Here is a 57,671-nt window from a genome sequence, read left to right as displayed (position 1 = left end):
AGATATCTTATAGCAGCTTTAATAAGAAGTTTCCTACTCATTCCAAGTATACTACCAGCTATTAGAGCAGCTATATAAAAATTTAAAAATCCTCCAGCTTTCATAAAAGTAGAAACGTTTTCAGTAACAGCTTTAGGAAAAATACCATAGGTTACGCAAGCTGCAGATACAAAAATTATTACAATTGGCCCTCCACCTAAAAAGCTTTTTACAATAGGAGTATTATTTCCAACTTCATTTAAAAGAGCACCTATTACCATCATAAAAAGTAATGCTCCAATCATTCCTTTAGGTAATTTATTTAAATATACTCCTATAATAGTAATGGTTAAGAGAATTAAAAATCCGCTTATAGGAAGACCCATAATTTTATATTGTTTTTTTTCATTACTAATTGTTTTCATATTTATTATCCCCCCTTATTTAAAGCTAAATTCTAGCAATATTAGTTTCTCTAGCAACTTTGGCCACTTTTGTAGCTACTTCTTTTCCAACTCTGTCATCAAAAGCTAGGGGAATAATATAGTCTTCTTTTAGTTCATCTTCTTTAATTATATTTGCAATAGCAATAGCTGCTGCAAGTTTCATATCTTCAGTAATATCTTTAGCTCTAACATCTAAGGCACCTCTAAATATTCCAGGAAAAACTAATACATTATTGATTTGATTAGGGAAATCAGATCTTCCAGTAGCGATTATTCTAGCTCCAGCTTTTTTAGCTTCATCAGGCATGATTTCTGGAGTAGGATTTGCCATAGCAAAAACAATAGCATCTTTATTCATTGTTTTTACAGATTCGTAATCTAAAACATTAGCAACAGATACTCCTATAAATACATCAGTTCCTTGGATTATTTCTTTTAATGCACCTGTTTTTTTATCTCTATTTGTAACTTTAGCAATACTATTTTTAGATTCATTAAGTCTAGGATCATCTTCAACTAAAGCACCTTTACTATCGCACATTGTAATGTTTTTAGCTCCATATAACATTAAAAGTTTGCATATAGATATTCCAGCAGCACCTGCTCCATTTATAACTATTTTTATTTCTTTAATATCTTTTTTTACTATTTTTAGTGCATTTATTAATCCTGCTAAAACTACTATTGCAGTACCATGTTGATCATCGTGAAAAATAGGAATGTCTAATTCTTCTTTTAATCTTCTTTCTATTTCAAAACATCTAGGAGCAGCTATATCTTCTAAATTTATTCCACCAAAAGATGGGGATATATATTTTACAGTTTTAACTATTTCATCAATATCTTTAGTATCAAGGCATATAGGAAATGCGTCTACATTACCAAAAGCTTTAAATAAAATAGATTTACCTTCCATAACAGGTAGTGACGCTTCAGGACCTATATCACCAAGTCCTAATACAGCGGAGCCATCAGATACTACAGCAACTAAATTAGATTTTGAAGTGTATTTATATACATCCTCTTTATTTGCATGTATTTTTCTGCAAGGTTCTGCAACACCTGGAGTATATGCTGTACTTAAATCGTTTTCGCAACTTACAGGAACTTTTGACTTGATTTCCAATTTACCTTTCATTTTTTCGTGCATTTCTAAACTTATCTTATTAAAATCCATAATGACAACCTCCTAAAATTATAATAAATAAAAAATAATTTCTAAGTTTTTTATCATTATACTTTTAATAGGATTATAAATATATATTTAGAAATTAAAATGAAGTATTAAGAAAGTAAAAAAAAAATTGTTATTTTGTTAACGATTCCATAAGTATTCTGTAGTAGGTCTTCCTATGGTACCGTATTTAATATTAGAAGAGATTAGATTAATTTCTTCCATATAGTTTAAGTATTTTCTGGTAGTTACTTTTGATAAATTAAGTTTAGTTGCAACTTCTTCGCTAGTAAAATAATAATTATTATTTTTCATAAATGTACTTATTCTAGAAAGTGTAATTTTGTGGAATCCTTTAGGTAAATTAACAGGAAGTGTTTTGCCTTTAAATTTTGTAAGTTTATCTATATCACATTGATTAATTTCTTTATTTTTATTTAGCAATGTGTGCTTATTAAGAAAGTTTTCTAAGGCAGAATTAAACCTTTCATATTTAAAAGGTTTAATTAAATAATCAATAGCTCCAAATTTTAAAACAGTATCTAATTTGTCAGCATCATGAGAAGAGGTCACTATTATTACATCTAAAAGTATACCTTTTTCTCTAATTTTTTTTAAAAATTCTATACCGTTCATTTTAGGCATGAAAACATCTAATATAATCAAATCTATTTTAGTTTTTGAAAGTAAAGTTAAAGCATCTGCCCCGTTGTTACAAATCTTGTATACTTCAAAATTTTTATTCTTTTCTGTATATATCTTATTAATTTCTGCAACCATAGGGTCATCTTCTATAATTAACACTTTAATCATCAATTTTATCCTCCTTAGGAAGTTTAACTTTTATTGTTGTACCTATGTTTTCTTTAGAATCAATTAGTATAATACCATTTAAATTTTCTACTATATTTTTTAATAAAAATAAACCTGTTCCTCTATTTTTTCCTTTAGTAGAAAAACCTTTTTCAAAAATTTTATCTAAGCATTCTTCTGATATACCACAGCCGGTATCATTAATTTCTATTATTATAAATTTATCTGTTTCATTTAAAAATAAATTTATAATTTTTTTATTTTTGGAACAAATATTAATTGCATCAATAGAATTATTTATAAGATTACCAATTATAGTAACTAAGATATTATTTGTTATTCTCTTGTTTGATTTTTTTAGATTACTTTTAGAATCTAAGTGTAGTGTTATATTGTATTGCTTAGCTTTTGTGATTTTACCTAATAGCAGAGCAACTATTGTTGAATTTTCAATTTTTTTTATTACCATATTAATTTTAAGTTGTTGTTCTTCAGTTAAATTTAGTATATAATTTTTAGCTTTTTCAGTTTCGTCAATCTGGATAAATCCAAGTATTACATGTAATTTATTCATAAATTCATGAGTGTTTGCTTTTAAAGCTTCAACTATTTGTTTAACACCAGTAAGTTCTTCTGCAAGCTTAGTAACTTTAGTCATATCATTAAAGATGGCAAGGGCACCTATAATATTGTCATCTTGTTTTATAGGGATTCTATTACTGAATATAATAGTATTTTCAATTATCATATTTTTATTTAATTCAGGTTTTTCAGTCTTTAAAATTATAGGAAGTCTAGAGTTTGGAATTATATCATAAATATTTTTTCCTGTAACATCAATTTGTGGAATATTCATAATATTCTTAGCAGCTTTATTGCAAAGAGTAATAGAATTATTTATGTCTATAGCTACAATTCCATCAGTTAAGGTGTCTAATACCTCTTTTTTTTGAAGATATAGTTCAGTTAATTGTTCAGGTTTGAAACCTAGCAAACTGTTTTTTATATTTTTAGATAAAATTATAGTGTTTAAAGCTCCAATTAAAAATCCAATAAAGGTGAAAAAAATTAAAGATTTTAAAGAGTCATTTGTTTCTTTAGTTATGTTTTCAGTGAGAGAGCTTACAAGTACAAAACCTATAATTTTGTTGTTATCTAAAACAGGAGAAAAAGATCTTATTTGATTTCCCATTGTACCTGTGCTTTTGGAAATATAGGAAGATCCTTTATTTATTACTTCAAATTCGTCACCACCAACAAATTTTTTGCCTATTTTGTCTTTATTTGGGTGAGCGTATCTTATACTTTTTGTATCACAAACTACTATAATATCTATGTCTTCAGAGGTATTTAATATATTTCTAACGTAAGATTGAACTTCTAACCCTTTTCTTTTACTTTTTAAAGCATCTTTTACTATAGATGATTTAGAAATCAAATTAGAAGAATTTTTTAGATTAGTTTTTATTTTATCTTTTATATTAGAAGTGTTTGTTATATTTATTAAAACATTAGCAGTAAGCAGAGAAATAAAGATTATAAATGAGTTTATTAGTAATATTTTGGTGTTTAAATTTAGTTTTTTATACATATCTATAAATAAAAATTTACAACTGAAAAATAAATTTTTATTTAGTTCACCTCCGGTTAATTTTTACATTTAAGTTTTAAAAATATATATTACGTAAAAAATATTATTTTATTGTTAGTGAGCTAACATTTTTAGTGAAGTTAATAGTTTTTTTATAATATATGGCTTTGTTATAGTTAATAAAGAATTAAATGTAGAATTATGTAATAAATTATATATTATATTTTATATTTTACAGCAAGATTAAAAAAACTTCTATAATTAAACGAAAATATGTCATACTATTCTGAAAATGCATAGAGAGTTGCTTTTAAATAAATAATTAGCATCTAGTATATTTAACTTGTTATTTATTTTTATACTAATATCTTAAGATTTTTTATAATAAAGGGGATAGAAATTTCATTTTTTTATAAGTAACAAGGTTACACTATAATTTATATAATGATTAATGAGAGTTATATAAGTGGAGGATATATGAACAAAAATAAGGAAAAAGAAAAATACCTTACTAATAACCAAGGAATACCTGTAGTTGATGATGCAAATTCATTGACTGTTGGTAAAAATGGACCAGTTTTAATAGAAGATTTAGATTTAGTAGAAAAAATATCATCCTTTGATAGAGAGAGAATACCAGAGAGAGTTGTACACGCTAAAGGTGCTGGAGCAAAAGGTTATTTTGAAGTAACAAAATGTATGAAAAAATATACAAAAGCTAGAGTTTTTAATAAAATAGGAAATAAGACCAAAGTTGCAGTTAGATTTTCTACAGTTATAGGATCTAAAGGATCTGCAGATACTTTAAGAGATCCTAGAGGATTTGCAACTAAATTTTATACCACAGAAGGAAATTTAGATATAGTAGGAAATCATATTCCAGTATTTTTTATAAGAGATGCTATGAAATTTCCAGATATGGTTCATGCTTTTAAACCATCTCCAACTAATGATCTTACAGATAAAAATAGATTTTGGGATTTTATTTCAAACAGTCCTGAATCTACTAATATGATAACATTTTTATTTTCAGATTTAGGTACAATAAAAAGTTATAGAACTATAGAAGGTTTTGGAGTTAACACTTATGTTTGGGTTAATGAAAAGGGACATAGAGTATTTATAAAATATCATTGGATACCAAAACTTGGGGTTAAAACTATAGATAGACATGAAGCTGAAATGCTTGCAGGGGTTGATCCTAATGTAGCTACAAAGGATTTATATGATACTATAGAAGAAGGCAAAAAAGTTGAATATACACTAAAAGTACAGATGATGGAACCAGATAAAGCTAATAAATTAGATTTTGATCCTTTAGATGCAACAAAAGTTTGGCCAGAAGATATGTTCCCATTAGTTGAAGTAGGGAAAATGGTATTAAATGAAAATCCTAAGAATTTTTTCGGAGAAATAGAGCAGATAGCATTTTGTCCTTCTAACATAGTTCCTGGAATTGAGCTTTCTAATGATAAGCTTTTGCAAGGAAGAAGTTTTTCATATAAAGATACTCAAAGACATAGAATAGGAGTTAACTTTCAACAGTTACCTGTAAATAGACCAAGATCACCAGTATGTAATAATACTCAAGATGGTCCTATGAGATATTTTTATAGTGATAGTAGTATAAATTATAAACCTAATAGCCTAAATGATAACAAACCAAAAGATTATCCTAAAGGAAAAGAATGTCCAATTTATGTAGAAGGAAAGTTAGTTAGAGAAACTATTGAAAAAAGCAATGATTTTACTCAAGCAGGAGAAAGATTTAAATCTATGAGTTGCAAAGAGAAGTGTACTTTAGTTGACAATATAGTAGCAGATATGTGGGAAGTAGATTTGAAAATTCAATTAAAGGCAATTGAGAATTTTTGTAGAGCAGATAAAGAATTTGGAAAGATGGTAAAAGAAAAACTGAAAATTAAGTAAAAATAAAGGTATATATTGCTTAAGTTTGATTAAATGTTTTTATGCAATATATGCCTTTTAAAACTTTAAGGTTACAATGTATAAGTTTATATAGAATTTTAAATTTTAAAAATGAGTTTATTTTATATATGATAGTTTATGTAAAACTATATAGGATAAATATGGGTAAATAAGTAGTTTTTCCATACTAATAGTATTTATTATTGGTATAATATAGCTAGAAGGATTAAGTATAATTGAATATGTATTTAAATTTTATTATTATATAAGAGAAGCATATTTGAAGGGAGAGTTTACAATGGTTAGACCAAGAAAAAGCAGGCGAGTGTGTGCTTTGCCAGAAGTTAATGCATTTGGGCCTATAAAGATAGATGATTTTGAGGATTTTAATGAATACATAGTTATGACAGTAGAGGAATATGAAACTATAAGACTTATAGATTTAGAAGGATTAAATCAAGAAGAGAGCGCAAATGAAATGGGAGTAGCACGTTCAACTATACAGAGAATATATGATAATGCTCGTAAAAAAATTGCTGATAGTTTGGTAAATGGCAAGACTATAAAAATAAAAGGTGGAGATTATAAACTTTGCAGTGAGTTTAAAGACAGAAAAAGTTGTGAGGGATGTAGAGGTCATAGACATAGGCACGGTAGGAATATGAACTTTAGATAGAATATGAATTTATGTTAAATTTTTTATAACTAAGGATGACAGTATTATATGATGCTGTTATTTTTTTATATATTTATAAGAAGGGTGTGTATACAATGAATTTTCAGATTAAGCCAATAGGTTATATTGAATCTCCATTTAAAAAATTAAGTGATATACCTAAGCAAAGTATTTATGGGAAGGATAAAAGAGCAGTCATAAATATTTTAGATGAATATGTATTAGGAATTAGAGACATAAAAGAAGGGGCATATATAATTCTATTATTTTATTTTAATAAATCAAAAGGGTACAAACTATTACAAGTTCCTAGAGATTCAAATGATTTTAAAGGAGTATTTTCTACAAGATCTCCTTTTAGACCTAACAGCATAGGAATGTCTATTGTAAAAGTTATTAGTATAAAAAATAAAAATTTAATTGAAATTGAAGGAGTAGATATGCTTAATAAAACACCAGTAATAGACATAAAACCATATATACCAGAACTTAATCCTAAAGATGAAGAATTATAATAATGTTAAATAAAGGATAGAATCTAATAATATTTAAATTAAATTTTTAAATTTAAAGTATAAGTTATTGACATATGCCCATAATAGAGTATAATGATTGTAATGGGTAAATACCCATTAACAAAAAAGGAGGATGATTAAATGCCAAGAATGGATGGTACAGGTCCACAAGGAAGAGGAGCAAAAACAGGAAGAGGAATGGGCATATGTAATGAATCTAAAGAAGAAACAACAGCTAGAGGATTAGGTCTTGGATTAGGTTTAAGATGTAGAAGAGGATACGGTAGAGGCTTTGGTAGAGGATATGGAAGAGGTTATAGAAGAGATTTTTCAGATAATATAATTAGTAACAGAGATCAAAAGGATTTACTTATAGAAGAAAAAGCTATTTTAGAAGATAGACTTAATTTGGTAAAAGATGAATTAGATTCTTTAGATAGTGATAAATAAGAGGTGGAATTCCACCTCTTATTTTTTATTTACAAAATAATTTAAGAAGGTAACTATTTAAAATAGAAGTTTTTAAATTTTTATTAATTACAGATAATTATTAATTACAGATAATTTTCATTAATATAATAGTATATTAAAATTTTATAACATTAATTATAATCTATAGTAAATTTGTATAATAATAGAAAATTATAATCTAAAATAGTAGAATATAAAAATGTAAGTGATAGTTAAAATAAAACTTTTATAAATAATAGTATTTAATAGTTATTACAATAAAATATCTATGAAAAGAGGGATTTTAGTTGATTAAAGAAGAAATGACACCAAAGGAGAGAATGATAGCTTTTTCTAAAGGAGAAGAAATTGATAGAATACCATGTGTACCAGATATGGGAGTTACTATGGCACCTTTTATTGGAGTAACAGCAAGAGAGTATTATCATTCAGCTGAGCTTATGGCAGATTTAGAAGTAGCTTTATTTGAAAAACTTCAACATGATAGTGTTAGTATATCAACTAGTTTAAGAGGTGTTGCAGAGGCTATGGGATCTAAAGTAGGATATCCTGATTATGGTATATCTTATTTATTAGAGCCAGCTATTAATTCTGTAGATGAAATAGAATCTCTTAAAGTATCTAATCCGTTAAAGGATGGTAAACTTCCATTGTTAATTAAAGCTATAAGACTTACAAGAGATGCACTTAAGGATAAGGTAGATGTTGGTGCTGCTATGTCTGGACCTTTTAGTGTTGCAGCTTCAGTAGTTGGAACGGAAAACTTATTAAAATGGATGATTAAGTATCCTAAAAAAGTCCATATTTTAATGGATATAATAGCAGAATCTAATAATAGGTATATAGAAGAAGTTGCCAAACTAGGAGTGTCTATAGGTTTTGCAGATCCGGTTTCATCTACTAGTCTTATAAGTCCAAAACAATTTAGAGAATTTTCATTGCCTGCTCTTCAAAAAAACGTTAACAAAATAAAAGAAAAAACAGGGAGTTCTCCAGCTATACATATTTGTGGCAAGAGTAAAGAGATTTGGGAGGATGTTGTAAACACAGGTATTTCTAATTTTAGCATAGATAATGTAGAAGATATAAAGGAAGCTAAAGAAGTAATGGGAGATAGAGTGGTTATTACTGGGAATGTTCCTCCAGTTGATATAGTTTATAAAGGAACTAAAAAGGATATTTTTAAATCAGTTAAAGAGTGTATAAGAAAAGGTTATGATTCTAAAAAAGGATATATTTTATCGACAGGGTGTCAAATTCCAATGCATACACCAATAGAAAACATTGAAGCTTTTATGGAAGCAGGTAGTTTATATGGAAAGTGTCCTATAAATTCAAAATTATTAATGGAATAATATATTAAAGTTACTATGAGGGGAATTAAAAAATGAAAAATATAAAAGAGAAGAACGGCAAAGGACTAGCTTTAGTACCATTTATTATTTTTGTATTAGTATATTTGTGCTCAGGAATTATTTTATCTATAAAAGGTGTTGATATGGCTTTTTATCAATTTCCAGCACCAATTGCAGCAGTTATAGGAATAATTTCTGCATTTTTTTTAATAAAAGGATCATTAGATGATAAGTTTGATACTTTTATTAAAGGTTGTGGTGATGAAAACATAATTATTATGTGTATTATATATTTATTAGCGGGAGGGTTTTCTGCAACTTCAAAAGCTATGGGAGGTGTTGAATCTACAGTGAATTTAGGATTAACTTTAATACCAACTCAATTTATTATAATAGGTGTATTTTTGATAGCAGCATTTATAGCTATATCAACAGGAACCTCTATAGGAACTATTGTTGCTGTGGCGCCTATAGCAATTGAATTAGCACAAAAGGCTGGATTAAATTTACCATTAACTTTAGGCGCCTTAGTTGGAGGTGCTATGCTTGGAGATAACTTATCTATAATATCAGATACAACCATAGCGGCAACAAGGACACAAGGGGTAGAAATGAAGGATAAATTTAGAACTAATCTTGGATTTGTGTTACCTGCAGCATTAGTTACTATAGTTTTACTGTTTATATTTGGTAAACCGGTAAATACACCAGAAGTTCATACTCATGCATTTAATTTAGTTAAAATAATTCCTTATATGTTTGTTTTAATAGCTGCTTTGTCAGGAAAAAATGTATTTGTAGTTTTAACTGGAGGAATAATGTTGTCTGGTGTTATTGGAATGGGATATGGAAGTTTTTCTTTTTTAGGTTTTATAAAAGAAATTTATACAGGCTTTACAGGAATGTTTGATATATTTATATTATCCTTACTAACTGGTGGATTAGCTAATATGGTATCAAAAGGTGGAGGACTTGATTGGTTATTAAATAAGATAAATAAAAAGATAAGAGGAGAAAAATCTGCTAAATTAGGAATTAGTGGATTAGTAGCTTTAATAGATGCAGCTACAGCAAATAATACAGTTTCTATAATTGTTAGTGGAGAGCTTGCAAAAGAGTTATCTAAAGAACACAAAATAGATCCAAGAAAAACAGCCTCACTTTTAGATGCTTTTTCATGTATAATGCAAGGGATTATACCTTATGGTGCACAGCTTTTAATAGTGGGAAGTGTTACTAAAGGATTAGTAAGTCCAGTTCAGATTGTTCCATATGTATGGTATTCATTTATATTAGCTATATTTGCAGTAATTTCTATAGTAACTCCCTTTGGAAATGGATATTTGAATAAAAAACCATGGCAATTTAAAGATAATATACCTTTAGATGAAGTTAATTAAATTGAATATAATGATAAATATGTCTTTAGATGTTATAATATAGAAATAAAAGGTATATATGTGCGAAATTTCTTTATTATATACATATATACTAATGAAATAGTAAGTAGAAATTAGATTGTTCAGTTCTAAATTTACTAGTAATTTATTGTACATAGAAAGAGGTAATTTAATGGCTATAATTACTTTTAAAAATAAAGATGTAAAAATGGAAGTTGATAAAGGTACAAAACTTATAGATGTTATAAGAAAATCAGGATTTTATATTGAAGCTCCTTGCAATGGAAAAGGAAAATGTGGGAAATGTAAAGTTATTGCTACAGGAAATCTTTCACCTAAAACAAAAGAAGAAGAATGTTTTACAGAAAGATTAAATGTTAGACTTGCATGTATGTGTACAGTTGAAGGTGATGCAGAAGTCCAATTAATAGAAAAAAATGCAAAGAGTAAATTAAAAACTATAAATGAGGGTTTTTCTATAAACGCAAAATTAAATAGTAGAATAGGTAAAACAAAACTAGATTTAATAGATAAGAAAAGAAATATATCCTATAAGAGCAGTATAGGTTTTAATGTTAATAAATTAAGTGTATTAAAGAAAATAGGAAATATAGAAAGAAATAAGAATGATGAATTATTTGGAATTATATATGATGATGAAGTTATAGATATAGTAGGGGGAAATGAACCAGTATTGTCTATAGCAGTAGATATAGGAACTACAGGACTTTCCCTTTATCTTTTAGATTTAGAAAATGGACAAGTTTTAAAAAAAATATCAGATTTAAATCCACAAACAGAGTATGGTGGAGATGTTTTATCTAGAATAACTTATTGTATGGAAAATAGTGATGGAGTAGAAATTTTATCTAAGTGTATAAGAAAAAAGATTAATTATTTGATAAAAGATTTAATAGGAAATGATTATAAAAGAGAAAATATATATGAAATAGCAATAGCTGCTAATAATACTATGCTTCATCTTTTTGCAGGAGTTAATCCAAATACTATAGCTAAAGCTCCTTATAAACCAGTATTTTCGGATCAATTAGAAATAAAAGGTAAAGAAATAGATATAGAAATAAATGATGAAGGAAAAGTAATGTTGTTACCCTCCTTATCATCTTATGTAGGTTCAGATATTATAGCAGGTATTGTAGCTATAGGATTTCAAGATAAAAAACATCCATCTATATTTATAGATATAGGAACTAATGGTGAATTAGCAGCTATTTACGATGGTAAAATGTCAGCATCTTCTACGGCAGCGGGACCTGCTTTTGAAGGGATGAATATTTCCTGTGGTTCAAGAGCGGAAGAAGGAGCAATAGATAGCTTTTTCATAGATGAAGAGTATAACTTAAAATATTCAACTATTTTAAATGTAGAGCCTAAAAGCATTTGTGGTAGTGGACTTATGGATGTTATGGCAGCTTTAATAAAAAGTAAAGTAGTTATGAAAAGTGGAAGATTCAATAAAAAAATGAATGATAGATTAAAAGAAAGATTGAAAGACAAAAAGTTTTATATAACAGATAAAGTTTATATATCTCAAAATGATATAAGACAAATGCAACTTGCCAAAGGAGCAATATCATCAGGAATTACTATGCTTTTAAAAGAAATTGGAGCTTCTATAGAAGATATAGAAGAAGCAGTAATTGCAGGAGCTTTTGGATACCATATAAATGGGGAAAGTATAAAAACTTTAGGAATAATACCAAAGGGATTTAAAGGAGAAATAAGTTTTGTAGGAAATTCTTCTATAGAAGGAGCAAGACTTTCCTTATTAAATAAGGATATTTTAAAAACTATGATAAATATAAGAAAAGATATAAAACTTATAGAACTTTCTACAAGAGATGATTTCCAAGATTATTTTGTAAAATCCTTAAGCTTTTAGTTAAGGTACATTGAAATATATACAGGTTTTTAATGAAGTAATTTAAGGTAATTATTTGGAAGATGAAAGTGAGTTCGATTTTAGTTTTCTTAAGTAGTAAATATTCTTTAAAGGAGTAGTTTAAATGGAATATGAAATTAATTTTAAGTGTGTAGTAGATAAAAGCGCTGAGATGCCAAAAGAAGCTATTAAAAATGCAGGTACTAAGTTTCCAGATGTTCATAAAAATGCTAAGGATATGGCTTGTCTTTCTAAGGCTATAAGAAAAGAAAATATGGATTATTTTTCTGTAGTTCCATTTTGCATGACAGTAGAGGCTGAGGCATTAGGGGCAAAGATAAATTTAGGGGATGAAAAAGCAGGCCCAAGAGTTTCAACTTATACATTTAAAACTATTGATGATATTAAAGATTTAAAAGAGATAGACTTTCAATCTAATAGAATATCAGAAGTTTTAAAATCTGTAGAGATATTAAAAAAACAAGGAGAAACTGTGATATTAGATGTTCAGGGACCTTTTACAGTAATAAGTTCATTGATAGATCCAAGAGTTTTTTATAAGGCAGTAAGAAAAAACAGAGATGAAGTAGAAAGACTTATGGAAATAGTTAAGGAAAATTCAGTAGAGTTTATAAAAGAAGGAGTAAAAAGAGGAGTAGATATAATATCTTTTGGTGATTCTGCTGGAACATTAGATATATTAGGCCCTAAAATGTATAAAGAATTAGGTGGAAAATATACTTATAAGGTTTTAAAAGAGGTTTATAAGTATTTAGAAGATTCTATAATTCATGTTTGTGGAATAACCTCATCTTCATTAGATAGAGGAGGATTTATAAATTCAAATCCAATAGAAGTGCCAGAAAATATAACTTATGGAGATGCTTTGAATTATATTAGAAGAGAAAATAAGAATATAAAAATTGTGGGACATAATTGTTTAAGAAAGACAACTAAAACAATGAAGAAATCTATAGTTTGGGAAATTAAATTATAAATATTGTTTAAGTATTTAAGGGGTAATTCATTTATATATTGATTTTAAAATATTAATATGATTTTGGAGGAATAAAATATGAATAATTTATCAGAAGAGCTAATTGAAAAGTTATCAGAATCAGTGGTGGAAATGGAAGAAGAAGAAACAGTAGAGTTATCAAAAGAATGTATAGAAAAAGATATTAGTGCTTATGATGCCATAGATAAAGGGCTTGCTAGCGGAATGAATAGAGCGGGAGAATTATATGAAGAAGGAGAGTATTATATCCCAGAGCTTTTAATGTGTTCAGATGCTATGTATTCAGGATTAGAGATTTTAAAACCACATTTAAAAAAGAATGACTTAGGAGAAAAACATAAAGTTGTTATAGGAGTAATACAAGGAGATACACATGATATTGGTAAGAATTTAGTAAAGATTATGATGGAGACAGAAGGATTTGAAGTTATAGATTTAGGAAGAGACGTACCTCCAAAAGATTTTGTTGATAAGGTTAAAGAAGTACAAGCTGATATAATTTGTATGTCTACTCTTATGACTACAACTATGGATGGTATGGGAGAAGTTATAGATTTATTAAAAGAAGAAGGTATACGAGATAAAGTGACAGTAATGGTAGGGGGAGGACCTATATCTCAAAGTTTTGCAGATAAAATAGGTGCAGATTTATATACAACAGATGCCTCTAAAGCTGCAAAATGTGCTAAAAAAGTAATAGGATAAAAGTAAGTTGAATTTTATAATAATTATTATAAATAGAGGTATGAGTTTTATAAAATGCAGTAGATAAAGAAATTTTAAAATATATGAGGTATGTCAAATGTTAACACCGAAAGAAAGATTAAATTTAGTATTAAAAAACAAACCTGTTGATAGGCCACCCTGTATATGTCCTGGTGGAATGATGAATATGGTAACAGAAAATTTGATGGATATAAGTGGTTTTAAATGGCCAAAAGCTCATACAAATCCAGAGATTATGGCAAATTTAGCTCTATCAGTTTATGAAGAGGGTGGATTTGAAAACTTTGGAATTCCATTTTGTATGACAATAGAAGCAGAAGCTATGGGAGCTACAGTAGACTTAGGAAATAAAATAACTGAGCCTAGAGTTATAAAATATCCAATTAATTCTGTAGATCAGTGGAGAGATTTAAAAAAGATAGATTTAAATAAAGGAAGAGAAAAAGTAGTTTTAGATGCAATAAAAATTATAAAAGAGAAAGAGTTACCTGTTCCTATAATGGCTAATTTAACAGGACCTGTAAGTGTAGCTTCTTCCTTAATGGAACCTATGTGTTTTTACAAAGAATTATTTAAGAAAAAACAGGAAGCTCATAGATTTATAAACTTTGTAACAGATAATTTAATAGAATTTGGCAAAGCTCAACTTCTAGCAGGAGCCAATGTTATAACTATTGCAGATCCTAGTGGTACAGGTGAAATATTAGGCCCTAAATTATTTAGAGAATTTATGATACCATATTTAAATAGAATAATAGATGAATTGAAAGATTATACAGACGGTACAATAATACATATATGTGGGAAATTAAAAAGTATATATAAAGAGTTAAATGAGCTTAACAGTAATGCTATAAGCTTTGATTCTATAACTAGTGTAACTCAAGTTATTAAGAATGTAGATAATAAAGCTATTATGGGAAATGTAAGTACATTAAGTATACAAAATAGTACACCTAAAGAAGTAGAAAAACTAGCTAATACTTGTATGAATTTAGGAGTTGATATTTTGTCACCAGCTTGTGGAATTGGAACTAAAAGCTCTATGGAAAATATAAGAGCTATGGTAAATGCAGCTAAAAAAAGAATATAACATAAAGTTTTTAAACTAAATAAGATTTTTATTTTAATTAACAATTATAAAATTTATTTAATATAAAGCCTTAAGGAGATTTAAACCTTAAGGTTTTTTGTGGTTAATTGGGAGGGTATAAGGTTTTTATAATTTCTATTAGATTAAAATAACTATATTGAGTCAATAAGAGTTATGATGAAAAATACATCATACAAATTTATAATTTTTAAACTTACGTTCTAGAAAAAAGATATGGAGTAAGAGTATTTGTTTAAATTAATTAGTATTAAAATTTATAATATTGTATATAAAAATATAAAATTATACGTAAAATGGATATAAATGTTATAATATATCAATAAATGATATTAATATATTATTTTACTAACTATAAATTATTTGTAAATGAGTATAAGTTCTATAGAGGGGATGATATCCATATGAATATAAATAAAAACAAAATGACACCTAAAGAAAGAATAGATTGTTATTTTAAAGGTGAAGAGGTAGACAGGCTTCCTACTTCCATTATGATAGAAGAAACTGCTGCTGTCTATGCAGGGATAAATGTTAAAGATTATTATTTTGATGCAGATAAAATGTTAGAAGTTGAAAAATTTAAAGTAAGAAATTTAGGATTAGATAATTCAGAAATTGGAGTGACCCTTAGAGGGATTGGAGAGGCTTTGGGGAGCAAACTAATATATCCTAGTGACAGAGCATCTTATGTTATTGATCCTGTATTGAAAGATTATAAAATGTTAGATAATATGAAAGTAATTAATCCTTATAAAGATGGACGATTTCCAATAATATTAAAAGGTTTAGGTAAGATAAAAAAAGAATTAGGCAGTGAAGCCTGTATAGGTAGCACAATACCTGGTCCTATGACTGCAGCTACATCAGTTAGAGGGATAGATAATCTTATGAGAGATTTCATTAAAAACAAAGAAGGAGTACATAATTTATTAGATTTTGTAACTGAATGTAATTTGGCTTTTGCTAAAGCAGTTTATGAAGAATATGGTATAGTATGTGGAATAGGAGATCCAGTATGTTCCGGAAATTTAATAAGTTACAAACAGTTTGAAAAAGTTGTAGAGCCATATCTTAGAAAAACCATAGATGGTATATATGAAATAACAGGACAAAAAACATCACTTTATATATGTGGTAAGACAAAACAAATGTGGAGTAGCATAGGAAATATGAATATAGCAGGATTTAGTATAGGAAATTATGAAGATATGGGAGAATTAAAAGAAGAATTAGGAAATAAAGTATTTATAGGAGGAAATGTTGATCCTGTTTCTATTATAAGAAATGGAACTGTACAAGATGTAGACAAAGCTGTTAAATCATGTATACAAAAAGCTTCAGATAATCCAAAAGGATATATAGTTGGAGTAGGGTGTTATATACCTAGTGAATCGCCTATTGAAAATATAAAAACTATTATAAAAGCAACTAAAAAATATAGTAGTGGTATTAGAATAGGGGAAAGTATATAAATTTATAATTTAAATAATACAAATATTAGGGAATGTAGAAGGGGTATATCTTTAATTTATGCATATAAAAATAAACAACAAGTCAAATATGTAATGGATGTTTTGTTAACTATAATAGTTTAAGCCTAATAGTTTTTTCTTTAGTAGGCTTAAAGAAAAAACCAGTTTAGAAAATAGATTGACATATTGACTTGTTATTTAAATTTAACTTATAATGAAATGTTTAAATAAGTTTTTATTAAAAAAGGAGTATACTTATTATTTAGATTTTTTTAAACTTATCTGTTCCTTGTTTACAAATAGGACAAATAAAGTCATCAGGTATTTTATCAGAATCTAAGAAGTAGCCACATACAGTACAAATATATCCTTTTTTTGCAGGTTCCTTTTGATAGGATGGAGCATTTTTAGGAGTAGATCCTTTAATTACATTATGATAATAACTATAGGTCATAACGTCATCATTATTTAATATCTCTGCTTCTAAAACTTTTCCAATAAACATAATGTGAGTTTCTAGATCAAGAGAGTCAATAACTTTGAAACTATATCTTGAAGCCATATGATTTGTAACATATTTGATATTATTTTCATCTAATTTAGTATTAAACTTTAAAAATTTATCTGTACTTTCACTAGATTTAAATCCAAACTCTCCTATTAAGTCCATAGTAGCTTTTTTAGTTAGAACTGTAGCAGTAAAATACCCTGATTTTTCAATGATTTTTTTAGTAAAGCTATTCTTTGAAATAGTTACAGAAAATTTAGGAGGATCAGCTGTAACTTGAGATAGTGTGTTAACTACACAGCCACTTTGGTTACTTTTGTAGGAACTTGAAACAATGTAAAGACCATAACTGAGTTTAAAAAATGCTTTTATATCCACAAAATCACTCCTTTAAATATATTGTAAATATATATTTTTAGATTTTAATAACAAAACTTAAATAAAAATAATTATTATATAATTATAATAATAAATAAAGCTTTCTTTGTAAAGAAAAAAATATTTTAAAATAGACTAGTATTTTCACTGATTATTTATTTAGATGAGACTTAAGTAGTATAATAAAGTTTAGAGACTATATATTTAGATGAATTTTATTATATGTATAATAGAAAGAGTACTAAAGGTATAAAATCATTTTAATAATTATTATAAATAAATTACTTAGAAAATAAAAGTGAGGGATGTTTATGAAGTATGAAGGGGTTTTATATAGGCCGCCTAGTGAAGCTTATAGTTTGATAATACAAGTTACTATAGGGTGTGCTCATAACAAATGTACTTTTTGTAATATGTATAAAGATAAAAAATTTAGAATTAGATCTTTAGAAGATATATTTAAAGATTTAGAAGAAGCAAAGATTTATTATGGGGATGTGAAACGAGTATTTTTAGCAGATGGAGATGCACTTATAGTTAAAACTGAAGATTTAAAGAAAATACTTTTAAAAATAAAAGAATTATTTCCTTCTTGTGAAAGAGTTTCTACTTATGGTGCACCAAAGGATATATTAAATAAACCTTTAGAGGATTTAATAGAACTTAGAAAACTAGGTATGAAAATGGTTTATTTAGGTGTAGAATCTGGAAGTGACAAGATACTTAAGTATATAAAAAAAGGTGTAACTGCTGAAGAAATGATAAAAGCAGGGAAGAAAATAAAAGATAGCGGAATTAAATTATCTACTACTCTTATTTCAGGCTTAGGAGGAAAAGAAAATTTAAAAGAACATGCAGTAGAATCAGGAAAAGTAATAAGTGAGATTGATCCAGATTATTTAGGTCTTTTAACACTTATGATAGAGAAAAATACAGAATTTTATAAAGAAATAAAAAATAAAAAAATTAAACTTTTAAATCCAGTAGAAGTTATGATTGAAACAAAAATACTTATTGAAAATACAAAAGTAAATAATTGTGTTTTTAGAAGTAATCATGCTTCTAATTATATACCTTTAGCAGGGGTTTTATGTGAAGATAAACAGTTGATTTTAGAAACACTAGACCAGTGTATAAAAGGACAGCATGATTTTAAAGATGAACAATTTAGAGCATTATAATATATAATTAAAGAAGCAGCATAATAAATTATTATGCTGCTTCTTTAATTATGTATGGAAGTATAAAATTCTAGTGATTTTATAACTTAAAAAGTATTGGACCTAATATAAGAAGAATTTATATAGATATACTATTTAAGGGTTACTTCCGTATTTGAGATTATATATAAATTATTTAAATCAAATTTAGAAATTTATATCTTTACCGTAATAAGCGAATTCTAATATTTTTTTCATATTTGCTATATCAGTTTTTCTAGGGTTAGAACCAGTACAAGGATCTTCTACTGCATTTTTTGCAATAAAATCTAAGCTTTCTTTAAACTGTTCTTCAGAAACACCATGATCTTTAATTGCTTTTCCAATACCTAGTTTTATATTGAATTCGTCTACTTTAGATATTAAAGAATCAACTAAAGCTTTGTCACTATTTCCAGGTAATCCAAGGCTTTTAGCTATGTATGCAAAATCTTTCATACATACTTTTGAATTATATTTTATAACATAAGGTAAAAGTATTGCATTACATCTACCATGGGATATTTTATATTGAGCACCGATTTTATGAGCTAAACTATGAACTACTCCAAGAAGAGCATTTGAGAAGGCCATACCAGCTAAACATTGAGCAATGTGCATGTTACCTCTAGCTTCTTCGTCTCCGTTATAGGAATCAATTAGATTTTCACAAATCATGTTTATAGCTTTTATAGCTAATGGATCAGAAAAAGGAGAACGATTTGATGCTACATATGCTTCAATAGCATGAGTTAAAGCATCCATACCAGTATCTGCAACTAAAAATTTTGGCATTGTATTTGGAATTTCTGAATCTAAAACAGCTATATCTGGTGTTATTTCAAAATCAGCAAGAGGATATTTAACTTTGTTACTGTAATCAGTAATTACAGAAAAAGCAGTAACTTCAGTAGCTGTTCCACTAGTTGATGGTATTGCTACAAATATAGCTTTATTTCTAAGTTTTGGCATAGTAAAAGGAGTTTTTATATCTTCAAATGTTTTTTCAGGATTTTCATAAAATACCCACATAGCTTTAGCTGCATCTATAGGGGAACCGCCACCAATTGAAACTATAACATCAGGCTCAAAATCTCTCATAGCTTTTGCACCTTTCATAACGGTTTCAATAGATGGATCTGGTTCAACACCTTCAAATAATTTAACTTCAAGTCCTGCATCTTCTAATACCTTTTGTAATTTTTCTAGAAAACCATATTTTTTCATAGAAGAACCACCGCTTACAACTATAGCTTTTTTGTATCCTTCTAGTGCATTTTTTAATTCATTAATTGCACCTTTACCAAAGTATAAATCTCTAGGTATAGTAAATCTTGACATAGATATTCCTCCTTGTATTAAATTAAATATTTTACACTTTTTTCATAATATCATAACCATATACCACCTTCAATAGATTTTAATGGTTATTGTTAAAAAATAAACAAATTGTTCAGAGAATGTTCATATATAGAATTTATATTATAAATTATATTAATTTATTTTGAAGTTTTATCTAAATAAACCTATAATATAATACAATAAATTACAATTATTGTAACATGTGTTTTAAAGTGTAATTATAAATTAGTTAAATTTTATACAAATGCTTTGAATATGTTTAATATATAGGGAAAGAATAGTAATATTATAGAAGTTATATATAAATTTAATGTGATTTTAATAATATTGAAGTTAGTTTTATATAAATATAGTATTATAATGATTTCTTTTTAATTAGTGATAGTAGTTTATTATATAAAAGTTATGGAAGGGAGAGGGTTAAGTGAAAGTTTCTATTGTATTTCATAGTGTGTGTGGTAATACTTATCTTATAGCAAAAGAAATACACAAAAATTTTTTAAAAAGAGGGATAGAAACAAAGTTATATAGAATAGAAGACAAACAAGCTAAAGATATTGCTAAATATATTCCAACGGCTAAAGAGTATTTTGATGAAATTATGGATTTACCAAAAGCATCTTTAGAAAAAATTATTCAAAGTGATTATATATTTTTAGGTTCACCAACTTATTTTGGAAACGTATCAGGACAAATGAAATTATTTATGGATTCTTTTTCTCCACTTTGGAGTGATTCAGTTTTATATGGAAAGAAGCTGATTTCATTTACTACATGTGGACAAAAAGAAGGGGGAGGTGAAAGTTGTCTTAAGTCTATAAATACTTTTGGGAACCATTTAGGAATGGTCTCTATTCCAATTCCAACTAATATAATAGAAAATAATGGCACTTCTTCTTATGGACTAATACATTGTAGTGGGGAAAATTCTAAAATAAGAATAGAAGAGCATTTTAAAAACTTAATTTCTAATTTTGTAGATTTATTAATAAAAAATGATATGAATTAGATTGTCTTTTATATCATAATAAAAATAAAGAACCAGTTAACATATATTGTATGAAAATATATGTTTATACAATATATGAACCGGATTCTTTTTATATTTTTAGTATTACTCTCTTCCAGAATTAACTGGATTTTCATCATAGCTTACCCAATCACTCATACTTCCAACATAAAGTTTTACATTGCGTGAAAGTTCTTTTAAAACAAAGAAATTAACAGCACCATCTATTCCAGAACCACAATATACAATTATTTCTTTAGCGTTTTTAGTAAAAGAAAAGTTATCTTTTAAGCTACTAATATCTTTAATAGTACCTTTTTCACTTATATTTTTTCCACAAGGTAAATTAAGTGAAGATGGAATATGACCCTTTTTAGAATATAAAGGTTCGTAATTTCCAAGATATCTTTCTTCTCCTCTGGAATCTATAAGTAATATATCTTTATTATCTATAGCCTTTTTTACATAATTCATATCACAAAATATATCACTATTTATATTGGCATTAAAGTTTCCATTAGATTTTTTTAAAGGTATTTCTTTTGAAGTTGGAAATTTTAAATTTTTCCATTCTGTAAATCCACCATTTAAAACATATACTTTTTCAAAATCTAAGTACTTAAGTTCATAAAAAGCACGACAAGAACTAGAAAAATTGTTATCATAAAATATTACTGTAGAATCTGTATTTATTCCAATATCTTTAAGTTTGTTTGTTATGGTATTTACGCTAGGAAGAGGTCTTGCTCCACCATGAGCTTTAGCTTTATCAGCAAAATCTTTGTTTATATCTAGATAATATGCTCCATCTATATGTTCTTTTTCATAAGCTTTTTTTCCAAAAGAAGCATCAAATAAATCAAATCTACAATCAATTATAAATAAGTTTTCATCTTTCATATGATTTTTAAGCCAATCACAGCTTACTACATTTTTCACAGTAATTCCCCCTATTTAAATTAAATATCTTAAATTATATATTATGATGTTAATATAATATTTTTTAATTATTGTAAAATATATTATATTTATTTTCTATGCTTTAATTATAGTATATAATTTATAAATGTTAAAATTATGTTGTTTATACCATGATTTTCTTTTCTAGAAATGTTAGCAAAGAAGAGGTGTTTTCAAATATATAATCTATAGTTGATTCTATCATAGGGTTTAATTTAGAGGATAAATATGCTCCTCTTTTATCAGTTTGTAGACCTACTAATATCATATTTTTATTAATTATATTTTTATAGGTATGACACATACCTAAAGCTACACAGGCTCCTTCATCAGGTATTCTTCCATCTAACACAAATAAAAATATATCAGAGTCAAACATTTCTTTTTTGTCTAATTCGAAAATGGACTTAGATTTTTTATTAGAATTTTTTCCTGTATTTTCTTTATCTAAAGTAATTCCATCTCTTTGAGGCAAAAATACAGTATATCCTATCTTTTCAATTTCATTAGTTAGTTTGATGTTGAAATATTTTTCCGCATTACAAAATAAGGGTCCTGCAAAATATAATTTCATTTTATTCACCATCCTTTATATTTTACTTTAAATGAAATTCTATTTTATTTAAATAATCTATTAATCTAAATATATATAATTATGATAATGTTTTCAATATAATTAACTAATTATCATATAAATTAGTTAGATTATTATAAAATACAGTTGTTTATAAAATTAAAACAATAAAGAATAAACAGATATTAATAGTTATTAAGGGTGTCAGGTATAATTTTATTGGTAATACTTGTAATAATATGATATTTCATATAAAGTATAAAATAGGTGATGAATATGAAAAAAATTTTATTAGTTGAAGATGAGGAATCTATAAATAGAGGGATAACATTTAAATTAACTAAGGAAGGATTTAAAGTGTTTTCTTGTAAGAACTTAAAAGAATCTAGACAAGCCTTTCACAATGAAAAAATAGATCTTATTATATTAGATGCTACACTTCCAGATGGATCTGGTTTTGACTTTTGTAGGGAAGTAAGAAGAGAAAGTGATGTACTTATTATATTTTTAACAGCTTGTGATGCAGAAGTAGATATAGTTACTGGGCTTGATATGGGAGCTGATGATTATATTACAAAGCCATTTAGTTTTATGGTATTAATGTCTAAAATAAATGCTTTTCTTAGAAGAAATAAAAAAGAAGTATCTATAGATAAAATAATATCTAATGATATAGTGTACTACCCTAATGATATGAGAGTTTATAAAAAAGGTGAAGAGCTTACATTAAGTAAAACAGAGCTGAAATTATTAATTTATTTTATAACTAACTCTGGCCAGATATTAAAGAAAAAACAGCTCTTAAATGAGATATGGGATATAGATGGAGATTTTGTGGATCCTAATACTCTTGCAGTTAATGTACGAAGACTAAGAGCTAAAATAGAAGAAAATCCATCTAAACCTAAATATATAAAGTCTGTAAGAGGAATAGGATATATTTGGGCAGAAAGGTGTGTTAAATGATGACTAATTATTTTAAAAAAGAACCATTATATAAGAAAATGCTCCTTATTTTATTAGGGAGCTTAATTATAATGGGAACAGTTTTCTTTTTTACAGAATATTATTTTTTAAATCAAATTCATAAAGAACAAATAGCTTTAAATCAAAATATAGTTGGAAAGCTTGTAAACAGATTTCCAGAAAAAGAAATTGATATTGTAAAATTAACTATAAACAAAGATAAAAAAGTTTGGCAAAATAAAGGAGATAAAATACTAAAAAAATATGGTTATGATATGAATACTAAGATGTTAGAAGACGATATTTTTAAAGAGAATTTCTATAAATTTATAACATCATCTTTTATAGCCATAGTTTTAGCTATAATAATAAATTTTATTTTAATGCTTTATATTATGAATTTTTTCACCTCTAAATTAGAAAATTTTTCTTATAATATAGATAAGATAATGGATGGAGATTTTTCAGTTATCTCATGTGTTTGTAGAGAAGGAGTTCTTTCAAGAATATCTACTCAATTTGAACAAATGTCTAAGAGACTCAATGCCAGTTTAAAAAAATTACAAAAAGAAAAAGAAAGTGTAAAAGCATTGGTAACAGATATTTCCCATCAGTTAAAAACTCCACTTTCTTCTATTAAGATGTTTAATTCATTTTTAATGGAAGAAGATATTGAAGATAAGGATAGAATAGAATTTTTAAATAGAAGTGAAAAATCTATAGAAAAACTTGAATGGCTTACAGATTCATTAGTTAAACTATCTAGACTTGAAATTGGAATGATAAGTTTAAAAAAAGAAAAGGGAAATATTAATGAAACTATATATGAAGTAGTAAATGAGCTATATTTGAAAGCTTTTAAGAAAAATATTGATATATCTTTTGAAGGAAAGAATAATTGCTTTATTAATTATGATTTAAAATGGACTAAAGAAGCTATATTTAATGTGTTAGATAATGCTATAAAATATACAAAGGAAGATGGAGAGATAAATATAGTACTTAAAAAATTAGAATTTTATATAGAGATAGATATAAAAGATAACGGTGTAGGAATATGTGAAGAAGATATTCAAAGGATTTTTAAAAGGTTTGAAAGAGGAGATTCAAAATTTATAAGAGAATCGGAAGGCTCAGGAGTAGGACTTTATCTTACAAGAAAAATATTAGAAAAACAAGGGGGATGTATAACTGTAACTTCTAAAGAAGGACTAGGTACAACATTTAATCTTTTCTTACAAAATTGTTAGAAAACTTGAAAGCGCTATGAAAGCTTAGATTGATATCATTAAATTAAAGGAACAGGGAAGGAGATATCAACATGAAAATATTAAAAGCAAACTTTTTAAAAAAATATTATGGTTCTAAAGAAAATTTGGTAAAGGCTTTAGATGGCGTTGATTTAGATATAGAAGAAGGTAAATTTGTATCAATAGTTGGAACTTCAGGATCCGGTAAAAGTACATTACTTCATATATTAGGAGGGTTAGATAGACCAACTTCAGGGAAAGTTTTTATAGAAGGAAAAGATATATATTCTATGAAAGATGATGAACTTGCTATATTTAGAAGAAGAAAGATAGGATTTATATTTCAATCTTATAATTTAATACCAGCTTTGAATGTTTGGGAAAATATAGTTTTACCTATTGGCTTAGATAACAAGAAAGTTAATGTAGATTATATAAAAGAATTAATGAATACTTTAAATATATATAGCAAAAAAGATTTTTTAACAAGTTCACTTTCAGGAGGACAAATGCAAAGAGTAGCAATTGCTAGAGCTTTGGCCACAAGGCCATCTATAGTACTTGCTGATGAGCCAACAGGAAATTTAGATTCTAAAACTGGGCAAGAGGTTATGAATTTAATAAAATTATCTGTTGAAAAATATAATCAAACTTTAGTTATGATAACTCACAATGATAAGATAGCTCAAATGGCAGATAAAATAGTAAGAATAGAAGATGGAAAGATAATGGGGGGCATGAGTAATGAATAGCTTGTCAAATCTTTCAAGAAAGAATTTAAAAATCAATAGAAATAAAAATATTCTTATAATAATTGCTATAGTTTTGTCTACTTGTTTAATAACTACTATAAGTATTTTAACTAACAGTATAAGAAAAATGGAAATAGATACAATTGTAACTCAAACAGGAGATGCTCATGTAAAATATAAAAATATTACAGATAAACAACTTAAAATACTTAAGAATAATAAAAAACTCTCAGATGTTAATGAGTATATAGACTTAGGTGTAAGTTACAACTATTCACCATATATTATTGATTTTTTCTATGTAGATAAAGAAGCTGGAAAAGGATCTAAATATCTTCAGTTAAAGAAAGGAAATTTCCCTAAAAAAGATAATGAAATAGCAATGCCAAAATGGATGGTTAAAGAAATAGGGGGAAAACCTATAGTGGGAGAAAAAATAAATCTAGTTTATTCCCATAAAGAAGATGGCGTGCTAAAAGAACAGAAAAAAAGTTTTATATTATCAGGAATATTAGATGAAGGTGAATACTTTAGAAATGAACAATATATGTCAGTTGCTGTAGTTTCTAAAAGTTATGCACAAAAGTATTTAAAAAATGAAAAGGCTAAAAGATTTGCCACAGCAAAAGTAAAAGGAAGTAATATTAAAGAAAATGCATATAGTATTGCTCATAATATAGGGCTTAACGACAATGATGTAAACATTAATACGATGTATATAAAAGCCTTAGGATTAGATATAAAAGCATTAATACCAGCAATTATTGGTGGATTTGTAGTGATTTTAGCTACAGTACTTGTAATATATAATATATTTTATATATCTATAAAGGGAAGAATAAAACAATTTGGAATGTTAGCTTCTCTAGGAGCAACAAAAAAGCAAATAAGAAAACTTATATTTAAAGAAGGGTTATTTCTATCTTTGATAGGTATACCTTTAGGAATAATTTTAGGATATTTATTAAGCTATGGGATTGTCCCTTTAGCACCTGTAGAAGGTAATTTGAAAGTAGAGAGTTCATATTATACTATTTTAATATCAGTTTTAGTAAGTTTATTAACAGTTATAATATCTCTTAGAAAACCTAGTCGTATAGCATCAAAAATATCACCAATTGAAGCTATAAAGTATAATACAGTACAAGTAAACACAAAAAAGAAACAAAGAAAATCTAAAGATAATATGAATTTGAGAAGAATTGCTTACTTTAATTTATGGAGAAGTAAAAAAAGAACTATAACTACTATAATGTCTATGGCTTTAACAGGGGTATTATTTATAATGTTTTTTTCAGTATTTACAGGTATCAAGAATAGACCAGATAGTTATATAAGTTCTGATTTTGAGCTATCTTTAGGAAGTCTAAGTCCTGGAGCTGCTGATAGTTATAAAGACCACTTAAATAAAAATTTATTAAATCATATAGAATCATTAGAGGGAGTTAGAAATATTGATACTTTAAAATACAATTCTGTAGTTTTTAAAAATAGGAAAAAAAGAAAAAATAACAGTAAACATGAGCAGGCTATGTCTGTAAGTTCACAATTCTTTGGATTTGATGATTCAATGTTAGATGATTTAAAACCTTATGTTTTAAAAGGTGAAATATTAAAAGAAAGATTAAAAAATAAAAATGAAATCATTATGATATATAGGCATGGAAGTAAAGAGGAGTGTCCTTATAGCATAGGAGATAAGGTTAAATTAAGTTTTTTCATTCCAAAAGGTAACGATAAATATAAAGAAGTTGAAAGAGAATTTACTATAGGTGCAATAGTTAGTCATAATACTAGAAGTATTGGTTTTGCATCTTCTGGAGGTATAGAATTTATATCTGACGAATCAAAATTTCAAAATATAGCAGATAATAGAGTTAAAAAAGCTTATATAGATGTTGATGAAAATAATTATAATAATCTAAATAACAAATTAAAAAATATAACAACTAAAAATAAATCTTTAAAATTGTTTAACAAAAAGGAATATAAAAAGAAACAAAGTTTAGAGATTAAAGGTATGGAATTTATGGGGGTAAGCTTAATATTAATTATAGGATTAATTGGAACACTAAATTCTATAAATACTATGGTTACTAACGTAATGTCTAGAAAAAAAGAGTTTGCAATGATGGAAGCCTTAGGACTTACAAAGGTGCAATTAAGAAAACTTTTAAAAATAGAAGGAATTTACTATTCAGTTATAAGTATAATAATATCTTCTATTTTAGGTACAATTCTTTCTTATTTCTTTAGCTCAGAATTTGGATATAATAAATATTATCAAATACCCTTTGGAGCAATGATAATAGTTTCTATAGCTTTTATAATTATTCAACTAATAATAACTTATGTAGGAGAGGGAATGCTTAAAAAAGATTCTATAGTAGACAAAATAAGATACAGTGAATAAAATTTTGATAAATAAATCTAATATTTTGAAAAATAAAGTAAAAAAACATATATGTATGAAGGATATAGAGGAAAAATTTAGAATGTATTATATAGTAGAGTAATATATCTAAATTTATCTTAAAATATTTTCTACATATATGTTTTTTATGTATAGGATTAATAATAAATAAAATTATAATTTAGGATAAATAGCTATAACATTACATATAGATTATATAGGATTAAAAATATATTATTAAGAGGAAAAATGCATTTTTATTAATTGGGGGATTACATTTATTGTTTAAACAAAGATATTAGGAATTTTAAATTGTTTAAATATTAATGAAAATGATATAAATAAATTAAAGTTTATTTAATAGTTAAAATATATTGAATATTAATTTATTACGTATATAATTTAATTTATATAAATAATATTATTATGTTATATTGTTTGTTTATAACAACTTGGGAGGGAATGAAATGTCAGTATTAAAAGAATTAGAACCAAAATTAGTATTTCATTTTTTTGAGGAATTAACTAAAATACCTCATGGATCAGGAAACGAAAAAGAGATAAGCGACTTTTTAGTTAATTTTGCAAAAGAAAGAAACTTAGAAGTGTCTCAAGATGAATTTTTAAATGTAATAATTAGAAAACCAGGTACAAAGGGGTATGAAAGTGTACAACCTGTCATAATACAAGGTCATATGGATATGGTTTGTGAAAAATTAAAAGATGTAGATCATGATTTTGAAAAAGATCCATTAAAATTAAGAATAGATGGAGATTATATATATGCTACAGGAACAACTTTAGGTGGAGATGATGGAATTGCTATAGCATATGGACTAGCTATATTAGATTCAAAAGATATAGATCATCCACCTATAGAATTCGTTGCTACAACAAATGAAGAAGATGGAATGGGCGGAGCTTTTGGATTAGATACTAAAAATCTAAAAGGTAAAACATTAATAAATATAGATGGTGAAGAAGAGGGAATATTTATAGTAAGCTGTGCAGGTGGTGCTACAAGTATAACAACTTTAGAAGCTAATTTAGAAAAATGTGAAAAAGAAGTATTAGAAATAGAAGTTTTAGGTTTAAATGGTGGACATTCTGGGATGGAAATCAGCAAAGAAAGAGCAAATGCAAATAAGATTATGGGAAGATTATTATATACTTTAAATAAGGATGTAGATTTTAATATTGCACATATAGAAGGCGGTACAAAACATAATGCTATAGCTAGAGATTGTAAAGTTTTGATAGCTTTAGACAAAAATCAAATAGAAAAAGTAAAAGAAATATGTAAAGAAGTTGAAAAAGATTTAAAGGGAGAATATAGTGTACAAGATCCTTCTATAGAAATAAAAGTTGAATCTTCAAATAAAGTTAATACACAATTAAGCAAAAAAGATACTCAGTCAGTAATTACATTCTTAAATGTAGTTCCTTATGGAGTACAGTCAATGAGTCAAAATATAAAAGGTCTTGTAGAGAGTAGTTTAAATCTTGCAGTAGTTAATATGGAAGAAAATAAAGTTAAGTTTATAATTTCTATAAGAAGCTCAGTTCATAGTAAGAAATTTGAAATTTATGACAGAATAGAGTCTTTGGCAAATTCTATAGGAGCTACTGTTGAGAAAAAATCAGAATATCCAGAATGGCAATATGAAAAAGAATCTAAGTTAAGGGATCTAACTGTAAAGTCATATAAAAAACTATTCGATCAAGAGCCAGTTATAACTGCTATACATGCAGGACTTGAATGTGGACTTTTTAAGGAAACTATGAAAGATACAGATATGATTAGTATAGGACCAGATATAATAGATGTGCATACAGCTAATGAGCATTTAAAAATATCATCTGTTGAAAAATACTGGAGTTTATTAAAAGAAGTATTAAAAAATATTAAATAAGTATTGTAAATTAATTAAAGCTACTAGCTTATATCATTATAAGTTAGTAGCTTTGATTTTTAGTGTATGTATTATTCTAATATTTTTTAGCTAAATCTTCTAGCATTTTAGATGAATTTGAAAGATCTTCAATAATTGCATTAATTTCTTGAAGTTCAGCAGCTTCAGATTGGAAGCTAGAGTTAATATTTTCAATATTATCTGTTATGCTAGATACAGACTGTTGCATATTTTTTATTACATCTTCTATTTTTCTTATAGATTCAGAACTTGAGTTTGAAAGTTTTCTTATTTCAGTAGCTACTACATTAAAACCTTTTCCATATTCTCCAGCTCTTGCAGCTTCAATTGCTGCATTTAATCCTAATAGATTAGTTTTTTTAGCTACATTTTTTACAAATTCTAATATTTCGTCTGTATTTTGAGCTTCTGTATTAGTTTTTTCAGCGGAAATAACAATTTTATTGTTAGCATCTGCTACATTTTGTATAGTTGCAGCTACTTCATTAGTTGATTTTGTTATTTTTGATAATGCAACAGATAAGTCCTTTGATAGTTTTGATATAGCACGTTTTCTTTCAACATTTTTTACTGCTGCAATACAACCTATTATATTTCCTTTTTCATCTTTAAGTGGTACAGATATATTTTGAATTTCATTTCCAAATACTTCTTTAGGAATGGTTTTAATCACTACAGTACCTGTATCTAAAGCTTTTCTATCTCCTCCATCATTGTGTATAAAATCTCCTATTTTTGTATTTAGATTAAATTTTTCAAGTCCAATAAGTTGAATATATTTTTCAGTATCAGATATAGAAAATGCTACATCTTCAGAAAAAAAACAAGGTAAATAGGGGGTGACTTGGTTAAAAGAATCTAGTAGTTTATTATTAAAAGTTTTTTCACTCATGTATGTCCTCCTTATAATATCCATGTATTAATTTTACAATTCAACATAAAATACTTTTTTTCCTGCAATAATATGTGTAATTTTAGTTATTATTTTTCCATTTAGATAAATAATCTATAAATGGGAAGTTTAGATTTTGTTTTTTAAGTACTAATTTTCTATAATGTCTATTATTCATATTTAATTTTAAAAGTATATATTCAGATAAAAATCTTTCAAAAGGTAGCCAACTTACATGTGTCATTGGTATTATATATCTTTTAGAACCAGACATTTCATTGAAAAGAACTGCTTTACTGTATAAAGGTATAGTTTCATCAAAGAGAGCATCTATAAAAGTGATTTTTGATTTATCTAAAAGATGTGCATAAGATATAGGGTCAATTCTAAACAAAGGATGAAATTTTTCACTGTTTAATATTTCTAGTAATGAAGCTTCTTTTATTTTAGGAAATTGGGTTTCATAAGTTGAATATAATCTTTTTTTATCATGAATGTAGAAAGAATTATCTCTAAATCCATTTTTAAAAAGTCTTCTAGCAAATTTAGTAACTTTAGATTTATGAATGATTTTAGGAAAGTATCCTCCAGTAGTCATAAATATAGTTTGATTAAATCTTTTATCTAAAGCAGAGACAATAAAAGATAGCATTCCACCTAAACAGTAGCCCATTAAACAATTATTTTCTTTCCAAACACCTTTTTGTTCTAATAAGTCTATAGAGGATAAAATATCTACTACTGCATGTTCCCAAAATCTATACATTGTTTTAATATCAGGCTTAATAAAACTTTTCCCACTTACAGAGCTATCTTCTACCCTAGTATAGTTACCAGGAAGAACAATTATAGTAGAGTGAATACCAGCAGAAGCTAAATGAGTTCCCATCCATAATAAAAACTTTATATTGCGACTACCAAGACCAGGGACTATGAAAATTGAAGCTTCTATATTACCTTTTGGTTCAAAGTTATAAAGTTGTACATTTTCTGTACCTTTGTAAGGTTTATCGTACAAGGTTTTAAATCTTGTATAATTACATCTATAGAAAGCACCTTTTAATATATATCCTTCGATATAATCTATTTTTTCTTTGTTATATGTAAAGTCTATTTTCATACATATCTCCTTAATTAAATTATTATAATCCTTAGGTTATATTTTATTTTTTAAATATCCTAAGTTAGTTTTAAAAATAAAAATTTTTAAATTTTAAAATTAAAATAAAAATTAATTATAAATATAAAAAAGTAGTTTTTATATTATTCTATATATTATATTAAGCTTTTATGGATATGTGAAAAATATAGGGACTTTAATAATAAAAATCTGATTTTACAAGGTAATCATATATGAAAGACAATTATTGTACTTTAAATATAATATTATTTAATTAAATTATTTCAATAATTTTATGTTAAATAGGTTAATCTAATAATAGAGTAACCTATTTATAAACTAAAAAAGTTTGTTTTAAATAAGCTTTTTATTAATAGTTAGTTTGAATGTTTTTTTTCTAAATTAAAACAAACTAAGTTGAATTTAAATATAAAAGGAGGATAATAAATGCATAACAAAAATAAAAGATTCAAATTAGAAGATGTAAAAGACATACAAGTAGGAGATTTGCCATCAGCTAAACTTGGAATAATAGATAGTCTTTCAGGAGATGATATCCATAAAAATTCTATAGAATCAAATAAAATGGCATCATATATTAAAGGACATGAGTTAGGAACTGAGATAGAAAATTTATTAAAAGGTGATCAAAGAAGTTATTAAAAGCTTAATTTACTTTATAAAATACAATATAAAATTAGATATAATGATAAAGCATTGGGATTTAACAATGCTTTATCATTTTTTTAATATTAATATGTAAGAAATAATAAAGATAAAATTAACAAAAAATACATAAACCTTTGATATAATATTGAATTGTAATAAACAATGTAACTTAAAAGGAGATTTTAATGGAGACAAGGAGAAATACTGGTAACATAAATCTAAAAAAAATTAAAGTTAAAAAAAATAAGCCGAAATTTTTCAGAAAAATTTTTGTCTTTATAATTTTAGTTATAGCTGTAAATTTTTTAGCCAAATTTATTTATAACAAGAATAAGAAATTTATATTGCCAGAAAAAACTATGAACATATACATAAAAGCAGCAGATGATATTAGTGAAGGAAAACTACAAGTTAGTTGGAAAGATATTGCGGCTATAGATATTGCACAAAAGGATGAAAACTTTTCTAAAGTTAACATAAAAGATGCCAAAGATTTAGGTGAAAAATTTATTATATCAGATATGAATGGGTATAAGGTTATAAATATAAAAGATGTTATAAATAAATTATATTTAGATGAAGATACAATGGATAGTATACAGGATTATAAAGAAAAATTAAAAGATTCTATACCTGTTACCATATCAAAAGAAAAAGAAAAGTTTATAGATAGTCTTAAAGTAGAAGCTAAGAAGATATATGAGAAAAAAGGGATTTTGCCTTCAGTTATTATAGGACAAGCAATATTAGAATCTAACTGGGGAAATTCTCAGCTTTATAAGAAAAGTAATAACATTTTTGGAATAAAGGCCGTTCCTGCATGGAAAGGTAAAACTGTAAATATGAAAACTTCTGAAAATTATAAAGATAAAATAAATGCAGAATTTAGAGCATATGATTCATCTTTAGACTCATTAGAAGATTATGCAAATTTTCTAACGGTAAATCAAAGGTATAGAGCTCATGGTTTATTTAAAGCTACCCAGTATAAGGGTCAACTTCAAGCTTTGGAAGAAGCAGGGTATAGTACAAAGAAAAATGAATTTGGTGAAAATATATATGCAGAGCTAGTAGGGCAAATTATAAGAGAGTATAACCTGCAGCTTATTGATAACGAGATAGAGCAAAGTAATATTTAAATATTAATTTTAGTTTTACATATTAGTTATTTATTTAAATCTGTCTTACAATAATAAAAATAGTATTGTCTACATATAGACAATACTATTTTTATTATTGTAAGAGTGGCGTTTTTTATTGGTTTCATAGGTTTATTTATTAATGTAATTATTAAGTTTTATTGGTTTTGTTTTTTTAAATGTTTTTTTAATTAAAATATTATTGTATATTATTTTGTTTTTTTATTAATATACACTTTTATAGTGTCCTGAAGTTTTCAGTTTTTTATGTGAGTTAACTTTTATATTAAAGTGCTTTTATTAGTGTAGTTCAGCTCTTTAATGTTTTTTAACAATATTTATAAGTTATTTTATTCTGTTTTTTCTGTTTATATTATTATAGTATTTACTTTTTTATTTATTGTTCATAAAAAAGTGTTTATTTTTAAATTTTTTACATTTATAATTTATTATTGATAATATGATGTGAAAATTGAAATAAGATAATAAAAATATAGTTTTTATTTGTACAATTATAATTTAACTAGCATATATATATCATATACTAGAAGTATATTCATTATAAATAAAGTTGTAATGAATTTTTAATATTTTAAAATATAGTATTAAGAATATGTAAAAAACATGTTGAAATACTTTGTGTTTTCATATAATTTATAAAAATATATGTTATTATGTAACTATTGTATATTATAAATAATTTTTCAGGGGGATTTTAAATGAAGAGATTAAATATTTGCATAGATATTGATGCTACTCTTACGGAACCATATTATTGGCTTGATATATGCAATGAATATTTTAATAAGAATATAAAACCTTATGAAATAACTCAATATAGTATATACAAAGTTATGGGAGTAAGCAGAGAAGAATATTTTGATTTTTATAACAAATACAAATTAAAGATTCATACAGAAGAAAAAGTAAGAAAAGATGGAAAAGCAATAGTGAATAGGATTAGCAAATATAATAACATATTTTTTGTTACAGCTAGAGAAAAATCTTTAGAATTATTTACAGAAGCTTATTTAACATTAAATAAAGTAAACTTTGATGGATTATATGTTTTAGGAAGTCATCATAAAGTGGACAAAGCTAGAGAATTAAATTGTGATATTTTTATAGAAGATAATCCTAATAATGCCATAGAGCTTTCTGAAGCTTCCTTTAAAGTATTACTTATGGATACCTACTATAATAGAGAGATAAAAGAAAATGAATTTATAAAAAGAGTTTATAATTGGAACCAAATATATGACTTTATAGAGGAAATGAAATTTAATCAAAAGGTTATATGATTTTATATAAAGCATAGTATAAATTATTTATATATTTAAGAGTAAAAAGTATATATTAAATAAAAAACATAAGCTATCAACATAAATTTGAAATTTAATGTGATAGCTTATGTTTTTTTATATAAAAAGAAGGTACCTATTAAAAATTACAAAGTATTTTTTATAACTCTTAAAGCATTTTTATAAAGTATTTTTTCTATATCATTTTCTGTAAAATTATTAATTTTTAAAATATCAGCTAATTTATACATTTCACTACAGTTATTTATCTCACTAGGAGTTTCTATACCGTCAAAATCTGAACCAATAGATATTACATCTATTCCTCCAACATTTTTTATGTGCTTTATATGACTTAGCATTTCTTCTAATCTTCCTTTAGAGCTTTTACCTAGAAAGCTTTTTTCAAAGTTTATTCCCATGATACCACCTGAAGTAGAGAGTTTTTTTATCATATCATCAGTTAAATTTCTAGGATGATTTGTTATAAATCTAGAATTTGAATGAGTAGCTACAAAAGGTTGTTTTGAGTTCTCATATACGTCTAAAAATCCTTGATCTGATAAATGAGAAACATCTATTATCATATTTAATTCATTCATTTTTTCTAGGACTTCAAATCCGAAAGAGGTTAAGCCTTTATCTTTATATTTAAAATCATAGTTAGGAAATCCAATTTCATTGGGATAATTCCAGGTTAAAGTTATTAGTCTTACGCCATTTTTATAAAAGTAATCTAAGTTTGATAACTTACCTTCTAAGGCTCCTCCTTCTTCTATAGTAAGTATAGAAGAAATTTTATTTTCTTTTTTATTTTTTAATATATCATGATAATTTAAAGCAGATGATATATATTGAGAGTTCTTCTCTAAAGATTTTTTATATAATTTAAGCATATCTGAGCAAGTTTTAAAAGGAGTTGCAGTTTCTTTTAAATCCAAAAATAAAGCAAAACATTGACATAAATAATCAGCCTGTTTTAATCTTTTAATATCTATGCTTAAATTATTTTTGTATAAATCATCTTCTGAAAGGTTAGGGTAGTTAAAAAGTTTGTAAATAGTATCACAATGCAAATCAATTACTGACATTATTATTCCTCCCTAAGGTATAATATTTAATTATCTATTAGTTTTTTATCTTATTTAAAAGTTTAACACAAAATAAAACATGAATACGTTTTAGATTAATAAACTTTTTAATTTAATATATGATATATGATTAAATTTAGATAATTTAACTAGTTTAATAACTTGGAAATTTTAATATCTATCTTTAACAATTAATATATAAAGAATATATAATTTAATATAGTTTTTTATAATTAATAATTTGGTTAGATCATATAATAAAAAACACATAGATTTTACAAAATTTATTATAAATTTTGTAATTAATCTATGTGTTTTTTTAATTTAGTTAGTAAAAAATAATTTTTTATATGGTTAAATATATTTTTTATTTAACGGCACTTAACCCTGAAGCAATTAATATTGCTGAGAATAGTATAAAGCATATTATAGTTATTATAGCAGCTTTCTTTTTAGATGTTTTTGAAACTGCATAAATACCTATTCCTATTAAAACATATTTCCAAATTGAAAATACATTTATAGAAGAAGAAATTACAGATGTTACAGTTTTAATTGTTCCTATAGGTTTTTGTGATATAAGCACATATATTGATTGTATTACATTATATATTACAGTTGTAATAGAAGCTAAAGTATATATAGAAACTATTTGTTTATATTTTAAAGAAATTTTTGATACTTTTAAAATTAGAAATAATATTAGTGATGTAAAAAATACCCCTATAATTATTCCTAAGATAGCAGAAATACTTCCAAAAATAGGGCTAGTAGTAAATTCAGCAATTTTTTTTGTAGCTTCTGCTTGTTGTGGTGTTAATCCTTTTGTTTGACTTTCCATTAAATTTTTCATTAAATCTTTTGAAAATTTAGATGAGATTACACTATATAGTACAGAACTTAAAATTAAAATTAATAAATTTATTCCATATTTTGGTTTATCTATAAATCTTTCAAAAAGTATTTTAGGGTTAATAAAGAAGTATTTAATTCTATCTTTTAAAGTTAATTTTTGTTCAACGGTATTTTCACTCATTTTATAATCCTCCTTATATTTGGATTGAAATATTTTTTAGTTTTATATTTAAATTAAATCATAATGGTATTTTATAAATATATTTACTATATTAAATTTTATTACAGATTAGTGTTACTTTAATTTATTACTGGTCCTTTATAGAATCTATAACGTTAAGTTTAGCTGCTCTAGAGGCAGGATATAAACCAGATAAAAATCCTATAAATGAAGAAAATAATAATACAAAGCCTACAAGGCCTATACTAAAAGATATAATAGTAACTTTTTCTGTAGAAGTAGAAAGTTTAGCACTTAAAGGTATATTTATTAAGAGGCATATAAGAAAACCTATAATTATTCCAATTAATCCCCCCATAAAACCAATAGCAGTAGCTTCACCTATAAATATTTTTTTCACATCCCATACAGAGGCACCAACAACTTTCATTATTCCTATTTCTTTTTTTCTTTCAAGTATAGACATGTTCATGGTATTTGCAATACCAAAAGCAGCTACTAATAATGATATTCCACCAAAGGATCCTAATATTAATTTAATTCCTGTTAATATTGATCCTATTTGTTCTTGGGCATCTTTTAGAGTTGAATAAAGATAACCATTGGATTTTAAATGTTTTTCTGCCTTTTCCATAGATTGAGTATCTTTTAAAACTAAATCTATACTTTGGTATCCCTTTTCTTTTAAAAAGTCCTTTTCGGGATTTTTAGATTTAAGTATGTTTTCTACTAATCCTAATGAAGATTGCATAGAAAAATCATTCATCATACCTTCTTTTAATATTCCAACTACTTTTACTTTATAAGTTTTACCTTTAATGTTATTAGAACTTAAAGAATTCTCAATAGGTATATCTTCCGTAGAATTTTTCAAATCAGAAGAATTTACTACAGTTTCAGTATTTTTAGACGAATCAGAAGTATTTGTATTATCATTACTAGAAAGTTCTTTACTAGCTTCTTTAGAAGTAGAATTATCTACATTGTCATTCTTATTTAATTGATTTCCTGATTTTAAATTATCTTGGTTATTGCTTTCTTTTAAGTTAGACGAATTGGATTCATCAGGTTCTGTTTTAGTTTCTGTATCTTCTAGCTTATTAGTATCTGAATCATTATTTATAAATTCATTTGAGCTTAAAGATGCCTCTTCATTGCTATTTTCAGTTGAATTAGTTTGGGAATCTTTCATTAAATTGTCTTCTGAAATATTAGTATCTTTTGAATTAGAAGATTGTCCAGTTTTCTCAGAAGGTAAATTTGCTTCAGGTATTTTAAGTTCAATTTTTTTTGATAAAATAGCTTCTAATTCTTCAGGTTTTAAATTAGAAGTATCTTTTATATTTAACAAAGATGCGGCTAATTTTTGACCTATTACTACTTGATTTTTGTTAGAATCATTTGGATATCTACCAAGACTTAATTCATGATCCTTTGAATAATTTTTCATTTTCATTCCAGATAGTTGTAAAGAATCTAGTTTATTTTTCTTATAACTTGCAGAAATACTAGTAGATATATTAGGTACAATATATTTAGTAAAATCTAGTTTTTCTAGTTCATTTACATTTTTTTCTGTTAATATTTTTTTCTTGTTTTTTATATTTTTACTTCCACTGTCTAATGGATTATCTATATAAGGTGAGATAGTTATAGTATTGGCATCTCCAAAAGAATTAAGTTTTCCAGACGTAAAATCTTGAAATCCGTTACCAATGGATACAATAACATATATAGCAATGCTTCCTATTATAACTCCTATCATAGTTAAGATGGTTCTACCTTTTCTTTCCCATAAATTTCTCCAAATTATTTCTATAATATCAGAAAATTTCATTTTTAATCACCCATTCCAAATAAAGCTTTAAAGAAAGAGCCTACTTTTCCTAAGAATCCTGAACTAGATTTTTTAGCTGTTGGAGCTTTATCTTTAGGTGGAGCTTTTATAGAAAAATCTTTAGTTATATTATTTTCTTTATTTAGTTCATCTTTATAGCTTATAGTGACAGATCCTTTAACATTACCTGAAAGTGATAAATCTTTTTTATATTCATTTTCATCTTCTGGATCCATGCTTCCTAAATATTTAGTGTAAGTTTTATTGTTTGCATTAAGTGTTACCATAACATCTTTTAAAGAAGCATTACTGTTATTTACCATGTTTACAGATACATTTTTAGCACTAGTATTTAAAGATGTTATAAGAAGTGTTGCTTTATTGTTTAAAACTAAACCAACTACTCTATATTCCTTTTCATATTTATCATTTCTTTTGTATTCTAGTTCTAATTGAAGATTATAAGTTCCTGTTTTTAAAGCAGGGTTAGATATCATATTTAAAGAGGCATCAGAAGTAGATTCTGAATCCATATGTCCTATGTAAATCTCATTAGAAGAATTTACAGGAGAAAAACCTCCTAAAGTTTTTTTGCCTTCTAATCCTATTAATTTTATAGTGACATCTTCTATATCGCTTTCTCTGTTGTTTTTTAAAGAAAAATTGATTTTAAATTTGTTTCCAGGTTCTATAACTTCAGGTGATGTAGATACTTTTGATAAAGTTAGAGTAGAAGCTTTGACTTTAGAGTTTGAAAAAGCAAAAGTAACTAATAACATAATTATAAGTGCTGAGAATGATACAAATTTTTTCATTTTTATCCTCCTAAGATATATTATTTTACTACTTGTCCATCAGCAATTTTTATTACTTTATCTGCATATGTGGATACGTTAGGTGAGTGTGTAACTATAACAAAAGTTTGAGAAAACTTTTCGTTAAGTTCTTTTAAAATTGCTAAAATTTCTTCACTGTTTTTACTATCTAAATTTCCAGTAGGTTCATCAGCTAGAACGATTTTAGGATTATTAACCAGGGCTCTAGCTATTGATATCCTTTGTTGTTGTCCACCAGATAACTCAGAGGGTTTATGATCACGTCTATTTTCAAGACCAACTTTTTTTAGCATTTCAAGAGCTCTTTCTCTTCTTTCTTTTTTAGGTATTCCTGAGAAGATAAGAGGCATTTCTATATTACCTAAAGCAGTAAGTTGAGGTATAAGGTTATATGATTGAAATACAAAACCTAAGTTATCTCTTCTAAATAAAGCTAATTGGTTTTCATTAAATTTACTTATATCAGTATTGTTTATTATAAGACTACCTTCTGTTGGAGGCATAAATCCTGCTAGTATATTTAGAAAAGTTGATTTACCAGAACCGGATTCTCCGATTATTGTAACAAATTCCCCTTTTTGTATTTCGGCAGAAACATCTTTTAATATATTAACTTTATTTTTACCTATGAGAAAATCTTTTTTTATATTTTTTGCTTCAATAATGCTCATATTTTGTTAAATACACCTCCTTTTTAATATGTTATTGTTAAAATTATGTAAAAAAGTTCAAGAATATACATTTGATTATAAAAACCATGAGAAATTTTGTCAATAAATATTACTACTATTTAAGGTTTAATTAAGGTTCAAAAACATATAGAAAGAAAATATAGATACTTTAGTAGAATATTGTGACCTTTATGTATGGTATTTGAATTATATCAAATAATATCTAGAGAGTAGGTATAAACATAACAAGGAGGAATATTATGAGTCACAATAAAAAAAATATGGCAACTATGGATGGTAATACAGCAGCAGCATATGCATCTTATGCTTTTACAGAAGTAGCAGCAATATATCCAATTACTCCATCTAGTCCTATGGCTGAAGTAGTAGATGAATGGTCAGCCCATGGGAAAAAAAATATATTTGGCCAAAGGGTAAAAGTTTCAGAAATGCAATCAGAGGCAGGGGCAGCAGGAGCAGTGCATGGATCTCTTTCAGCAGGAGCACTTACAACTACATATACTGCATCTCAAGGTCTTCTACTTATGATACCTAATATGTACAAAATAGCAGGAGAACAACTGCCAGGGGTATTTCATGTAAGTGCACGTGCTTTAGCTACTCATGCTTTGTCTATATTTGGAGATCATCAAGATGTAATGGCAACAAGACAAACAGGATTTGCTCTTTTAGCATCAACTAGTGTTCAAGAAGCTATGGATTTAGGATGTATTTCTCATTTATCTGCAATAAAATCTAGAATTCCTTTTCTTCATTTTTTTGATGGTTTTAGAACTTCACACGAATATCAAAAAATAGAAACTATAGATTATGATGACTTAGCTTCTTTAGTAGATTATAGAGCAGTAGAAAAGTTTAGAAAAAATGCATTAAATCCAGAACATCCAGTAGCAAGAGGAACAGCACAAAATCCTGATATATATTTTCAAGGGAGAGAAGTTGCAAATAGGTTCTATGATATGTTACCAGATGTTGTGAATGATTATATGGAAAAAATTTCTAAAATAACAGGAAGAAAATATAAACCATTTGATTATTATGGATCTAAAGATGCAAAATATGTAATAGTAGCTATGGGTTCTATTTGTGATACTATAGAAGAAACTATAGATTACCTTGTTAAAAAAGGACATAAAGTAGGAGTTATAAAAGTACATTTATATAGACCTTTTTCAGAAAAATATTTTTTGAATGTTATGCCAGACACAGTAGAGAAAATTGCAGTTTTAGATAGAACTAAAGAACCAGGATCAATAGGTGAACCTTTATATTTAGATGTAGCAAAATTATTCTATAATAAAGAAAATAGACCCCAAATAATAGGAGGAAGATATGGTCTTGGATCAAAAGATACAGTGCCGTCAGATATTTTAGCTGTGTATAAGAGCTTAATAAAAGAAAAACCAAAAGATAATTTTACAATAGGAATTACAGATGATGTAACACACACTTCGCTAAATAGAGAAAATTTTATAGAGACTACTCCAGACGGTACTATAAATTGTAAATTTTGGGGACTTGGTTCAGATGGAACTGTAGGTGCTAATAAAACAGCAGTAAAAATAATAGGTGATAATACAGATTTATATGCTCAAGCTTATTTTTCTTATGATAGTAAAAAATCAGGAGGAACAACAGTATCTCATTTAAGATTTGGCAAAAAACCGATTAAATCTCCTTATTTAGTTAGAAATGCAGATTATATTGCTTGTCATAATAAATCATTTTTATATCAATATAAGCTTTTAGAAGGGCTAAAAGATGGTGGTAATTTTGTGCTGAATTGTCCTTTTAAAAAAGATGAGCTTTCAGAAAAATTACCATCATATATAAAAAAATATGTGGCAGAGCATAATATAAATTTTTATATTATAGATGCTATAGATATAGCTAGAAACATAGGGCTTGGTGGAAGAATAAATATGATTATGCAAGCTGCCTTTTTTAAATTAGCAGGTATTATTCCTATAGATGAAGCTATTTCATATTTAAAAAAAGGCATAGAAAAGGCTTATGGCAAAAAAGGTGAAGCTATAGTAAATATGAATAAGAAAGCAGTAGATGAAGGTATTAAATTTCTTGAAAAAGTGGATATACCATCAGAATGGGCAAATTTACAAGACAAAAAAGAAGAAACTAATAAAAATCAACCGCCATTTATTAAAAATATACAAATACCAATGGCTAAACAAGAAGGAGATAGTTTACCTGTAAGCGCATTTAAAGGAATGGAAGATGGAACTTTTCCACTTGGAACTACAGCATATGAAAAAAGAGGTATTGCAGTAATGGTTCCAGAGTGGAAAATAGATAAATGCATACAATGTAATCAATGTTCATATGTATGTCCACATGCTAGTATAAGACCTGTACTTTTAAATCATGATGAAAATAAAAATGCTCCAAAGGGTTTTAAAACTAAAAAAGCTATAGGTAAAACTATGGAAGGGCTTGATTATAGAATACAAGTTTCACCTCTTGATTGTACCGGATGTGGAAACTGTGCCGATATTTGTCCTGCGAAAGGTAAAGCTCTAGTTATGAAACCTTTAGAAGAGCAAGTGAGACTTGAAAGGGATAACTGGGATTTTGCTGCAACTATTAAAGATAAGAAAAATGTTATGAATAAAAATACTGTAAAAGGTAGCCAATTTAAAAAGCCTTTAATGGAATTTAGTGGAGCATGTCCAGGATGTGGAGAAACTGCATACGTGAAATTAATTACTCAGTTATATGGAGATAGAATGCTTGTTGCTAATGCTACAGGATGTTCTTCTATTTGGGGAGCTAGTGCACCATCTATTCCATATACAACTGATAATAAAGGCTATGGTCCTGCTTGGTCAAATTCTTTATTTGAAGATAATGCAGAATTTGGTTATGGAATGTTTTTAGGGGTTAAACAAAATAGAGAAAGATTAAAAGATCTTATGAGAGAGGCAATAGAATCTAATATTTCAGATGAAATTAAAAAGGTATTTAAGAATTGGTTAGATCATATGGATTCAGGAGAAGAATCTAAAAAAGCAAGTGAGGAAATTCTTAATACTTTAAGTAACCATAATTATAATGGAAACAAGATAATATCTGAAATATTAGATAAAAAAGAGTTTTTAGTTAAAAAATCTAATTGGATAGTAGGCGGAGATGGATGGGCTTATGATATAGGATATGGAGGCTTAGATCATGTTTTAGCATCAGGAGATGATGTTAATGTATTAGTAATGGATACAGAAGTATATTCAAATACTGGTGGTCAATCTTCAAAAGCTACTCCAACAGCTTCTGTAGCTAAATTTGCAGCTTCTGGTAAAAAAATAAGAAAAAAAGACTTAGGAATGATGGCTATGAGTTACGGATATGTTTATGTGGCACAGATAGCTTTAGGAGCCAATATGAATCAGACTATAAAAGCTATTGAAGAAGCTGAAAAATATAAAGGACCTTCAATAGTAATAGCTTATGCACCATGTATAAATCATGGTATAAAATCAGGAATGGGAACAAGTGTAAATAGAGCTAAAAAAGCAGTTCAATCAGGATATTGGCATTTATATAGATATAACCCTGATAACAAAAAACAAGGTAAAAATCCTTTTGTTTTGGATTCAAAAGAACCTACAGAATCCTTTAAAGATTTTATAATGGGAGAAATAAGATACACTTCACTTATGAAAGTTTTTCCTGATATAGCTAAGGATTTATTTAAAAAGGCTGAAAAAGATTCTAAGGAAAGATATGAAACTTATAAAAAATTATCAAATGAAACATGTTAGTATGTTTTCATAAATTTAAACAATAGTTTATAATATAAGGAGATATTTTTACGTATATTATGATAAAATATTATAATATATAAAGATATCTCCTTAATTATTTTATTTATTTTTCATTTGAGTCTACCCAATCTTTAGCATCTATTACTGCATTTTCGCTAGGAACTGGAACTTTAGAATGTGGAAGGGTTTTTTCAATATCAGCCCAAGCTGCAGTAACATTTTGTTCTTTAGGTCTGTTTTTAAATTTATTTTTACTCATTTAATATCACTCCTTTATATTAGTATTTTCAAAAAATATTTTTAATATAATAAGAAGTAGTATACTTATTTGTAAGTTTATATATATTTAAAGATATTAAATACAATAATTGAATATAAAGGATTGTTATAAAATTTGTAACTCAATTGTAACAAAAAGTTTAAATATTTTATTTATAATTATATTTGTTAAAATGGGCATATTATTGTTATATTAGAGAGAGGTAATTATGGTTAAAAAAAGAAATTCTAACAGAAGTATAAGTAGAAATACTAATATGAATGTAAAGATAAGTAATAAATATTCTAAAAAAAGAAAATTGATGAAGAAAAAAAGAAAAAGAAAAAAATTCGTAAAAAGGCTAATTGGTTTTATAATTTATGAATTTTTAGCTCTCATAATATCTGGAGTGTTATTAACTTATTATGGACCTTTTAAAGAAGTTAGAAGTACTTTAGTAGGAACGGCTATGGCAACTTATAAGCATCAATATATAGCTACTTTGTTTTTATCTAAAGATAAAATAAATGAAATATTAAACAAAGATAAATCTACACCAACTATAGCTGAAAATACTGGTGATATAAAAATAAATAAAAATTATGGTAATTCTATAGAGAGGTATGATATAAGTACTTCTAAATTTGATGGATATATATTAGAAATAAAAAATCCTAAAAAAATAAAAACAGGTTATACAAAATATATGGGTAAAATGGGACAAAGAACTAGTAAAATAGCAGAGGAAAATGGGGCTATAGCTGCTATAAATGGGGGAGGATTTACTGATGCATCTTCAAAAGGAAAGCTTTGGACAGGTACTGGAGCTAATCCAGAAGGCTTAGTTCTTTCTAAAGGGAAAATTATTCATAATAATTTTAAAAAAGGAGAAAAAGCTAATGTTACAGCTTTTACTAAAGAAGGACTTTTAATAGTAGGAAACCATACTGTAGAAGAGCTTTTAAATATGGGTGTTACTGAAGCTTTATCATTTAGAAATACATTAATAATTAATGGACAGCCTATTCCTTATAATGATGGACTAAATCCAAGAACAGCAGTAGGACAGAAAAAAGATGGTACTGTAGTTTTTCTAGTTATAGATGGAAGAAGAGATATGAAACCAGGAGCTACAACAGAAGATGTAGAAAATATTCTACTTAAAAGAGGGGTAGTTAATGCAGGAAATTTAGATGGAGGATCCTCTTCTACTATGTATTATAAAGGCAAGGTTATAAATAGACCTGCAAACTGGGATGGAGAAAGAACAGTAGCTACAGTATTATACGTAGAACCTTAAAGGAGAAAACTTATGAAGTTTATAAAAAGATTAATATCATGGACTATTATACCGGTGATTATATCATTTTCTATACTGTTTTATGTTGAAAATTTTTATTTAGGTACAGAAAAAAATTTAAATATAAATAAAGTAGAAGAAAAAGATAATAATATAAAAAAGGATGTAAAATTAGATATACCAGCTTCAGCAGACAACATAGGAGTATCTTATAATGGAGAATATTTTTCTTATATTGAAGATGGCCAGCTTAGTATAGTTGAAACTAATAGTAAAAAAAATAAAACAATAGATATTAACGATGGAGAAATAAATTATTCTGTATGGCTTCCAGACAGAAATATATTTATTATAGCAGAAAAAGTACAAGGGCAAAATTCACCTTATTTAAGATTTTATTCTTATGATAGTGAAAGAGGGGAAAAAACTCAATTAGCAGATAACAATAATAAAAAGACTATTATAAACCTTCAATCAAGCGGTTATAATATTAAGGACATAGCATTGTCTACTAGTACAAATACTATGTATGTAAGAATTGAAAATGGTTATAATAGAAGCATAGTATATAGAATAAATACTATGGCTGAATTAGAAAAAAAATATGATGTAGGTAGTGATATAGAAAAAATAGGTATAATGAATAGTGAAGATAGGTTGATTTATGAAGATAATATAAATCATAAAATTCATATAGAGAGTAAACAAGATCAGGGTATTTCTATAGAAGAAGGTAGAAATTATTCTCTTTTAGGAGTAGATGAAGGAGATATTGTTTATACTGGTAGAGTTTCATTAGATAATGAAAAAAATATAGACAGAATAACTTATTGGAATGCAGGAGAAAGTAATACTACTAGAAAAGAATTAGATTTACAAATACCTGTACCTAAAGATTCTATATATGTTTTGAATAACGGAAAGGTTTTTGCTAATTATAAAGATAAAAAAGTTTTGAGAAATGTTATTAATGGAAAAGAATATGCATATAAGGGTAAACTTACATCAGTATATAGTGGTGGTATAGCATATATATATAATGGAAAATTAGAGATTAAGTCTTTTTAAATATCTATATACTAATTTTCATAGAAAAGCTATTAATTTAGAATTTATAAATTCTAAATTAATAGCTTTTATTATAATAAAGGTATATTAGTAAGAGTAGATTTTTTAATATAATATTATGCATTTATTGTTATTATTAATTTTAGTTATAAGTTTTTGATTAAACTAGTGAAGTAATGATATTTAGTATATTTACAAAATATGCTAAAATATTGTTGGTAAGTTAAATATATAGCTTTCCTAGAGAAGCTTTATAAAATAGTATTTATATTATATATTTTATATAAGGAAGTGTTAAATTGAAATTTTTTATAAAACAAAAACTGTTTTTTATTTATAAAAAATATATTATAGAAGATGAAAATAGAAAAAAAGTATATTCAGTAAAAAGAAAACTTATGTCATTAAGGCGAAAAATTAAATTGTATGATAGAAATGATAGAGAGATAGTTTACATAAAAGAGAAAATGGTTAAAGTTATACCTAAATATTATATATATATAAATGGTAATGAGGTAGCTACTATAACAAAGAATATAACTCTTTTAAAATCTAGTTTTGTTATAGACAGCCTTATAGGAAAGTATGAGGTTAAAGGTAATATATTAGATAAGGATTTTTATATAGAAAAAGAAGGAATTAAGATAGCAACTATAAGGAAAAAATTGATTTCTATTAGGGATTGCTATGAAATTGATATAAAGGATGGGGAAAGTCAAAGCTTAGTATTAGCTTCAGTTTTAGTTATAGATGATGTTTTACATGAAAAAGATAGCTAACTATCTGATCTATATGCTTTTATATCTTTTGTTGAAAATTACAGACATAACGGTAGCTAATAAGACCATACTTATTTATAAACAGTTAAGAATTATATATAAATAATAGTATGTGTAAAATGTAATAGGGAGGATATTTATGATAGAGGAAAAAGGAAGAAAAATAATTGTGAAACGAGGAGATATAACAAAAGAAAATACAGATGCTATAGTAAATCCTGCTAATTCTAGTATGGAGCATGGTGGAGGTGCTGCTTATGCTATAGTAAAAGCTGGTGGAGAAAAAATACAGTTAGATAGTAATTCTATTATAGAAAAAACAGGCTATATACCAACGGGTAAGGCTATAATAACAGATGGATATAAGTTACCTTGTAAATTTGTAATTCATGTAGTAGGGCCTAGAATGGGTGAAGGAAATGAAAGTGAAAAACTACGAAAAGCTATAAATAGTGTTTTGATATTAGGGGATTTATATAATTTAAAGTCTATATCTATTCCAGCTGTAAGTTCTGGGATTTTTAAATTTCCTAAAAAGGAATGTGCAAGGATTTTGTTAGAAACTAGTTTAGAATTTTTAAAAAATAGGGATACAAGTATAGAGAAGATATTTATGTGTAACCGCGATAAAATTACATATGATATATTTTGTGAGGCAGAAAATAAATTAAAGCAGTAAAGTACTAAATAAGTATTTTAGTTTATTTTAAATTGTAAAAGGAAGATTAGATAAGATTAATCTTCCTTTTACAATTTATAGTTTAGAACAACCAGAGCAGCTAGAACAAGAATCAGTGGTATTTTTTTTATTGCATTGCTTTTTAGGATAGACAGGAGTTACTTTCATCATAAAAGATGAGTTTTTATAAATTATTTCTATTTGTTTTACAAACTTTTCTAAAGACTTATTATAAACTAAGGTTAAATCTTTAAATTTAGTTTGTACATCCCCTTCTTTTATTTCATCTAGCATTATATCTATTTTTACATTATTGCAACAGCTTTTACTATTATTGAATCTTATACAAGAGTACTCATCTTTATGGTCATTTAAAAGATTTGATAAATTTATATAAGCTGTATCTGATATTTCAAATTTAAAATCATTATTCATTTAAACACCTCTAAATATTCCTTTGTATTTTTATTATAGTGAAGCTAATTTTAGTTAGATTTTTATGATAATAAAATCAATATTCAATTATTAATTTAGCTATAAGGGTTTATTAAACTTATTATTTGAAAAATTAGTATATTCAATGCATATAGGAAATTAAATGTTTTATAAATTTAGAAAAATTTCTGGTATTTTTATATAACTAAATTAATTATGATTTTATAAAGATATATTAACATAAAAAGTAAAGAAAATCTTCTAATTATTTATTTCAATGAGTTTTGTATTAGTTAATGTAATTGCTGTAGTTATAGTTAATTTAGTAACAGATAGTATAGTATTACATAAGACTTTTAGCATATAATCTTAAAAAAAAACTATAAATATAATAAAGCAATTTATATATGAGGTGATATGTGTGAAAGTGCCTTTTAAAAGGGAAATATATATTAAAGAAAATCAAGCACCATTTTTTAATGACGTAGAAAATTACTGCAAAAAGCATTCTATACCTATATCTAATTTAGTATTTGAAGCTTTAGAAAAATATATGATTGATAGGAAAAGTGAGGAAATCATTTTAATAATAAAAAAAGGACCTGCAAGTGAGTTTAAAAAAATAAAATTCAGAGGTAAAAAAATATCTTCTACAGAATTTTTAATGGATAAAGTTGCAGTTAACACAAAGTCTACTAAAAAATTTAAGAAAAACCATAGGAAAGCTCATCAATATATATTTTATAGAACTAATAAAAATAATTTATTAGTCTATGTAAAAAAATTTCATTTGAAGTATGGGTGGGATAACGACTTTAAGATAATAAATTATGATGAGATTGATATACTAGAAGAAACAACTGAATATAAAGTATACAATGATATAGAAGAGTTACTAGATGATATAGAAGATATACCGGTAAGTTGTATAGACAAAATAATATTAGAAATGGGACAAATAGATGTTTTAGATGTATAGATTGAGAATAGATTAATAGAGAGATAAGTTAAATATATATTAGTAAAATATAGAAAATCACTATGAAAATGTAGAACTCATAGTGATTTTTGTTTTATTAATTGTATACATAAAAGATTGATGTAATTTAATATTTTTTTTTCATAGATTTTAACATTTTTTTAGCAATTAATTTTGAATCAATCTTATAAGTTCCATTTTTAATTTGATTTTCTATGGAACTTATTTTTTTATCATTAATATTGGTATCTTCTTCTTTATTAAATATATAAGAATTAAGTTGTTTTCCTTTAGAAGATATTTCAATCTTATCTTTCAATTCTATTTTTTGTGTTTTCTTAGTTTTTTTTAAAGCTTCATTTTTTAAGTAAGAATTTTTCTTGAATTCTAAGGAAGCTATTTTAGGTAGCTTCATATAATATACCCTCCTAGCTTAATAGTTTAATGTATCAACTCAATGGTAGTTGAGTTATATTATAACTATACGAATAAAATTACCATATAATAGTTTGAATTATAGATTTTTAATTGTAAAATATATAATGTATTATACCAAAAATAATAGGTATACACAAACTTTGTCGAAAAATGTTTAAGGATATTTAACCAGTATAAGTAATATATTCATAATAATTTAATATATATAATATATTATTAAATATAATTATTATACTTAACAGAATATTCAAAATTAATTCATTGAAAGGTTTATTAAAAATAGTTATACTGTATATAAGAAAAAGAAATTCAATTTTTTATGAAATAATATACAATTTTATGTAAAAAGGGTATATAATATAGTTGAAGATAGTTAAAAAATTAATAAAGTTATGGATGAAGTTTTCGGGAGATTAAGCTATGCTTAGCCATACAAAATTAAATTAATAAATTTGTGTGGTATCTCAAAACGGGATAGCCGAAGGAATTAAATGTTATACCTAAAAATAACATGAATATCTCAGGCAAAAGGACCGAAAATGGACAAAACTCTGGGAAGCGTAATGCACCGAAGGAGTAAAACTCTCAGGTTACAGGACAGAGATAAAAGTTTAGGGCTTTTATCTCTGTTTTTTTGTTTAAGTGAAATATTCAAAATATTAAAACGAAGTTTTAGAAGGTGAGGATATGATAAAACAAATAACAATAATTACTAATAACGTTTTAAGCTGTCAACAATTTAACAAAAAATATGATGTGGTATTTATTGAAGGAGATGTAAAAAAAGTTTTTGAATCAGTTAGAGATTATGTACATAAAGGGCATAAGCTTTTAACACATCCTTTAATGAGTAGTGTAAAACCAAATGAAACTCCGTATAGAACAGTTATTATTTCTAAGAAATCAGAAGGAAATATAGATATGGAATCTTTAAACTATATAGAAGAGTCAATGCATTCTTTAGAAAAATTCCAAAAATGCTGTAATACACCAAAATGGAGTCAGTCAATATTAGAAGATTTTCAATTGATTGACTATGATGTTATACAACAAGCACTTAATTAATATTCAAAATAGAGTTAAAAGTATTAAAGTAAAGGAGGAGAGTTTAAGTTATAGGGTAAGCATATTAAAATTTTAGGTCATATTGTTTATGAGAGTAAATAATAGTATATGTATTTGTAATAAATTAATAGGGGGTAGGTCTTAATGCATTTAGAAATTGGTAATATATTTATAAAAGATATTAAGTTTGCAAATGAGAGTAAAGTTGAAAATGGTGTTTTATATGTTTGCAAAGAAGAACTATTAGAAGCAGCAGGAAATGATGAAAGAATAGAAAGTATTAATTTTGAAATAGTAAAACCAGGTGATAAAACAAGAATAATTCCAGTAAAAGATGTAATAGAGCCTAGAGTTAAAGTAGAAGGTAAAGGCGGGATTTTCCCAGGATTTATAAGCAAAGTTGATACTGTTGGTAGTGGAAAAACTAACGTTTTAAAAGGTGCTGCTGTAGTTACAACTGGTAGAATAGTTGGATTCCAAGAAGGAATAATTGATATGAGTGGCGAGGGTGCCAAATATACACCTTTTTCAAAAACTAATAATTTAGTAATAATATGTGAACCAAAAGAAGGAACAGATAAGCATGAGCATGAAGAGATAGTTAGAATGATAGGATTTAAAGCAGCAACATATTTAGGTAATTTGGGAAAAAATATTAAACCAGACGAAGTTAAAGAATTTGAAACCTTACCTTTATTAAAGCAGGTAGAAAAATATCCAGATTTACCTAAAGTGGTATACGTATACATGCTTCAAAGTCAAGGTTTATTACATGACACATATGTTTATGGTGCAGATGCTAAAAAAATAATTCCAACATTTTTATATCCAACAGAAGTGTTTGATGGCGCTGTAGTTAGTGGTAACTGTGTTTCAGCTTGTGATAAGAACCCAACTTATGTTCATATGAATCATCCTATAATTGAAGATTTATATAAGAAACATGGAGTTGAATATAATTTCTTAGGTTGTGTAATAACAAACGAAACTGTATTTTTAGCTGACAAAGAAAGATCATCAAGCTATACTGCTAAGTTAGTAGAATACTTAGGAGCAGATGCAGTAATAATTTCAGAAGAAGGTTTTGGAAATCCTGATGCAGATCTTGTTATGAATTGTAATAAGATAAGTGCAAAAGGTATAAAAACAGTGCTTTTAACTGATGAGTATGCTGGACAAAACGGAGCTTCTCAATCATTAGCAGATTCAACAACTAAAGGAGATGCAGTAGTTACAGCAGGTAATGCAAATGAAGTAGTAGTTTTACCTCCAATGGAAAAAGTTATTGGATATCCTAAAACTGCTGATGTGATTGCAGGTGGACATGTAGGAAGTTTAAGAGAAGATGGTTCAATAGAAGCAGAAATACAAGTTATTACAGGTGCAACAAATGAAGTAGGATTTAACTATTTAAGTGCTAAAGGTTATTAATTTAATTAATGCTTATATTTGTTTAAGGGGGAATATCAATGATAAAGGTTGTTCATTATATAAATCAATTTTATGCTGGTATTGGTGGAGAAGAAAAGGCAGATTATAAACCAGAAGTAAGAGAAGAAGCAGTAGGCCCAGGAGAAAAACTTAACTCTTTATTTAAAGGAGAAGCGGAAATAGTAGCTACAGTTATTTGTGGTGATTCATATTTTAATGAAAATATAGATGAAGCAAAAGAAGAAATTTTAGAAATGGTAAAAAAATATAACCCAGATTTATTTATTGCAGGACCAGCATTTAATGCAGGAAGATATGGAGTTGCTGCTGCAACAATTTCAAAAGAAGTAGAAGATAAGTTAAATATAAAAGCAGTAACAGCTATGTATGATGAAAACCCAGGAGTAGATTTATATAAAAAAGACTTATATATAGTTAGAACTAAGAAAAGTGCAGTAGGAATGAGAAAAGCTTTACCAGCATTAGCAAAATTATCTCTAAAAATTGCAAAAGGTGAAGAAATAGGATTGCCAGATGAAGAAGGCTACATTGAAAAAGGAATAAGAAAAAATTACTTTAGTGATGTTAGAGGATCAGAAAGAGCAGTTAATTTACTTGTTAAGAAATTAAAAGGTGAAGAATTTGTAACAGAATTTAAAATGCCTAACTTTGATAGAGTGGAACCTAATCCTGCTGTAAAAGATATATCAAAATGTAAAATTGCTTTAGTAACTTCAGGTGGTATAGTTCCTAAAGATAACCCAGATCATATAGAATCTTCTAGTGCATCAAAATATGGTAAATATGATATAGAAGGAGTTTTAGATTTAACTTCAGATGGATATGAAACTGCTCATGGTGGTTATGATCCTACTTGTGCAAATGAAGATTCAGATAGAGTTCTTCCAGTAGATGTATTGAGAGATATGGAAAAAGAAGGTAAAATAGCATCTCTTCATAGATATTTCTATACAACAGTTGGAAATGGTACAGCAGTAGCTTCTTCTAAAAAATTTGGTCAAGAGATTGTAAAAGAATTAAAAGAAGACGGTGTAGATGCAGTTATACTAACTTCTACATGAGGAACTTGTACTCGTTGCGGAGCAACACTTGTAAAAGAAATAGAACGTGGAGGATTACCAGTTGTTCATATGTGTACTGTAGTTCCAATATCTCTTACAGTAGGAGCTAATAGAATAGTACCAACTGTAGCAATACCTCATCCACTAGGAAATCCAGAATTAGAAAAGGATAGAGAGTATGAATTAAGATATCATCTTGTTTCAAAAGCTCTTAAAGCATTAGAAACAGAAGTAGATGATCAAAAAGTTTTTGAATAAACTTTTGTAGAAGTTAAATTTAGAGTAAATAGGGGGAAGAACAATGGATAATGTTTATGATGTTGTAATAATAGGAGCAGGACCAGGAGGCCTTTCAGCTGCATTATATGCATCAAGAGCAAAATTAAAAACACTAATGCTTGAAAAAGGAAAAGCAGGCGGACAAATCGTTATTACCGACGAAGTTGCAAATTATCCAGGATCAGTAAGAGAAGCAACAGGAGAAACTTTAATTGCTAGAATGGAAGAACAAGTTGAAGAGTTTGGCGCTGAAAGAAAAAAAGATATTATAAAAGAAGTAGAACTTGAAGGGGATATAAAAGTTTTAAAAGGAGAAAAAGGAGAATATAAAGCTAAGACTGTAATTATAGCAACAGGAGCATCTCCAAGATATATAGGTTGTCCTGGAGAAAAAGAATTAACAGGAAAAGGTGTATCTTATTGTGCTACTTGTGATGCAGACTTTTTCGAAGATCTTGAAGTATTTGTTATAGGTGGAGGAGATGCTGCAGTAGAGGAAGCTTTATATCTTACTAAATTTGCAAGAAAAGTAACTATAGTTCATAGAAGAGATGAACTTAGAGCAGCAAAATCTATTCAAGAAAAAGCTTTTAAAAACCCTAAGATGGACTTTATGTGGGATTCAGTTATAACAGAAATAAAAGGTGATGGAATAGTAGAGTCTGCAGTATTTAAAAATAGAAAAACTGGAGAAACTCATGAATATTTTGCTGATGAAGAAGATGGAACTTTTGGAATATTTGTATTCATAGGCAATGTTCCAATAAATAACCTATTTAAAGGTAAAATTGAAATGAACGAAAAAGGATACATTTTAACTAATGATAAAATGGAAACTAATATTGAAGGTGTATTTGCAGCTGGAGATATAAGAGATAAACCTTTAAGACAGGTAGTTACAGCAGCAGGAGATGGGGCAATAGCGGCTGTTTGTGCAGAAAAGTATATTCAAAATAAATTTTAATATATACAATATAAAAGGATTTAGAGAGGGGAAATAAAAATGTTAGTATTAGACAAAAAAACTTTTAAAGATGAAGTATTAGGAGCAGAAGGTTTTATATTAGTTGATTATTTTGGAGATGGTTGTGTTCCATGTAAGGCATTAATGCCAGATGTAGAAGAACTTTCACAAAAATATGAAGGAAAAGTTAAATTTTGTAAATTAAACACTACAAAAGCAAGAAGACTTGCTATATCTCAAAGAGTTTTAGGTCTTCCAGCTATAGTTTTATATAAAGATGGTGAAAAAGTAGCAGAAGTAGTTAAAGAAGAAGCTACAAAAGAAAACATTGAAAAAATGATAACTGAAAACATTGGCTAATTATAAAAGATAGAGATTTGTTTAAGTGTATTTAATAATGAATTAATTATAATAAATCAAGGAGGAAATAAACATGAGTTTATTTGGAGAAGGAAGAAAAGTAATAATCATTGGAGATAGAGACGGTATACCAGGACCTGCTATGGAGAAATGTTTAGAAAAAACTGCAGCAGAAGTAGTATTTTCATCAACTGAGTGCTTTGTGTGAACAGCCGCTGGTGCAATGGATTTGGAAAATCAAAAAAGAGTAAAAACATTAACTGAAAAATATGGAGCAGAAAATATAGTAGTACTTTTAGGTGCTGCAGAAGGAGAAGCTGCAGGACTTGCAGCTGAAACTGTTACAAATGGAGATCCAACATTTGCTGGACCTTTATCAAATGTAGCTTTAGGATTAAGAGCTTATCATGCAGTAGAACCAGAATTTAAAGAAGAAGTAGATGAAGAAGTATACGATGAGCAAATAGGCATGATGGAAATGGTTTTAGATGTTGATGAAATTATAGAAGAAATGACAGATATAAGAGATGAATTTTGTAAATTTAATGACTAGTTTCATTTGCATAAAATAATAAATAAGCTAATCACAATTTATATTAAAATTTTTCAGTCAAATAAAAAATATATCATATATATATCTTAAAAATATGATACATTGCATGGATGAGTAATAAGTTTTGTATTGCTCATTCATGTATCTATATATTTTCAAATTTCAATATAGTAAATCTAATAAAAGCTATTTAAATTATTAACTAAATAAAAGTAATACTGTTTAATTAAACTTTGTTAATTTTAGAAATTTATATTTTATAATTTATTTTAATAAATAATTATAAGATTTATGTCTATTTTCTATGATGTTTGTGTTTGTATACAAATTATAAATTAAAATCGGAGGGATAAAAATGGATTATCCAGTAGTAAAGGGAGCAGGCTATATTTTAGTTCATACTCCAGATATGGTACTTCACAATGGTACTACTCAAACAACAGAAAAGGTAGTAAACCCAGATTCAGACTATTTAAAAGAGTTACCTAATCATCTAAGAAAATTTGATGAGGTTGTAAAATATATGCCTAATCAAGTTTACATAGGAAACAAAACTCCGAATGATTTGAAAGATATAAAGATGCCTTGGTTTGATAAGCCAATGGAAATTGCTGATAGATACGGAAAATTTGGCGAAATAATGCCACAAGATGAATTTCTAGGTTTAATGGAAATCTGTGATGTTTTTGATTTAGTAAAATTAGAAAAAGCTTTTGCAGAAAAAGTAAAAGAAAAATTAGCAAAACACCCATTAATAACAGAAGAGATGGTTTCAAAAATTGGTGAAGGAATAGATATTGAAGATATAAGAAAATCTGTAGATGAAGAATGTTCAGAAGCTTTATATGATGATGGGAATTTAGTAGGTTGTGTTAAAAGAGCCCATGATGTAGATACTAATTTAACAGCTCATACTATGCTTGAAAACTTAGTAGTAAAAGCTTCAGGAGTATTAGCTCTTTTGAACCTTATTTATAAAAATAACTTAGATGCCAATACTATAGATTATGTTATAGAATGTTCAGAAGAAGCTTGTGGAGATATGAACCAAAGAGGTGGCGGAAACTTTGCTAAATCTTTAGCAGAAGTAGCAGGATGCAATAATGCTACAGGTGCTGATATGAGAGGATTCTGTGCAGGACCTACACATTCATTAATTGCAGCTTCAGCTTTAGTTAAATCAGGAGTTTACGATAACGTAGTTATTGTAGGTGGTGGAGCTAGCGCAAAACTTGGAATGAATGGTAAAGATCATGTTAAAAAAGATATGCCTATTCTTGAAGATTGTTTAGGTGGATTTGCTGTATTAATAAGCAAAAATGATGGAATAAACCCAATCCTTAGAACAGATTTAGTTGGTAGACACACTGTTGGAACTGGAGCATCGCCGCAAGCTGTAATAGGATCTTTAGTAACAGATCCTATAGAAAAAGCTGGACTTAAAATAACTGATATCGATAGATATTCAGCAGAAATGCAAAATCCAGATATAACAAAACCAGCAGGAGCTGGAGATGTGCCAAAGGCTAATTATAAAATGATAGGTGCATTAGGAGTTAAGAGAAAACACATAGAAAGAAAAGCATTAAATGACTTTATAAAAGATCATGGAATGCCAGGTTGGGCTCCAACACAAGGACATATTCCATCAGGCGTACCTTACCTAGGATTTGCTATGAAAGATTTAACAGAAGGTTCTTTAAATAGAGCTATGATAGTAG

General features: G+C 26.5%; 52 protein-coding genes and 1 riboswitch (1 of these 53 running past the window's edge). Of the genes, 34 read left to right on the top strand and 18 right to left on the bottom strand.

Going from position 1 to position 57,671, the window contains the following annotated elements:
- The 4 genes from ABDZ71_RS06545 to ABDZ71_RS06530 form a co-directional block, all read right to left on the bottom strand.
- A protein-coding gene (locus tag ABDZ71_RS06545; RefSeq protein WP_343760069.1) for a 2-hydroxycarboxylate transporter family protein crosses the window boundary here: on the bottom strand, positions 1-404 show its 5' portion. It extends 892 nt beyond the left edge of the window; only the first 404 of its 1,296 coding nucleotides appear in the window; its start codon is at positions 402-404; the stop codon falls past the left edge of the window.
- Positions 405-429: 25 nt separating this feature from the next.
- Positions 430-1,602: an NAD(P)-dependent malic enzyme gene (locus tag ABDZ71_RS06540; protein ID WP_343760067.1), complete on the bottom strand. Its 1,173-nt coding sequence runs from the start codon at positions 1,600-1,602 to the stop codon at positions 430-432.
- 138 nt (positions 1,603-1,740) lie between these two features.
- The gene (locus ABDZ71_RS06535) at positions 1,741-2,412 is read right to left on the bottom strand and encodes a response regulator (RefSeq protein WP_343760065.1); all 672 of its coding nucleotides are present in this window, start codon (positions 2,410-2,412) and stop codon (positions 1,741-1,743) included.
- Entirely contained in the window at positions 2,405-4,003 is a 1,599-nt protein-coding gene (locus tag ABDZ71_RS06530; RefSeq protein WP_343760063.1) for an ATP-binding protein, read from the bottom strand. Before ABDZ71_RS06530 ends, ABDZ71_RS06535 begins: the two co-directional genes overlap by 8 nt.
- A gap of 477 nt (positions 4,004-4,480) precedes the next feature.
- Between ABDZ71_RS06530 and ABDZ71_RS06525 the strand changes: the two genes are divergently transcribed.
- From ABDZ71_RS06525 to ABDZ71_RS06475, 11 genes are all read left to right on the top strand, one after another.
- Positions 4,481-5,932, top strand: a complete 1,452-nt coding sequence (locus tag ABDZ71_RS06525; protein WP_343760060.1) for a catalase — start codon at positions 4,481-4,483, stop codon at positions 5,930-5,932.
- 298 nt (positions 5,933-6,230) lie between these two features.
- Positions 6,231-6,608 (top strand): DUF134 domain-containing protein, encoded by a 378-nt coding sequence (locus tag ABDZ71_RS06520; protein ID WP_343760058.1) that lies wholly within the window; start codon positions 6,231-6,233, stop codon positions 6,606-6,608.
- Between the two features lie 95 nt (positions 6,609-6,703).
- A complete protein-coding gene (tsaA, locus tag ABDZ71_RS06515) occupies positions 6,704-7,123 on the top strand; it encodes a tRNA (N6-threonylcarbamoyladenosine(37)-N6)-methyltransferase TrmO (RefSeq protein ID WP_343760056.1) in 420 nt (139 codons plus the stop codon).
- A gap of 141 nt (positions 7,124-7,264) precedes the next feature.
- The gene (locus tag ABDZ71_RS06510; protein WP_343760054.1) at positions 7,265-7,573 is read left to right on the top strand and encodes a DUF5320 domain-containing protein; all 309 of its coding nucleotides are present in this window, start codon (positions 7,265-7,267) and stop codon (positions 7,571-7,573) included.
- A 308-nt stretch (positions 7,574-7,881) separates the two neighbouring features.
- Complete coding sequence (locus ABDZ71_RS06505; protein WP_343760052.1) at positions 7,882-8,949, top strand: uroporphyrinogen decarboxylase family protein; 1,068 nt, start codon at positions 7,882-7,884, stop codon at positions 8,947-8,949.
- Between the two features lie 32 nt (positions 8,950-8,981).
- Positions 8,982-10,349, top strand: a complete 1,368-nt coding sequence (locus ABDZ71_RS06500; RefSeq protein ID WP_343760050.1) for a Na+/H+ antiporter NhaC family protein — start codon at positions 8,982-8,984, stop codon at positions 10,347-10,349.
- Between the two features lie 172 nt (positions 10,350-10,521).
- Positions 10,522-12,252 carry an ASKHA domain-containing protein gene (locus ABDZ71_RS06495; protein WP_343760048.1) on the top strand — a complete coding sequence of 577 codons (1,731 nt, stop codon included), beginning with the start codon at positions 10,522-10,524 and terminating at the stop codon, positions 12,250-12,252.
- 124 nt (positions 12,253-12,376) lie between these two features.
- Positions 12,377-13,249 carry a uroporphyrinogen decarboxylase family protein gene (locus ABDZ71_RS06490; RefSeq protein ID WP_343760046.1) on the top strand — a complete coding sequence of 291 codons (873 nt, stop codon included), beginning with the start codon at positions 12,377-12,379 and terminating at the stop codon, positions 13,247-13,249.
- 78 nt (positions 13,250-13,327) lie between these two features.
- Positions 13,328-13,975 carry a corrinoid protein gene (locus ABDZ71_RS06485; RefSeq protein WP_343760044.1) on the top strand — a complete coding sequence of 216 codons (648 nt, stop codon included), beginning with the start codon at positions 13,328-13,330 and terminating at the stop codon, positions 13,973-13,975.
- A gap of 97 nt (positions 13,976-14,072) precedes the next feature.
- A complete protein-coding gene (locus ABDZ71_RS06480; RefSeq protein ID WP_343760042.1) occupies positions 14,073-15,089 on the top strand; it encodes a methylcobamide:CoM methyltransferase MtbA in 1,017 nt (338 codons plus the stop codon).
- 422 nt (positions 15,090-15,511) lie between these two features.
- Positions 15,512-16,582, top strand: coding sequence for a uroporphyrinogen decarboxylase family protein (locus ABDZ71_RS06475; protein ID WP_343760040.1), 1,071 nt, complete (start codon positions 15,512-15,514; stop codon positions 16,580-16,582).
- Between the two features lie 262 nt (positions 16,583-16,844).
- On the opposite strand, the gene ABDZ71_RS06470 is transcribed toward ABDZ71_RS06475, so the two are convergent.
- Complete coding sequence (locus tag ABDZ71_RS06470) at positions 16,845-17,468, bottom strand: flavin reductase (RefSeq protein ID WP_343760038.1); 624 nt, start codon at positions 17,466-17,468, stop codon at positions 16,845-16,847.
- 311 nt (positions 17,469-17,779) lie between these two features.
- Here ABDZ71_RS06470 and ABDZ71_RS06465 point away from each other — a divergent pair, with 311 nt between their 5' ends.
- Positions 17,780-18,649 (top strand): B12-binding domain-containing radical SAM protein, encoded by an 870-nt coding sequence (locus ABDZ71_RS06465; RefSeq protein WP_343760036.1) that lies wholly within the window; start codon positions 17,780-17,782, stop codon positions 18,647-18,649.
- A gap of 186 nt (positions 18,650-18,835) precedes the next feature.
- Here the strand turns inward: ABDZ71_RS06465 and ABDZ71_RS06460 are convergent, their stop codons facing one another.
- Positions 18,836-20,008, bottom strand: a complete 1,173-nt coding sequence (locus tag ABDZ71_RS06460) for an iron-containing alcohol dehydrogenase (protein ID WP_343760034.1) — start codon at positions 20,006-20,008, stop codon at positions 18,836-18,838.
- A gap of 445 nt (positions 20,009-20,453) precedes the next feature.
- Here ABDZ71_RS06460 and ABDZ71_RS06455 point away from each other — a divergent pair, with 445 nt between their 5' ends.
- A complete protein-coding gene (locus ABDZ71_RS06455; protein ID WP_343760033.1) occupies positions 20,454-21,038 on the top strand; it encodes a flavodoxin family protein in 585 nt (194 codons plus the stop codon).
- Between the two features lie 105 nt (positions 21,039-21,143).
- Here the strand turns inward: ABDZ71_RS06455 and ABDZ71_RS06450 are convergent, their stop codons facing one another.
- The gene (locus ABDZ71_RS06450; RefSeq protein WP_343760031.1) at positions 21,144-21,977 is read right to left on the bottom strand and encodes a sulfurtransferase; all 834 of its coding nucleotides are present in this window, start codon (positions 21,975-21,977) and stop codon (positions 21,144-21,146) included.
- Between the two features lie 145 nt (positions 21,978-22,122).
- Positions 22,123-22,572 carry a nucleoside 2-deoxyribosyltransferase gene (locus ABDZ71_RS06445; RefSeq protein ID WP_343760029.1) on the bottom strand — a complete coding sequence of 150 codons (450 nt, stop codon included), beginning with the start codon at positions 22,570-22,572 and terminating at the stop codon, positions 22,123-22,125.
- 276 nt (positions 22,573-22,848) lie between these two features.
- On the opposite strand from ABDZ71_RS06445, the gene ABDZ71_RS06440 reads away from it, so the two are divergent.
- The 5 genes from ABDZ71_RS06440 to ABDZ71_RS06420 all read left to right on the top strand — a co-directional run bounded on the left by ABDZ71_RS06440 (position 22,849) and on the right by ABDZ71_RS06420 (position 29,866).
- The gene (locus tag ABDZ71_RS06440) at positions 22,849-23,538 is read left to right on the top strand and encodes a response regulator transcription factor (protein WP_343760027.1); all 690 of its coding nucleotides are present in this window, start codon (positions 22,849-22,851) and stop codon (positions 23,536-23,538) included.
- Positions 23,539-23,609: 71 nt separating this feature from the next.
- Positions 23,610-24,788 carry a sensor histidine kinase gene (locus ABDZ71_RS06435; RefSeq protein WP_343760025.1) on the top strand — a complete coding sequence of 393 codons (1,179 nt, stop codon included), beginning with the start codon at positions 23,610-23,612 and terminating at the stop codon, positions 24,786-24,788.
- Between the two features lie 71 nt (positions 24,789-24,859).
- Positions 24,860-25,540 (top strand): ABC transporter ATP-binding protein, encoded by a 681-nt coding sequence (locus ABDZ71_RS06430; protein WP_343760023.1) that lies wholly within the window; start codon positions 24,860-24,862, stop codon positions 25,538-25,540.
- The gene (locus ABDZ71_RS06425) at positions 25,533-27,953 is read left to right on the top strand and encodes an ABC transporter permease (RefSeq protein ID WP_343760021.1); all 2,421 of its coding nucleotides are present in this window, start codon (positions 25,533-25,535) and stop codon (positions 27,951-27,953) included. The genes ABDZ71_RS06430 and ABDZ71_RS06425 overlap by 8 nt, the downstream gene beginning before the upstream one ends.
- A 467-nt stretch (positions 27,954-28,420) precedes the next feature.
- Positions 28,421-29,866 (top strand): aminoacyl-histidine dipeptidase, encoded by a 1,446-nt coding sequence (locus ABDZ71_RS06420; protein WP_343760019.1) that lies wholly within the window; start codon positions 28,421-28,423, stop codon positions 29,864-29,866.
- Between the two features lie 76 nt (positions 29,867-29,942).
- On the opposite strand, the gene ABDZ71_RS06415 is transcribed toward ABDZ71_RS06420, so the two are convergent.
- Together ABDZ71_RS06415 and ABDZ71_RS06410 are read right to left on the bottom strand one after the other, a co-directional pair.
- Entirely contained in the window at positions 29,943-30,779 is an 837-nt protein-coding gene (locus tag ABDZ71_RS06415; RefSeq protein WP_343760017.1) for a methyl-accepting chemotaxis protein, read from the bottom strand.
- Positions 30,780-30,861: 82 nt separating this feature from the next.
- Entirely contained in the window at positions 30,862-31,899 is a 1,038-nt protein-coding gene (locus tag ABDZ71_RS06410) for an alpha/beta hydrolase (RefSeq protein ID WP_343760015.1), read from the bottom strand.
- 447 nt (positions 31,900-32,346) lie between these two features.
- Between ABDZ71_RS06410 and ABDZ71_RS06405 the strand changes: the two genes are divergently transcribed.
- The 3 genes from ABDZ71_RS06405 (at position 32,347) to ABDZ71_RS06395 (ending at position 35,008) form a co-directional block, all read left to right on the top strand.
- A complete protein-coding gene (locus ABDZ71_RS06405) occupies positions 32,347-32,562 on the top strand; it encodes a hypothetical protein (protein ID WP_343760013.1) in 216 nt (71 codons plus the stop codon).
- 191 nt (positions 32,563-32,753) lie between these two features.
- On the top strand, positions 32,754-33,707 hold the full coding sequence (locus tag ABDZ71_RS06400) for a glycoside hydrolase family 73 protein (protein ID WP_343760011.1): 954 nt from the start codon (positions 32,754-32,756) through the stop codon (positions 33,705-33,707).
- Between the two features lie 719 nt (positions 33,708-34,426).
- Positions 34,427-35,008 (top strand): 5' nucleotidase, NT5C type, encoded by a 582-nt coding sequence (locus tag ABDZ71_RS06395; RefSeq protein ID WP_343760009.1) that lies wholly within the window; start codon positions 34,427-34,429, stop codon positions 35,006-35,008.
- A gap of 146 nt (positions 35,009-35,154) precedes the next feature.
- Here the strand turns inward: ABDZ71_RS06395 and ABDZ71_RS06390 are convergent, their stop codons facing one another.
- From ABDZ71_RS06390 to ABDZ71_RS06370, 5 genes are all read right to left on the bottom strand, one after another.
- Complete coding sequence (locus ABDZ71_RS06390; protein WP_343760007.1) at positions 35,155-36,099, bottom strand: dipeptidase; 945 nt, start codon at positions 36,097-36,099, stop codon at positions 35,155-35,157.
- A gap of 367 nt (positions 36,100-36,466) precedes the next feature.
- Positions 36,467-37,135, bottom strand: coding sequence for a Yip1 family protein (locus tag ABDZ71_RS06385; protein ID WP_343760005.1), 669 nt, complete (start codon positions 37,133-37,135; stop codon positions 36,467-36,469).
- A gap of 127 nt (positions 37,136-37,262) precedes the next feature.
- Entirely contained in the window at positions 37,263-38,972 is a 1,710-nt protein-coding gene (locus ABDZ71_RS06380; RefSeq protein WP_343760003.1) for an FtsX-like permease family protein, read from the bottom strand.
- 2 nt (positions 38,973-38,974) lie between these two features.
- Positions 38,975-39,787, bottom strand: coding sequence for a COG1361 family protein (locus tag ABDZ71_RS06375; RefSeq protein WP_343760001.1), 813 nt, complete (start codon positions 39,785-39,787; stop codon positions 38,975-38,977).
- Between the two features lie 20 nt (positions 39,788-39,807).
- Entirely contained in the window at positions 39,808-40,479 is a 672-nt protein-coding gene (locus tag ABDZ71_RS06370; RefSeq protein ID WP_343759999.1) for an ABC transporter ATP-binding protein, read from the bottom strand.
- Positions 40,480-40,739: 260 nt separating this feature from the next.
- On the opposite strand from ABDZ71_RS06370, the gene nifJ reads away from it, so the two are divergent.
- Positions 40,740-44,276: a pyruvate:ferredoxin (flavodoxin) oxidoreductase gene (gene nifJ, locus ABDZ71_RS06365; RefSeq protein WP_343759997.1), complete on the top strand. Its 3,537-nt coding sequence runs from the start codon at positions 40,740-40,742 to the stop codon at positions 44,274-44,276.
- Between the two features lie 106 nt (positions 44,277-44,382).
- Here the strand turns inward: nifJ and ABDZ71_RS06360 are convergent, their stop codons facing one another.
- Entirely contained in the window at positions 44,383-44,538 is a 156-nt protein-coding gene (locus tag ABDZ71_RS06360) for a CDIF630_02480 family spore surface protein (RefSeq protein WP_343759995.1), read from the bottom strand.
- A gap of 322 nt (positions 44,539-44,860) precedes the next feature.
- Between ABDZ71_RS06360 and ABDZ71_RS06355 the strand changes: the two genes are divergently transcribed.
- The 4 genes from ABDZ71_RS06355 to ABDZ71_RS06340 all read left to right on the top strand — a co-directional run bounded on the left by ABDZ71_RS06355 (position 44,861) and on the right by ABDZ71_RS06340 (position 48,364).
- Positions 44,861-45,838 (top strand): phosphodiester glycosidase family protein, encoded by a 978-nt coding sequence (locus tag ABDZ71_RS06355; RefSeq protein WP_425544701.1) that lies wholly within the window; start codon positions 44,861-44,863, stop codon positions 45,836-45,838.
- A 12-nt stretch (positions 45,839-45,850) separates the two neighbouring features.
- Entirely contained in the window at positions 45,851-46,906 is a 1,056-nt protein-coding gene (locus ABDZ71_RS06350) for a hypothetical protein (protein ID WP_343759993.1), read from the top strand.
- 299 nt (positions 46,907-47,205) lie between these two features.
- Positions 47,206-47,685 (top strand): LURP-one-related/scramblase family protein, encoded by a 480-nt coding sequence (locus tag ABDZ71_RS06345; protein ID WP_343759991.1) that lies wholly within the window; start codon positions 47,206-47,208, stop codon positions 47,683-47,685.
- A gap of 139 nt (positions 47,686-47,824) precedes the next feature.
- Positions 47,825-48,364, top strand: coding sequence for a macro domain-containing protein (locus ABDZ71_RS06340; RefSeq protein ID WP_343759989.1), 540 nt, complete (start codon positions 47,825-47,827; stop codon positions 48,362-48,364).
- Between the two features lie 75 nt (positions 48,365-48,439).
- On the opposite strand, the gene ABDZ71_RS06335 is transcribed toward ABDZ71_RS06340, so the two are convergent.
- A complete protein-coding gene (locus ABDZ71_RS06335) occupies positions 48,440-48,799 on the bottom strand; it encodes a hypothetical protein (protein ID WP_343759987.1) in 360 nt (119 codons plus the stop codon).
- A 421-nt stretch (positions 48,800-49,220) separates the two neighbouring features.
- On the opposite strand from ABDZ71_RS06335, the gene ABDZ71_RS06330 reads away from it, so the two are divergent.
- Complete coding sequence (locus tag ABDZ71_RS06330; RefSeq protein ID WP_343759985.1) at positions 49,221-49,778, top strand: hypothetical protein; 558 nt, start codon at positions 49,221-49,223, stop codon at positions 49,776-49,778.
- Between the two features lie 127 nt (positions 49,779-49,905).
- On the opposite strand, the gene flgM is transcribed toward ABDZ71_RS06330, so the two are convergent.
- Positions 49,906-50,193 carry a flagellar biosynthesis anti-sigma factor FlgM gene (gene flgM / locus ABDZ71_RS06325; RefSeq protein WP_343759983.1) on the bottom strand — a complete coding sequence of 96 codons (288 nt, stop codon included), beginning with the start codon at positions 50,191-50,193 and terminating at the stop codon, positions 49,906-49,908.
- 564 nt (positions 50,194-50,757) lie between these two features.
- Positions 50,758-50,827, top strand: a riboswitch (glycine riboswitch).
- A 76-nt stretch (positions 50,828-50,903) separates the two neighbouring features.
- On the opposite strand from flgM, the gene ABDZ71_RS06320 reads away from it, so the two are divergent.
- The 7 genes from ABDZ71_RS06320 to grdC form a co-directional block, all read left to right on the top strand.
- Positions 50,904-51,281, top strand: a complete 378-nt coding sequence (locus ABDZ71_RS06320) for a GrdX family protein (protein WP_343759981.1) — start codon at positions 50,904-50,906, stop codon at positions 51,279-51,281.
- 144 nt (positions 51,282-51,425) lie between these two features.
- Positions 51,426-52,712, top strand: a complete 1,287-nt coding sequence (locus ABDZ71_RS06315; RefSeq protein WP_343759979.1) for a glycine/sarcosine/betaine reductase component B subunit — start codon at positions 51,426-51,428, stop codon at positions 52,710-52,712.
- Between the two features lie 38 nt (positions 52,713-52,750).
- Positions 52,751-54,052 carry a glycine reductase complex selenoprotein B gene (gene grdB, locus ABDZ71_RS06310; protein WP_425544697.1) on the top strand — a complete coding sequence of 434 codons (1,302 nt, stop codon included), beginning with the start codon at positions 52,751-52,753 and terminating at the stop codon, positions 54,050-54,052.
- Between the two features lie 43 nt (positions 54,053-54,095).
- Positions 54,096-55,037 (top strand): thioredoxin-disulfide reductase, encoded by a 942-nt coding sequence (trxB, locus tag ABDZ71_RS06305; RefSeq protein WP_343759977.1) that lies wholly within the window; start codon positions 54,096-54,098, stop codon positions 55,035-55,037.
- 39 nt (positions 55,038-55,076) lie between these two features.
- Entirely contained in the window at positions 55,077-55,397 is a 321-nt protein-coding gene (trxA, locus tag ABDZ71_RS06300) for a thioredoxin TrxA (RefSeq protein WP_343759976.1), read from the top strand.
- A 73-nt stretch (positions 55,398-55,470) separates the two neighbouring features.
- Positions 55,471-55,950 (top strand): glycine/sarcosine/betaine reductase complex selenoprotein A, encoded by a 480-nt coding sequence (gene grdA / locus ABDZ71_RS06295; RefSeq protein WP_343759973.1) that lies wholly within the window; start codon positions 55,471-55,473, stop codon positions 55,948-55,950.
- A 355-nt stretch (positions 55,951-56,305) separates the two neighbouring features.
- The coding region (grdC, locus tag ABDZ71_RS06290; RefSeq protein WP_343759971.1) for a glycine/sarcosine/betaine reductase complex component C subunit beta at positions 56,306-57,671 on the top strand (1,366 nt) is incomplete at its 3' end.

This window comes from Clostridium oceanicum (genome assembly GCF_039521385.1).
Classification (GTDB): Bacteria; Bacillota; Clostridia; order Clostridiales; family Clostridiaceae; genus Clostridium_F; species Clostridium_F oceanicum.
Note: the sequence above shows the minus strand (reverse complement) of the source record. Positions and strands in the feature narration are given on the sequence as shown.

Excerpts from the sequence above, each read along its gene's own strand:
- ABDZ71_RS06540 (WP_343760067.1), bottom strand. The coding sequence starts at position 1,602 with ATGGATTTTAATAAGATAAGTTTAGAAATGCACGAAAAAATGAAAGGT.
- ABDZ71_RS06535 (WP_343760065.1), bottom strand. The coding sequence starts at position 2,412 with ATGATTAAAGTGTTAATTATAGAAGATGACCCTATGGTTGCAGAAATT.
- ABDZ71_RS06530 (WP_343760063.1), bottom strand. The coding sequence starts at position 4,003 with ATGTATAAAAAACTAAATTTAAACACCAAAATATTACTAATAAACTCA.
- ABDZ71_RS06525 (WP_343760060.1), top strand. The coding sequence starts at position 4,481 with ATGAACAAAAATAAGGAAAAAGAAAAATACCTTACTAATAACCAAGGA.
- ABDZ71_RS06520 (WP_343760058.1), top strand. The coding sequence starts at position 6,231 with ATGGTTAGACCAAGAAAAAGCAGGCGAGTGTGTGCTTTGCCAGAAGTT.
- tsaA (WP_343760056.1), top strand. The coding sequence starts at position 6,704 with ATGAATTTTCAGATTAAGCCAATAGGTTATATTGAATCTCCATTTAAA.
- ABDZ71_RS06510 (WP_343760054.1), top strand. The coding sequence starts at position 7,265 with ATGCCAAGAATGGATGGTACAGGTCCACAAGGAAGAGGAGCAAAAACA.
- ABDZ71_RS06500 (WP_343760050.1), top strand. The coding sequence starts at position 8,982 with ATGAAAAATATAAAAGAGAAGAACGGCAAAGGACTAGCTTTAGTACCA.
- ABDZ71_RS06495 (WP_343760048.1), top strand. The coding sequence starts at position 10,522 with ATGGCTATAATTACTTTTAAAAATAAAGATGTAAAAATGGAAGTTGAT.
- ABDZ71_RS06490 (WP_343760046.1), top strand. The coding sequence starts at position 12,377 with ATGGAATATGAAATTAATTTTAAGTGTGTAGTAGATAAAAGCGCTGAG.
- ABDZ71_RS06485 (WP_343760044.1), top strand. The coding sequence starts at position 13,328 with ATGAATAATTTATCAGAAGAGCTAATTGAAAAGTTATCAGAATCAGTG.
- ABDZ71_RS06480 (WP_343760042.1), top strand. The coding sequence starts at position 14,073 with ATGTTAACACCGAAAGAAAGATTAAATTTAGTATTAAAAAACAAACCT.
- ABDZ71_RS06475 (WP_343760040.1), top strand. The coding sequence starts at position 15,512 with ATGAATATAAATAAAAACAAAATGACACCTAAAGAAAGAATAGATTGT.
- ABDZ71_RS06465 (WP_343760036.1), top strand. The coding sequence starts at position 17,780 with ATGAAGTATGAAGGGGTTTTATATAGGCCGCCTAGTGAAGCTTATAGT.
- ABDZ71_RS06460 (WP_343760034.1), bottom strand. The coding sequence starts at position 20,008 with ATGTCAAGATTTACTATACCTAGAGATTTATACTTTGGTAAAGGTGCA.
- ABDZ71_RS06445 (WP_343760029.1), bottom strand. The coding sequence starts at position 22,572 with ATGAAATTATATTTTGCAGGACCCTTATTTTGTAATGCGGAAAAATAT.
- ABDZ71_RS06440 (WP_343760027.1), top strand. The coding sequence starts at position 22,849 with ATGAAAAAAATTTTATTAGTTGAAGATGAGGAATCTATAAATAGAGGG.
- ABDZ71_RS06435 (WP_343760025.1), top strand. The coding sequence starts at position 23,610 with ATGGGAACAGTTTTCTTTTTTACAGAATATTATTTTTTAAATCAAATT.
- ABDZ71_RS06430 (WP_343760023.1), top strand. The coding sequence starts at position 24,860 with ATGAAAATATTAAAAGCAAACTTTTTAAAAAAATATTATGGTTCTAAA.
- ABDZ71_RS06425 (WP_343760021.1), top strand. The coding sequence starts at position 25,533 with ATGAATAGCTTGTCAAATCTTTCAAGAAAGAATTTAAAAATCAATAGA.
- ABDZ71_RS06420 (WP_343760019.1), top strand. The coding sequence starts at position 28,421 with ATGTCAGTATTAAAAGAATTAGAACCAAAATTAGTATTTCATTTTTTT.
- ABDZ71_RS06415 (WP_343760017.1), bottom strand. The coding sequence starts at position 30,779 with ATGAGTGAAAAAACTTTTAATAATAAACTACTAGATTCTTTTAACCAA.
- ABDZ71_RS06410 (WP_343760015.1), bottom strand. The coding sequence starts at position 31,899 with ATGAAAATAGACTTTACATATAACAAAGAAAAAATAGATTATATCGAA.
- ABDZ71_RS06405 (WP_343760013.1), top strand. The coding sequence starts at position 32,347 with ATGCATAACAAAAATAAAAGATTCAAATTAGAAGATGTAAAAGACATA.
- ABDZ71_RS06400 (WP_343760011.1), top strand. The coding sequence starts at position 32,754 with ATGGAGACAAGGAGAAATACTGGTAACATAAATCTAAAAAAAATTAAA.
- ABDZ71_RS06395 (WP_343760009.1), top strand. The coding sequence starts at position 34,427 with ATGAAGAGATTAAATATTTGCATAGATATTGATGCTACTCTTACGGAA.
- ABDZ71_RS06390 (WP_343760007.1), bottom strand. The coding sequence starts at position 36,099 with ATGTCAGTAATTGATTTGCATTGTGATACTATTTACAAACTTTTTAAC.
- ABDZ71_RS06385 (WP_343760005.1), bottom strand. The coding sequence starts at position 37,135 with ATGAGTGAAAATACCGTTGAACAAAAATTAACTTTAAAAGATAGAATT.
- ABDZ71_RS06380 (WP_343760003.1), bottom strand. The coding sequence starts at position 38,972 with ATGAAATTTTCTGATATTATAGAAATAATTTGGAGAAATTTATGGGAA.
- ABDZ71_RS06375 (WP_343760001.1), bottom strand. The coding sequence starts at position 39,787 with ATGAAAAAATTTGTATCATTCTCAGCACTTATAATTATGTTATTAGTT.
- ABDZ71_RS06370 (WP_343759999.1), bottom strand. The coding sequence starts at position 40,479 with ATGAGCATTATTGAAGCAAAAAATATAAAAAAAGATTTTCTCATAGGT.
- nifJ (WP_343759997.1), top strand. The coding sequence starts at position 40,740 with ATGAGTCACAATAAAAAAAATATGGCAACTATGGATGGTAATACAGCA.
- ABDZ71_RS06360 (WP_343759995.1), bottom strand. The coding sequence starts at position 44,538 with ATGAGTAAAAATAAATTTAAAAACAGACCTAAAGAACAAAATGTTACT.
- ABDZ71_RS06355 (WP_425544701.1), top strand. The coding sequence starts at position 44,861 with ATGAAGAAAAAAAGAAAAAGAAAAAAATTCGTAAAAAGGCTAATTGGT.
- ABDZ71_RS06350 (WP_343759993.1), top strand. The coding sequence starts at position 45,851 with ATGAAGTTTATAAAAAGATTAATATCATGGACTATTATACCGGTGATT.
- ABDZ71_RS06340 (WP_343759989.1), top strand. The coding sequence starts at position 47,825 with ATGATAGAGGAAAAAGGAAGAAAAATAATTGTGAAACGAGGAGATATA.
- ABDZ71_RS06335 (WP_343759987.1), bottom strand. The coding sequence starts at position 48,799 with ATGAATAATGATTTTAAATTTGAAATATCAGATACAGCTTATATAAAT.
- flgM (WP_343759983.1), bottom strand. The coding sequence starts at position 50,193 with ATGAAGCTACCTAAAATAGCTTCCTTAGAATTCAAGAAAAATTCTTAC.
- ABDZ71_RS06320 (WP_343759981.1), top strand. The coding sequence starts at position 50,904 with ATGATAAAACAAATAACAATAATTACTAATAACGTTTTAAGCTGTCAA.
- ABDZ71_RS06315 (WP_343759979.1), top strand. The coding sequence starts at position 51,426 with ATGCATTTAGAAATTGGTAATATATTTATAAAAGATATTAAGTTTGCA.
- trxB (WP_343759977.1), top strand. The coding sequence starts at position 54,096 with ATGGATAATGTTTATGATGTTGTAATAATAGGAGCAGGACCAGGAGGC.
- trxA (WP_343759976.1), top strand. The coding sequence starts at position 55,077 with ATGTTAGTATTAGACAAAAAAACTTTTAAAGATGAAGTATTAGGAGCA.